Genomic DNA, 55,335 nt, shown 5'->3' on the forward strand with positions numbered 1-55,335 from the left:
CAGCGAGGAGAGCTCGAGCGGCGTGCGCTCGCCCGCGCGGCTGGTGTCGCGCACGAAGGTCAGGGCCGCGGAGATCATCTCCTCCATCTGGTCGATGTCGGCGGCCATCTTCACCCGGACGTCCTCGGGCACGTTCTCGATACGGAACCGCAGGCGGGTTAGCGGCGTGCGCAGGTCGTGGGCGATGGCGCCGACCATGGCGGTGCGGTCCTCGACGTACCGGCGCAGGCGGTCCTGCATGTCGTTGAAGGCCTTCACCGCGACGCTGATCTCGGCCGAGCCGTTGAGCGAGAGCGGCGGCGCGCGCGGATCGCGGCCGAGGCGCTCGGCCGCGTCGGTGAACAGCCGGATGGGCGCCGAAAGCCTGCGCGCGAACACGAAGGCCACTGGGGTCATCGCCAGGGACGACAGCACGAACAGCAGCACGATGCGCTGCTGCCACGGATCCAGGCCGATGCCGCGCTCGGGCGAGAGCACCATCCAGCGGCCGTCGGTCTGCTGCACCGCCACCTTGAATGGCGCGACGAGGAAGTGCTCCTCGACCTCGCCGCCCTCGCGCGCGATGCGGTCGCGGATGACGCGGAAAACACGGCGGTCCGAGAACGGGAAGCGCGACGTCGAGGCGACCAGGACCCGGCTGTCGGCCACGCCCAGGCCAGCGGCGATCTGGGCGCGAATCTTGGGCGTCATGCGCCCGTCCATGACCAGGGGCGGCGGCTCCTTGGCGATGGTGACTTCGAGGGGGTGGCGTTCGGTGAACGTCGGCGGTTGGCCGCGCAACGCCTGGACGATTTCGCTGATCCGGTAGAAGTCCGGGGCCGGCGGCGGCAGGTTGAACAGCAGGAACAGACTGATCGCCTGGGCGGCGACGAGGCTGAGACCGATCAGGGCGAGCAGTTGGCCGAACAGGGACGCCGTCGGCCGGCCCGCCCACTGCCTGGTCACGCGCGCTTCACCTTGGCGGTGAACATGTAGCCTTCGTTGCGGATGGTGCGGATCAGATCCTGACCGCCGCCGCCGTCGTCGAGCTTGCGGCGCAGGCGGCTGATCTGGACGTCGATGGCGCGGTCGAAGGCGTCAGAGTCCGGGCCGCGGGCGAATTCGAGCAGCTGGTCGCGGGTCAGAACCCGCTGCGGCCGCTCGACGAAGGTGCGTAGCAGCGAGAACTCGCCCGACGACAGGTTGACGACTACGCCCTGGGGCGAGCGCAGTTCGCGGCGCACGAGGTCGAAGCGCCAGCCGGCGAACTCGCAGCCGGCGGCGGCCGCCGCGGTCTGGCCGCGCTGCTCGGCGCGGCGGAGGACGGCGCGCACCCGGGCTAGCAGCTCACGCGGATTGCAGGGCTTGGAGAGGTAGTCGTCGGCGCCCAGCTCGAGCCCGACGATGCGATCGGTGTCCTCGCCCATGGCCGAGAGCATGATGATCGGCGGGCCTTCGCCGACCGCCAGGCGGCGGCAGATGGCCAGGCCGTCCTCGCCCGGAAGCATCACGTCCAGCACGATGAGGTCGATGGGGCCGCGTTCGAGCGCCTGCTCCATCTCGCGCGCGTCGCCGGCGGTCTCGACCTGATAGCCGTGCTTGCCCAGGAAGTCGGACACGACGTCGCGGATGCCCGGATCGTCATCGACCATCAGGATGCGGGCGCTGGCTGTCGCGCCGGAATGTTCCGTACGTGTGTCCATCCGGGCCATTTTTACGCGCCCGCGTAACGCGCAGATTTCATCGCTGAAAGCATTAGGCCCCGGCCAGGACCTCGTCGGCGACGAAGGGATTGGTTTTCCGCTCCTGGCCGAAGCTGGACATCGGGCCGTGGCCCGGCACGAACCGGACGTCGTCGCCGAGCGGCCAGAGCTTGCCGGTGATCGAGTCGATCAGCTGCTGGTGGTTGCCGCGCGGGAAGTCGGTGCGGCCGACCGAGCCCTGGAACAGCACGTCGCCGACCTGGGCGAAGCGCGCCTGGCGGTGGAAGAAGATCACGTGGCCGGGGGTGTGGCCGGGGCAGTGATAGACCTCGAACTGCGTCTCCCCCAGCGACACCGTGTCGCCGTCCGCGAGCCAGCGGTCGGGGGTGAACGAGCGGGCGTCGGGCATGCCCCACTTGGCGCCCGAGGCGGTGATCTCATCGATCCAGAAGGCGTCGTCGGGATGCGGGCCCTCGATCGTCGCGCCCGTGGCCTGCTGCAGAGCGGCCGTGCCGCCGGCATGGTCGAGGTGGCCGTGGGTGATCCAGATCTTTTCGAGGGTGAGTTTGTGCTCCTGCAAGGCCTGCAGCAGCATCGGGACTTCGCCGCCCGGATCGATGATGGCCGCCTTCAGCGTCTTGGCGCACCAGACGATGGTGCAGTTCTGCTGCAGCGGGGTGACCGGCGCGATCAGGGCGCGGATGGGAGGCTCGGCGTTCATGGCCCCTAACATCGGGCCTGTCGGGCAATAAGAAAAGGCCCGGGGCGAACCCGGGCCTTTCCAAAGTCAGTGCTGACGATCGCCAGGCGCCGGAGCGCCGGGCATCGGAGCGACGGGTCCGGGAGGCGCGTCGGGCGACAGCTCCGGAACATCGATTATGCCGCGGCCCACGTGGCTCTTGCGGTAGCCGTAGAGGAAGTAGACCACCAGGCCGATCGCGGCCCAGCCCAGGAACAGGAGCTTGGTCTCGGTCGACAGGCTGAAGAACAGGTAGACGCAGCCCACCGCCGCGAGCGGCGCGACGACCATGATCGCCGGCGTACGGAACGGACGCTTGCGGGTCGGATCGGTCCTGCGCAGCACCAAGACCGCGATCGCCACCATCGCGAACGCGAACAGCGTGCCCGAGTTGGAGATGTCGGCCAGGACGCCGACCGGGAAGAAGGCGGCGAACAGCGAGACAAACACGCCAGTGATGATGGTGATGATGTGCGGCGTGTGGAAGGTCGGATGGACCTTCGACAGCACCGCCGGCAGCAGGCCGTCGCGGCTCATCACGAAGAAGATGCGGGTCTGGCCGAACATCATCATCAGGATGACCGAGGGCAGGGCCAGACCGGCCGCGAGGCCGAGCAGGTTGCCGATCTGCGGCCAGCCGATGGAGCGCAGGGTCCAGGCCAGGGCTTCCTTCGAACAGACCACCTGCGAGTCCGCGAGGGTCTTGCAGGCGGCGGTCAGCTCGGGGCTGCCGGGGCGCAGGCCGACGCCGGCGGCGTCGGTGATCGGCTGGGCGCCGACGGTCCCGATGACGCCCGTGGCGACCAGGATGTAGAAGATGGTGCAGATGCCGAGCGAGCCGATCAGGCCGATGGGCATGTTGCGTTGCGGGTTCTTGGTCTCCTCGGCCGCGGTCGAGACCGCGTCGAAGCCGACATAGGCGAAGAAGATGGAGGCCGCCGCCGCCGAGACGCCGGCCATGCCGAGCGGAGCGAACGGGTGGAAGTTCTCCATGTTGATCACCGGCAGCGCCAGGACGATGAACAGCGACAGGGCCGCGACCTTCACGGCGACCAGGATGGCGTTCACGGTCGCCGATTCCTTGGTGCCGATGACCAGCAGGCCTGTCACCGCCAGGGCGATGAGGGCGGCAGGCAGGTTGATGATCCCACCGTCCATCGGGCCCAGGACAAGCGCGCTGGGTATGTCGATGCTGAAGGCGTGCTCGATCAGCCCGACCACGTAGCCGGACCAGCCGACCGACACGGCGCCGGCGGCGACCGCGTATTCCAGGATCAGCGCCCAGCCGACCATCCAGGCCAGCAGTTCGCCCATGACGGCGTAGCTATAGGTGTAGGCGGACCCCGAAACCGGGACCATCGAAGACATTTCGGCGTAGCAGAGCGCGGCGACCGCGCAGACGAAACCAGCGATGATGAAGCTGGCGATCATGCCGGGGCCGGCTTTCTGCGCCGCCTCGGCGGTCAGAACGAAGATGCCCGTGCCGATGATGGCCCCGATCCCGAGCATGGTAAGCTGAAACGCGCCCAGCGACCGGTGCAGAGACTTTTTCTCTGCGGTCGCGAGAATCGCGTCGAGCGATTTAACTCGCCACATATTTCCTCCAGGAGAATCCGTGCGGCCCCCGCCGCTCGGTCTTGCATTTGGCGCTACGTGGCCCCTTCGGAACCTTGCGGTCAAGCGCCAAGCCGTCGCCAGCCGATTGCGCGAAACCCGGCGCCTGCGCGATGAGCGGCCGCCTTGGCCTGAAGAGCAGGCGCGGCTAGACCACGGCATGCTTCCGGTTGAGGAAATTTTGCCCGCTCTGCAGGCCGCGCTCGCCGAGCGGACGTCGGCGGTGCTGGTGGCGCCGCCCGGCGCGGGGAAGACGACCCTGGTCCCCCTGCGGCTGCTGGATGCGCCCTGGCTGGCGGGCCGCAAGATCGTGATGCTGGAGCCGCGGCGGTTGGCGGCGCGCGCCGCGGCCGAGCGCATGGCCAAGACCCTGGGCGAAAAGGTCGGCGAAACAGTCGGTTATCGCGTCCGTATGCAGTCGAGGATCTCGGCCCGCACGCGCATCGAGGTGGTCACCGAAGGCGTGTTCAGCCGGATGATCCTGGCCGATCCGAGCCTGGAGGGGCTGGGCGCGGTCATCTTCGACGAGTTCCACGAGCGCAGCCTGGACGCCGATCTGGGCCTGGCCTTGGCTCGCGATGCGCAGGGCGTGCTGCGTGAGGACCTGCGCATCCTGGTGATGTCGGCGACCCTGGACGGGGCGGCGGTGGCGCGGTTGCTGGACGAAGCGCCGGTCATCGAGAGCCAGGGCCGCGCGTTTCCTGTGGATACTCGCTACCTCGGACGCGACGAGCGGCTGCGGCTGGAGGATCGGACTGTGCGCGCCGTGGAGCGGGCGCTGGCCGAGGAAACCGGAAGCATCCTGGTGTTCCTGCCGGGCCAGGGGGAGATCCGCCGCACCGCTGAACTGCTGGCCGAGCGGGTGCGCCGATCCGACGTGCGGATCGCCCCGCTCTATGGCGCACTGGACCCGGCCGAGCAGGACGCGGCGATATCTCCGGCCCCGCCAGGCGTGCGCAAGGTGGTGCTGGCCACATCCATCGCCGAGACCAGCCTGACGATCGAGGGCGTGCGGGTGGTGATCGACTGCGGCCTGGCCCGCGTGCCGCGCTTCGATCCAGCCAGCGGCCTGACGCGGCTGGCGACCGTGAGGGTGAGCCGCGCGGCGGCGGACCAGCGACGCGGCCGCGCGGGACGCACCGAGCCGGGCGTCGCCTATCGCCTGTGGGACGAAGCCGAGACGCGGGCGCTGCCGGCGTTCGCTGACCCGGAGATCCTGGACGCTGAGCTGTCGGGCTTGGCGCTGGACCTGGCGCGGTGGGGCGCGCGCGATCCGAAGGACCTGGCCTTCCTCGATCCCCCGCCGGCCGCGGCGTTCAACGAGGCGCGGGCGCTGCTGCGGCGGTTGGAGGCGCTGAGCGAGGACGGCGTGCTGACCGCGCACGGTGAGGCGCTGAGCGAGTTCCCGCTGGCGCCGCGGCTGGCGCACATGGTGCTGAAGGCGGGCGCCACTGGCCAGGCCGGGCGCGCGGCGCAGATCGCCGCTCTGGTGACCGAGCGCGGCCTGGGCGGGCGCGACGCCGATCTGCGCCACAGGCTCGAGGTGCTGGCGCGCGACCGCTCGCCGAGGGCCCGGGATGCGCGGACCTTGGCCGAGCGCTGGGCCTCGCTGGCCGGCAAGCCGGGAAGGGGCGAGGCGCTGGACGACGGGCTGCTGCTGGCCTTCGCCTATCCGGAACGGGTGGCCAAGGCGCGTGGCGGGACCGGCGAGTTCCAGTTGGTCAGCGGCCGGGGCGCGTTTGTCGAACCCACCGACGCCCTGGCTCGTGAGAAGTGGCTGGCGATCGCCGAGATGGGCGGCGGCGACCGGCGCGATCGCATCCTGCTGGCCGCGCCGGTCGACGAGGCCGAGCTGGTCCTGGCGTTCAAGGACCAGCTGGAGATCGAAGACCGGCTGGAGGAGAGCGGCGGCGGACGGCTGCGCGCCAAGCGGCTGACGCGGCTGGGTCGCATCGCCGTGCGCGAGGAGATCGACGAGAACCCCGACCCGGCGCTGGTCGGGCAGGCCCTGGCCAATCGCGCGCGCGCCGAGGGGCTGGCGAAGTTGCCGTGGGGCGAGGCGATCCGGTCGTTCCGCGAGCGCGGCGCCTTCCTGCGGGCCCAGGGTCAGGATTGGCCCGATCTCAGCGACGAGGCGCTGGTGGCGAAGATCGACGACTGGCTGACGCCGCTGTTGTCAGGGGTGCGGTCGCTGGCGGCGCTGAAGCCGGATGCGCTGGACGGGGCGGTGAGGGCGCTGGTGCCCTGGGAGCTGCAGCGCAAGCTGGAGGCCTCCGCGCCCGCGCGCTGGAGCGCGCCGACCGGCAACAGTTTCGCCATCGACTACGCGGCCGACGGCGGGCCGCGCGTGGATGTCCGGGTGCAGGAGGTGTTCGGCCTGAAGGAGCATCCGCGGGTGGCCGGCGTGCCGATCACCCTGTCGCTGCTGTCTCCGGGCCATCGTCCGATCCAGACGACCAAGGACCTGCCGGGCTTCTGGGGCGGCTCCTGGCGGGACGTGCGCTCCGACATGCGCGGGCGCTATCCCAAGCACGTTTGGCCCGAGGACCCGGCCAACACCGCGCCGACCGCGCGGGCCAAGCCGAGGGGAACCTAGGCTCGAAAGCGCATGGCGACGTCGCAACGCTCGTAGCGTGCGCCGAAGAGCTGCATCACCTCGGCGTCGTGCTCGAAGCCCAGCTTTTCATAGAGGTGGATGGCCGGGCCGCACTTGGTGTTGGTCAGCAGGTAGAGCTGGTCGGCGGCGCCCATGGCGCGGGCGCGCTCGATCGCCTTGGCGAGCAGGAACTCGCCCACCTTGCGTCCACGGGCGGACTTCGACACGCCCATCTTGGTCAGTTCGTACCAGCCGTCCTTGGCCTTCATGATCGCGCAGGTCCCGACGACGCCGAGGCCTGCAGCTTCGGCGAACAGGATCGCGCCGTCCTGGTCGACGATGCGCGCACGGGGGTTCGACATCAGGTCGATGTCGTTGGCCTCCAGCGAGAACATCTCTTCGATCCACTCGGCGTTGATCGCATAGAAGGCCTCGGCCAACTCGTCGGAGAAGTCGCGAACGGCCATGTCGGGGGCCAGGGTCCGTTCTGTGAGCGAGCGGCGGTCGAGCGCGGCTTCGATCTTGCCGATCACATCCATGAGTTCCTGATCGCGGCCGTCGCAGAGGGCGATGGCGGCGGCCTCGACCCGGGGCCAGAGGTCCTGTTCCAGGCGGTCCATCAGGGCTTCGCCGGCCGGGGTGAGCGACAACAGCTTCTGCCGCTGGTCGCGGACGTCCTTGCTGACCTCGACCAGGCCTTGCTCGATGAGCGCCTGCAGGGCGCGGGTGGCGGTCGGCTGGCTGATGCGCAGGTGCTGGGCGATGGCGCCGACGGTGCGGGGGCCTTCACGGCGGAGCACGGCGAGAAGCGGCTGCTGAGCGGGCTGAACCGGCAGGTCCATGGCCTGCAGGATCGCGCCGGCTTCGGTCTGCAGGCGGTCGCCCAGGCGCTTCAGGCGGCTGCCCAGGAACATGACGCCAAGATCGGAAAGGGTGTCGGAAGTCATCTCGCTCGTCCGCGATGAAGAATATAGCTAGATATATACATAGCTATGGAAATTGCCGTCAAGACGACCTTAGAGCGCGGATGGCCCGGAAAATGGGGTCAGGTGGCGGCGTAGATCATGATGCCGGTGGCGACCGACAGATTCAGGCTGTCGGCCCGGCCGCGCATGGGGATCTTGACGTTGACGTCGCAGAGCGCGGCCATTTCGGGCGTCAGGCCCTGCTGCTCGTTGCCCATCAGGATCATGGCCGGCTTGGCGTAGGTCGCCTGGCGATGGTCGACATCGGCGCTCAGCAGGGTGCCGACCACAGAGCCCGGCCACGACGAGCGCCAGCCGGCGAACTCGGCCTCGGTCGCCTTGACGATCGGGACCGCGAAGATCGAGCCCATGGTGGCGCGGACGGCCTCGACCGAGAAGGGATCGCAGCACTCGCCGACCAGGATCACCGCGCCGCAGCCGGCGGCGTCGGCGGTGCGTACGATCGTGCCGAGGTTGCCGGGGTCGCGCACTCTGTGCAGGGCCACGAAGCAGGGCGCGGCGCCCGGATCGAGGGCGGTCAGAGGGGCGTAGGTCTGGGCGAAGACGGCGACGACGGCCTGGGGGTTATCGCGGCGCGAGACCTTGGCCAGGATGTCCTGGGTGACCTCGATCACCTCACCGCGGGCGACCAGGGTCGCCTGGATGGCGCGCTTGAGCAGCGGATGGCCCTCGGCGTCCTTGCCGTACATCAGGGTGCGGGGCGCATGGCCGAGTTCGACCGCCTCGGTGACGATCTTGAGCCCCTCGGCGACGAACAGGCCCGACTGATCGCGCTCTTTGCGCAGATGCAGCCCGCGGACGGCCTTGACGGTCGGGTTGGTCAGCGAGGTGACGACGCGGCTCATGCCGACCACCGGCCATAGAAGGACATGCCGATCTGACGTTCGCCCGCGTCCTCGACCAAGGTCAGTTCGCCCCAGTCGATGGTCCCGCCGCGGCCAGCCAGCTTGGCGGAGCAAAGCGAGGACAGGGCCGCGCCGGAGATCCGCTCGGCGTAGGCGTTGAGCAGCAGGAAGGAGGCGTCTTCCCCGAGAAGCTCAGCGCACAGGGCCGAAAGCTCCGGCAGGTCCTCGAACAGCCGCCAGACCTCGCCGTCCGGCCCGCGTCCATATTTCGGCGGGTCGAGGATGATGCCGTCGTAGCGCGATCCGCGGCGCACCTCGCGCTGGACGTAGCGGCGGGCGTCTTCGCAGATCCAGCGGATGGGGCGGTCTTCCATGCCTGAAAGCGCCGCGTTCTCGCGCGCCCAGGCGATGGCCTTCTTGGAGGCGTCGACGTGGGTCACGTGAGCGCCGGCGGCGGCGCAGACTAGGCTGGCGACGCCGGTGTAGCCGAACAGGTTGAGGATGCGGGGCTGGCCGGGCAGGGCGCGCACGCGTTGGTCCAGCCAGGCCCAGTTGGCGGCCTGCTCCGGGAAGAACGCCAGGTGACGGAAGGCGGTGAAGCGCGCGTGGTAGCGGACGTCGCCCCAGGCCATCGGCCAGCTTTCCTTGGGCTTGCCGCGGAAGCGCCACTTGCCGGCGTCCTCCTCGTCCGAAGGATCGAAGACCGCGTCCGCCTTGTCCCAGACGTTCTGCGGCAGGCGCGGATCCCACATCGCCTGCGGCTCGGGGCGCACGACGGTGTAGGGGCCGTAGCGCTCAAGCTTGCGGCCGCCGCCGCTGTCCAGCAGGGCGTAGTCGGCCCAGCCGGTGGTGCGCATGGCGCCGGGCAGTTCGGCGACGACAGGGGCGGTCTTGGTCATGGCCGCCCACTAGCCGGTTCGCGGCCCGCAGGTCCAGTCCTGCGAGGTCTTAGCGCCCTTGCAGGGCGGCTTCCGTGCCCTCGATCTCTTCGCGGATCCAGTCGTGGCCATTGGCCGAGAGCACGCCGTCGAGGGCGGCCATGTGGACCGAAAGGCGTTCGCGAATTTCGGGATCGACATCGCTGCGGGTCGCCATCCACTTGGCGACGAGGTGAAGTCCGAAGGCGCTATGCAGCGCCAGGCGTTGCAGTTGGTCGTCGGGCAGTCTCATGTCCGCTCCCTCATCCATTCGGCGTTCCACCGGCGCGCGCATTCGAGCGCCACGGCGGAGTTTGCCCAGGGGAAACGCCCGAGCCGGCGAAACGCTGCGGCGCGCTTGCGTGGGCGGCGATCGGCGGGGTGAGCCCGTGATTTGAGAAAGCTTCCGCTAGGGCGCCCTTACGCCTTGGAATTGTCAGGCCTTTTCATTAGTCCAGGCTTGCAACCTCGGTAGTTTTGGTTTCCGTTTGTTACAGGACGGACTCGGAAGGAATGCTGTGAACATCGCAGTGACGACACGGCGCTCAGCCCGGAAGCCCAAGGGCGACGGCCACCTCCGCAGGGCGGAGATCCTGGAGGCCGCCGAGCGTATCTTCGTGGCCGAAGGCTATGAGGGCGCAACGATCCGTAAGATCGCGGATGAAGTCGGGGTGTCGTCGACGGCGCTCTACATGCACTTCCCCGACAAGAGCTGCATTCTGCTGGAGATCTGCCAGGGCACGATCCGCCAGCTTCTGGAGCGGAACGCCGAGATCGCCGCCAAGCCGATGGACGCGACCAATCGCGTCAAGCTGATGCTCGACGCCTACATGCGCTGGGGGTTGGCGCATCCGAACGCCTACGAACTGGTGTTCTGCAACGCCGCCCGGCTGATCGCGGTGATCGGCGAGGAGCCGACGACGGCCGACCTGGGCGACCAGTGCTATCAGGTCTTCTCCGGCGTGGTGCGCGAGATCGCCGCCGACGGCCGCCTGCGCACCGGCACCGCCGACAGCGCCGCCCAGGCGCTGTGGACGTCCTGCCACGGGCTGGTCAGCATGATGATCGCGCGTCCGAAGTTTGAGTGGGCGCCGACCGACGAGCTGATCCAGGTCACGCTCGAGGGCCTGATGCACGGGCTGGTGGCCGACTAGGCGATCCAGCGCTCTATGGCGCGTCCTCGGGGTTCGCCCTGATTACGTGGGCGCGGCAGGGCAGGCGAGTGTGGAGACCCGTTCGACGAGGTCTCCCTATGCCTGCTTCCCCCATCGCTTTTCCAATGCATACCCGTCGCTGGCTGTTGGGCTCTGCGGTCCTGGTCGGCGGCGTCTCGGTGCTTGGCGTTCTGGCTGCGTGTGACCGCAAGGCGGTTGAACCGGCCGGGAAGGCTGCGCCCGAGGATCTGAGGGCGATCGCCAAGGAGGCGTGGATCTACGCCTATCCGGGGCTGATGAACTACCAGACCCTGGTCACCCAGACGCAGGATCCGAACAACCCGGCCTATGCCGGCTTTGGCAAGTTCCGCCACTACAGCCAGTTCTTCACGCCCGCCAACAAGGACATCGTTACGCCCAACAACGACACGCCCTATTCATGGGCGTGGCTGGACCTGCGGGCCGAGCCGTGGGTGCTGAGCGTGCCGGCCGCCCCGCAAGGCCGCTACTACGTCCATCAGTTCATGGACCTCTTCACCCAGATCTTCGGCTATGTCGGCGTGCGGGCGACGGGGCGCGATGCGGGCAGCTACCTGATCGCCGGTCCCGCCTGGACCGGTCCGACGCCGCGCGGGATCAACGGCGTGCTGAGGTCCGAGAGCGACCTGGTCGTCAACCTGGCCCGCACGAGCATGTCAGGGCCGCAGGACGCCGCGGCGCTGCGGGCGTTCCAGGCGCAGTACAAGCTGGAGCCGCTCTCGACCTTCGCCAAGACTGCGCCGCCGCCGCCGGCCCCGCCGATCAACTTCCCGCCCTGGGACAAGGCCAAGGCGCTGGGGCCGGACTTCGTCGGCTACCTCAATTTCCTGCTGCAGTTCAGCCAGCCGACGCCGGCCGCGGAGATGGAGTTGATGGCGCGCTTCGCCAAGGTCGGCGTGGGCCCCGGCAAGCCGTTCGATCTCGCCGGCCAGACCCCCGATGTACGCGAGGCGATCGTGGGCGGGGCGAAGGACGGGGCCGCGGTCCTTGAGGCGGAGATCGCCAAGACCACCAGCTCGATCGGCCTGTTCGGTTCGCGAGACCAACTGGGGTCCGACTACATCATGAAGCGCGCGGTGGCCGCGGCCATGGGCATCTACGGCAATGCGGCCGAGGAGGCGGTCTATGTCGGCACGATGCGGGACGCCAGCGGCGCGCCGCTGGACGGCGCGAACCGCTACGAGGTCCACCTGACCAAGGCGCAGCTGCCGCCAGCGGCGTATTTCTGGTCGGTGACCATGTACAACCTGCCAGATCGGCTGCTGGTCGAGAACCCGATCCGTCGGTACTCGCTGGGCGACCGCAGCGACCTGAAGTTCGCGCCCGACGGGTCGCTGACCCTCTATGTGCAGGCGACGTCGCCCGGCCCGGACAAGGAATCCAACTGGTTGCCCAGCCCGGCCAAGGGCCCGTTCAACGTCGTCTTCCGGCTCTATGGCCCCTCATCGGAGGCGCAGCAGGGCAAGTGGCCGCCGCCGGCGCTGACCAAGGTCGGGTAGGGGACTAGTCCGGCCGGTAGGCGCGAAGGAAGGTGTCGACGGCGGTGTTCACCTGGCTCTCGATCTGGGCGTCGGTGAGGTCTTCGGTGATCACGCCCCAGGTTCGCGGCTGCAGGACCCCGGAGATCGCCAGGTCCTTGAACTGCTGGGCGGCGACGAACGGGTCGGCGCGGCGCAGGACGCCCTGGTCCATGAGATCAGACACATAGGCCGCCATCCGTGTGAGGATCACCTTGGGCCCCATTGCGTAGAAGGTGCGGCCAAGTTCGGGGAAGCGGCCGCTTTCGCCGACCACGACCCGGTGGATGCCGAGCGATTCCGGCGTCAGCAGCAGCTTCAGGAAGGCCGCGCCGAAGTGCTCGAGGCGCTCGCGCGCGTCGTCGCCCTCGTGTTCGACGTCGAACAGCGTCTCGGCCAGAGCGCCGCACTGGCGCTGCATCACGGCCTCGAACAATTCTTCCTTGGACTTGAAGTAGTTGTAGAGCGTGCCTTTGGAGCCGCCGAGGCGCGAGGCGATGGTCGACATCGAGGTCGCGGCGTATCCGTCGGCCAGGAAGCAGTCCCGCGCGACATCGAGAATGCCGTCGCGGCGTTCGTCCCGACGCTCCTCCCGTCTGCTCTGAGGCGTGGCTGTCACCATCTGACCATCCTGTACGGTTTGTGCTTGACGAGGTCCAGTGCGAGGAACATATGACCGTACCGTACGGTTTTCTAGACCGTGCGTCACTCCAGTCGATTTCTCGAGACGCGGCATGGCACGCCTGATCCTTCCCCCCGTGACGGCGGCCCTCCTATTGGCGGGCTGCGCGGCCGTTCCCGACCTTGGTCCAGCCCCCCAGGTCAGGCCGGCGCAGGCCTATGCCGCAACTTCGAGTTTCGAGGCTCCTCCCGTGGAGTGGCCAGCCGACCAGTGGTGGAAGAGCTATGGCGACGCCCAGCTCGACACCCTGGTCGACGAGGCGCTGGCCGGGGCTCCAAGCCTTGTCCAGGCGCAGGCCCGGGTGCGGGCGGCGCAGGCCAGGGCCCAGCAGAGCCGTGCGGCGCTGCTGCCCAGCGCGACGCTGAACGCCCAGGCCGCGCAGGCCAAGCAGAGCTACAACAACGGCATTCCCCCGGCCTTCGTGCCGGAGGGCTACAACGACACGGGCCGGGCGACGTTCGACCTGTCGTTCGACCTCGATCTCTGGGGCAAGAACCGCGCGGCTCTGGCGGCCGCCACCTCGGAGGCCACAGCGGCTGACATGGACGCCGCCCAGGCGCGGCTGGTGCTGACGACCTCGGTGGTCGGCGCCTATGCCGAGCTGTCGCGGGCGTTCGCCGCGCAAGAGGCGGCCGTGCAGGCCCAGACCAATCGCGAGGCGACGCGCAAGCTCGTCGCCCAGCGCGTCGAGAACGGCGCGGCCAATACGGGCGAGCTGCGGCAGGCTGAATCTGGTCTCGCCAGCGCCGACCAGGACCTGGCGGCGGCGCGTGAGCAAGTCGGCCTGGCGCGCGACCAGATCGCCGCGCTGCTGGGCGCCGGCCCCGATCGCGGCCTTTCGATCACCCGCCCCGAAGCGCCTGCAGTCCAGGACTTCGGTCTGCCGAGCAATCTGGCGGCTGACCTGCTGGGACGACGCCCGGATATCGCCGCGGCGCGCCTGCGGGCCGAAGCGGCCGGAAAGCGCATCGATGTGGCGCGGAAGTCCTTCTATCCCAACGTAAATCTGGCCGGCTTCATCGGCGCCCAATCGCTGGGCCTGGACCTGCTGACCGACAGCGGCTCGGACGTCGGCCAGGCTGGCCTGGCGCTCAGCCTGCCCATCTTCCAGGGCGGCCGGTTGTCGGGCGCCTATCGCGGCGCGCGGGCCGAATATGACGCCGCGGTCGCCGCCTATGACGCCACCCTGGTGCAGGCGTTGAAAGAGGTGGCCGACGCCGCCGTCAGCGAACGCGCCCTGGCCACCCGCCTGACCGCCGCCCGCGAGGCGCTGGCCAAGGGTGAGGAAGCCTATCGCATCGCCAAGATGCGCTACGAGGGCGGCCTCGACTCCTACACTGCGGTGCTGAGCGCCGAGAACGCCGTGATCCTCCAGCGGCGGGCCGCCGCCGACCTGGAATCTCGCGCACTCACCCTCGATGCGGCCCTGGTCCGCGCCCTGGGCGGCGGCTTCAGAGCCGCCTGACCCGCAATCCTTTCCGTCCTCCCCCGGATAAGTCTCCCATGCCCGACGATATCGGATCCCAGCCTCAAGCCGTGGCCGCAGCGGCCGCTCCCGCGCCGTCGCGCGCCGCCAACGGCGCGCGCCGCAAGCGCCTGTTCATGATCCTGGGCGGGGTGGTCCTCGCCGGCGCCGTGATCTGGGGGCTCTACTATTTCCTGGTCGGTTCGCGCCATGTGACCACCGACAACGCCTATGTGAACGCCGACACTGCGCAGGTGACGGCGCTGGTCGCCGGACCGATCCTGCAGGCGCCAGTCGGCGAGACCAGCGTGGTCAAGACCGGGCAGGTGATCGCGGTCATCGAGCCGGCCGACTACCAGTTGGCCGTCGATCGCGCCCGGGCCGAGCTTGGCCAGGCGCAGCGCCGAGTGGGCCAATACTTCGCCAACGACGAGGCGCTCGGCGCCCAGACCGCGGCGCGCACCGCCGACGTCGCGCGCGCCGAGGCGATGCTGGCGAGCGCCAGGTCCGACTATGCGCGGGCCGAGGTCGAGTACGGCCGCCGCCGCAACCTGTCGGCGTCCGGCGCGGTGTCGGGCGACGAGTTGACCCAGGCCGAGAACCGTTATCAGGCCGCCAAGGCCGCGCTGAGCGCCGCACAGGCCGGGCTCGCCCAGGCCAAGGCCACCGCGGCGCAGTCCGCCGGCCAGCAGAAGGCCGCCAACGCCCTGGTCGCCGGCGCCAGCGCCGAAGGCAACCCCGAGGTCGCCGCGGCCCGCGCCAAGCTGGCCCAGGCCGAGCTGGACCTGGCCCGCACCACCATCCGCTCGCCCGTCGACGGCGTCGTGGCCCGCAAGAGCGTGGTCGTCGGGCAGAAGGTCGCCAACGGCGCGCCGGTGATGAGCATCGTGCCGATCCAGACCGCCTATGTGGACGCCAACTTCAAGGAAGTGCAGCTGCGCAAGGTGCGGCCCGGCCAGCCGGTCGAGCTGACCAGCGACCTCTACGGCAAGGGCGTAAAGTTCCACGGCAAGGTCTCCGGCCTTGGCGGCGGCACAGGCTCGGCGTTCGCGCTGATCCCGGCCCAGAACGCCACCGGCAACTGGATCAAGGTGGTCCAGCGCGTGCCCGTCCGCATCACCCTGGATCCCAAGGAACTGGCCGAGCATCCGCTGCGCGTCGGCCTGTCCATGGAAGCCGTGATCGACATCTCCAAGTAAGGGGCCGGGCCTGTGAGCCAGAGCCAATCGACGCCGGCGCCCCTGACCGGGATGGCGCTGCTGGTGACCGGGCTGCTGCTCGGCCTGGCCAACTTCATGGTGGTGCTGGACATCACCATCGCCAATGTGGCGGTGCCGCACATCGCCGGCGGGCTGGCGGTTTCGCCGAGCCAGGGCACCTGGGTCATCACATCCTACGCGGTGGCCGAGGCCATCACCGTGCCGCTGTCGGGCTGGCTGGCCCAGCGTTTCGGGGCCGTGAAGGTGTTCGTCTTCGGCCTGGTCGGGTTCGGGGTCTGCTCGATCCTCTGCGGCCTGGCGCCGACCTTCGGCTTCCTGGTGTTCGCGCGCGTGCTGCAGGGCCTCTGCGGCGGCCCGATCATGCCGATGTCGCAGACCCTGTTGCTTCAGATCTTCCCCAAGGAGAAGGCGCCGCAGGCTCTGGGCCTGTGGAGCATGACCACGGTTGTCGGGCCGATCGCCGGGCCGATCCTGGGCGGCACGATCTCCGACACCATCGGCTGGCACTGGATCTTCTTCATCAACATCCCCGTCGCCTTCGGGGTGGCGTTCCTGGCCTACCGGGCGCTGCTGAAGCACCAGGGGCCGACCCGCCGGGTGCCGGTCGACTATGTCGGCCTGGGGCTGTTGATCCTCTGGGTCGGGTCGCTGCAGGTCATGCTCGACACCGGCAAGGAGCACGACTGGTTCTCCTCGCCGTTCATCATCGGCCTGGCGATCGTGGCGGCGGTGGGCTTCGCGGCCTTCCTGATCTGGGAGCTGACGGTCGAGAACCCGATCGTGAACCTGAAGGTGTTCCGCCACCGCGGCTATACGGTCGGAGTCACGACGCTAAGTCTGACGTTCGGGGCGTTCTTCGCCAGCGTGGTGATCCTGCCGCTCTGGCTGCAGACCAACATGGGTTACACAGCCACCTGGGCCGGCTACGCCGCCGCATTCCAGGGTGTGCTGGCGGTGGTGATGTCGCCGATCGTGGCGAGCCAGGTCGCCAAGCGCGACCCACGGGCGCTGGTTTCTTTCGGGGTGTTCTGGATGGCGGGCGTCGCCATCTGGCGCAGTCACTTCGCCACCAACGCCGACTTCATGGCCATCGCCTTGCCGCAACTGGCGCTGGGCTTCGCCATGCCGTTCTTCTTCATCCCGACCCAGAGCATCGCCCTGGGCGCCGTGGACCCCGAGGAGACCGCGGCCGCGGCCGGCATCGCCAACTTCCTGCGCGTGGTGGCGGGCGCCTTCGCGACCTCGCTGATGACCACGTCGTGGGAGAACGAGGCCAGCGCCATGCGCTCGGAACTGGTCGGAGCGTTGAACCAGCCGCAGGCGGCGCTGGAGGGCATGACGGCGCAGGGCTTCTCGCCCGAGCAGGCGCTAAGACAGCTGGAGGGGCTGGTGCAGAGCCAGGCCGTGATGCTGTCGACCAACCTGATGTTCCTGACCACGGCCGTGGTGTTCGTGGTCGCAGCGACGACGATCTGGCTGGCGCCGCGCCCGACACGCGCGGCCGCGCCGGGCGGCGGACACTAAGCCGAGCTCGCCGGCCGCTTCCTGAGTATGGCGCGGCCGGCGAGCAGCGCCTGGTCGACGATCTGCTCGACCTGGGCGAGCTTGAGCTTCTGGCTTTGCAGGCCGGCGCGGAACAGCACCGCGCCGACCATGTTGTCGACCAGGCCGGAAACCTCGTCGGCGGACAGGGCTCCGTTCAGCGCCGCATCCAGCGCGACCATGTAGGGGCGACGTTCGCGCTCGTAGAGGGCGTCGAGGGCGGCCGACAGCTCCGGATCGCGGCGACGGGCCTGGCTGAGTTCGGGCGTGGCGACGCCGGCGGGCCCGCCCAGGTGGCGCACGAAGCCCCACAGGTTCTCGATCAACACGGTCCGTGGCGGGACATGATCGGGCAGGGCCGGGTCCGTGTCGCGGGCGGCGTTGTCGAGCATCCAGATGATCAGCTCGCGCTTGTTGGCGAAGCGCCGGTAAAGGGCAGGGCGGCTGCACCCTGCGCGCTCGGCCAGCTCTTCGAAGGCCATGCCGGCATAGCCGCGCTCGGCCAGCAGCGCCCAGCCGGCCTGCATGATCGCCGGTTCCATGGACTCGTCACGCGGACGGCCGCGGCCGCGACGCGGCTGCATCGTCTGATCCTGGTGGCTGTCGTCGTCACGTAGCATCGGCGTCGCAAAACCATCATTCAATATCGTTACACGCCCGGAACGTAAATCGATACGGCAAGGGGCGTCAATCATGTCGAGTGAGTTCTCTGGATACGCGCAATCGGCGCGGCGCGGGGGCCGAGGCCGCCGCGCGGCTGGCCTGATGTCGCTGGCGTCGGTGCTGCTGATGGCTGCGCCGGCCCTGGCTGAAGAGGCCGACCTGCCAGGTACGCTGGAGGAGGTGATCGTCACCGCCCAGAAGCGCGCGGAGGCGCTGGAGGACGTTCCGATCGCCATTTCGGCCTTCGGCGGCCGGACGATCGAGCGGATGCGCCTGCGTTCGATCGAGGAGGTGGCGAGCCTGGCCCCGAGCACGAACTACAAGAACCAGAGCCCTGCGGCGCCCAGCATCAGCATTCGCGGCATCACCTCGGACGAGTCGGGGGCAGGGTCGGAATCGGCGGTCTCCACCTATCTCGACGGCGTGGACATCAGCCGCCGGGAAGGCGCGCAGATGGCCATCTACGACATGGACCGGATCGAGATCGTACGCGGTCCGCAGGGGACGCTGTTCGGCACGGCCTCGCAGATCGGCGGCCTCTCGCTGATCACCCGCAAGCCGCAGGACGAGTTCGGCGGCTATGTGAGCGGCGCCGTCGGAAACCTGGACTATCGACGTGCGGAGGGCGCGCTGAACCTGCCGGTGTCGGACGTGGCCGGGTTCCGGATCGCGGGGTTCCACGAGCAGCGCAAGGGGTACATCGAGAACAAGGCCGCCGCCGGCGGGGATGCGCGCGACTACATGGGGTTGGACACGACGGCGGCGCGGGCCTCGTTCAAGTTCGAACCGAACGACCGCTTCAGCGCCACCCTGATCGGCTATGTGCAGCACGACAATCCGACGGGCACGCAGTTCACGAGCTTTACGATACCCACCCCGAGCCTGGGCCTGGCCGATCCCTACAAGGAAACCTACCAGGCGCCGCGCCAGCCGTCGAAATTCGAGCGGAACGTCTATGGCGGCACGCTGCTGATCGAGGCCGAGCTGAACGACAGCCTCAGCTTCTCGTCTATCACCGGGTACCGAGAGTACGACTACCAGCAGTACTTCGACCTGGACGGCGGCTTCATTCCGTTCGTCGACAGCGACATCGCCAACGAGACCTCCAGCTTCTACCAGGAGGCGCGGTTCAACTTCTCGGCCGGCGAGCGCCTGAAGGGCTTTGCGGGCGTCAGCTACATCCGCGACGCGGTGGACGAGACCATCGGCCTGACGTTCAGCGAACCGATCTTCGGGATCCTTCAGTCCGGGGTGTGGGTGCTGCCCAACGGCCAGCCGAACCAGCTGGTGCTGCCGGCGTCGCTGGGGATCACCCTGGACCCGAACCGACGCGAGTATCGCGAACAGAAGGGCCGCAAGGCCGACACCTCGGCCTTCGTGGACCTGACCTATGACCTGACGGACCAACTGACGATCAATGGCGGCGCCCGCTATGTGCGCAACGAGCGGCGGTTCGTCTCCAACCAGCCGGCGGTGGGGCAGTCGGGCCTGATCAAGCTGGGCGTCTACAACTCGGTTTCGACCGCGGTGGCCGCCAGGTTCGTGGCCTTGGATCCGAGCTTCAGCGCCACGAACCAGCGCCATCCGCTGTTCGCGACCTACTATTCAGCGCTGCAGGCGGCGCTGCCCGGCGCGTATGCCGCCGCGCCGAAGAACCTGATGTTCGCAGCGACCAATGGAGCGCTGGACGGCGAGGCGGACTTCGACGCGGTGCTGCCGCGCCTGTCGGTCCAATACGACTTCGGCAACGGGCTCCACGCCTATGCGGGTGTGGCCAAGGGCCAGCGCTCGGGCTTCCTGCAAGCCGACAGCAACGGAGCGGTCTCGGCGGTCGATCCTGAGCAGCTCTGGAACTACGAGGTCGGGGTGAAGGGGGCGTTCGACCGGTTCCGGTTCGACACCGCCCTGTTCCACTACAGCTGGACCGACTTCCAGACGATGGAACTGATCGACCCCAGCAACCCGACCCTGGGTCAGCGAGCGGTGAACGCCGGATCGGCCAGCGCCACCGGGTTCGAGTTCGCCGGGACGTTCCTGGTCGCCAGCGGCGTCGACGCCTTCGCGAACTTCTCGTACCTCGACGCCAAGTTCGACGACTTCAAGTCGTCGGAAGGGGACTTCACCGGCCACCGCTTCCGCATCTCGCCCGAGTACCAGGCGGCGATCGGCCTGAACGCCGAACGGCCGCTGAACGGCGACCTGACCGGCTTCTTCTCAGGGCGGGTCCGCTACCAATCGAAGGTCTATTTCGACAACGAGAACGTCGCCCCGAAGATGGACAAGGGCCACGTCTTCGTCAGCGGCAACCTGGGCGTTCGCAACGAGGCTCAGGGGTGGAGCGTGCGCCTGTTCGCCGACAACTTGCTGGACGAGGAGTACCTGCTGGACGCGGGAAACTCGGGCGAGAATTTCGGCACACCGACCGCGATCGCCGGCGCGCCGCGCACCTTCGGCCTCGAGCTTGGCCTGCAGTTCTAAGCCCCTCAGCATTGCTTTCCGGAGACGTTCGATGATCGGCAAGACACGCCGCCTGGTGCTGGCCCTGATGGCCAGCGCCGCCCTGGCCGCGCCCGCGGCAGCCCTCGCCAAGGACGACAGCTTCACCTTGGCGGTGATCCCAGACACCCAGAATTACGTCGACTACACGCACCAGACGGCGGAGGGCTTTCCGTTCGATGCGCGTGAGCTGTTCTTCGAACAGATGCGCTACATCTCAGCCCGGCTGAAGGCGAATGGCGGCGACATCGCCTTTGTCACCTCGCTGGGCGACACCTGGCAGCACCAGACCAAGAAGTTCGACGAGGCCCACGCCAAGTTCGGGGTCAGCGCCGGCGTCAATCCGATCCTCGACACGCATTTCGCCCCGACCGACAAGACCCGGTCCGTCGAGATGCCTGCCGCCAAGCAGGGCTTCGAGATCATCGCCGGCCAGACGCCGTTCTCGGTCGTGCCGGGCAACCACGACTATGACGCGATGTGGACGGACTCCCGCCACCTGCCGATCAAGGACTTCATGAACCCGGGCGACCATCCGCGCGCGTATGGGATGCTGCACCCCGGCGGCCTGGACAACTGGCGCGAAGTGTTCGGCGCGCAGACGGCGTTCTTCAAGGACAAGCCGTGGTACGTGGCGTCGTACAACGGCGGGGCCGACAGCGCTCAGGTCTTCACCGCCGGCGGCTATCGGTTCCTGCACATCGGCCTGGAGATGGCGCCGGGCGACGACGTGCTGGCGTGGGCTTCGAAGGTGATCGCAGCCCATCCGGGCCTGCCGACCATCGTCAGCATCCATGACCATCTCAGCACCAATGGCGAACGGGCGCCGAATCCGATGGTCGACATGGCCATGGTGCATCCCGAGCACAACAATCCCGAGGATGTGTGGCGCAAGTTCCTGAGCCGCCACGAACAGATCTTCCTGGCGCTGAACGGGCACCAGCACGGCCAGGCCTATCGGGCCGATGCCGGCGCGGGCGGGTTCACGGTGCACCAGGTGCTGGCCGACTATCAGGACCGCGGCCAGACCGCGATCGCGGCGGGGGTGAAGGCCGCCTGGCCGGTCGGCATCGGCGACGGCTGGATGCGCTTCATGACCTTCGACCTGAGCGGAGAGACCCCGGCGATCCGGGTGCGGACCTATTCGACCCACTACAAGAAGTTCTCCGGCGAGGTTCCGGAGTACGCCGCCTGGTACCGCAAGGGCGAGCAGCCGAAGATGAGCGACCTGGAGTTCCTGGCCGCCGACGAGTTCACGATCCAGCTTGACGACTTCCGCAAGCGGTTCGCGAACGGCGCGAAGTAGAGCTCGCGCCGCGAGCGCCGGTCCCTACGGGTTGGGGATCGGCGCGTTCGATCCTCCGACCGGCAGCGGCGGCTGCGGTCCGATTGGCCCGGCGTAGCTGCCGTAGCCGCCGCGCTTGAGGTCGGCGCTCAGGGTGATCGGGGCTGAGCCGCCGGCGAGCCGGGCGCGGTAGACCTGCATCCCCTCCATCACGCGCATGACGTAGTTGCGGGTCTCCGAGAACGGGATGCACTCGACGAAGTCGATCGGGTCGGTGGCGGCGCCGCGCGGGTCACCGCAGAACACGATCCACTGCGGCGGGCGTCCGGGTCCTGCGTTGTAGGCGGCGATCGCCATCGGATACGAGCCGGAGAAGTTGTTGATCTGCCGGCCGAGAAAAGCCTGGCCCAGCTGCATGTTGTAGTCGGGCTGCCAGAGCATCGAGACGTCGTAGCTCATGCCCAGGCCGCGGGCGGTGCTGGCGGCGGTGGCCGGCAGCAGCTGCATCATCCCGCGCGCGTCGGCGCCGGAACGGGCCATCGGGTCGAAGCCGCTCTCCTGGCGGGTGATGCCGAGGGTCAGGGCCGGTTCAGGCGCGCCCGCGACCGGCGGCGGGGTGCGCAGCGGGTAGCCGCGTTCCGGCAGGATGAAGCCGCGCTGGGCGGCTGTCCGGACCACCTTCATCGAGGTGTCCTGGTCGCCATAGCCGCGCGCCAGATCGACGAGCAGGGCCTGCTCCTCGACGGTCGGCAGGATGTCGTCGAGCGCCAGCACGAAGGTCTTGAAGAGGTCGCGATTGCCGATCTCGTAGAGCAGGCGCGCGGCGCGGACCGTGTCGCGGGAATCGAAACGGGCGCGGTCGGCCTGGTTCAGTTGCGGGTCGGGGCCGAGAACCAGCGGCTGGCCGAGCTTCTCGGTGGCGAGCTGGCCATAGAAGGTCGTGTTGAACTTCGCGCCCGCGCCATAGAACGCCCTGGCCGCGGACTGATCGCCGCGCGCCTCGGCGGTGCGCCCCTGCCAATAGAAGGCTCGGCCGCGGGTGATGGGCGATTGGCCGATCTTCTCCAGATTGGCGAAATGGACGGCGGCCTGTTCGGGCTTCTTCAGCCGGGTCAGCGCGATCCAGCCGGCATAGAACTCGGCGTCGGCCGCCGGCGCGCCGGTGGTCAGGCCGCTATTGGCGGCGGCGGCGTAGGCGCCGGCCGAGTCGCCGTTGCGCAGAGCGTAGAGGATGAGGCGATAGCGCTCGGCCCAGATCCGCTCGGCCATGTCGCCGTGGGCGACGTCGGTCGGAAAATTGCGGACCGCGGCGATGGCGAGCGTCTCGAGGTTGCGCTGGCGGTAGTAGCTGGCGCGCTCGAAGGCGACGCCGGGGCTGTTGGCGAGGTTGGCGGGCAGGGCGGCGGCCATGTCGTTGGCCCCCGAGGAGCCGGAGCGATAGGCCATGCGGACCTGGGCCAGTTGCAGCTGGTCGGGCGGCAAAAGGGCGAGCATGTCGCGCGCGGCGGGCCCCTGTGCGCCGTAGAGCAGGATGTCGGTGCGGCGGACGTGGTCGTCCTGGGTCAGCATCGAGCCGAACCGCGTCAGCATGGTGCGTTGGGGTGTGACCTCGAACAGTTTGTCGCGCCAGAAGCGGCGGATCAGGTCCTGGGCGTCCTTCTGGCGGCCCGTGGCCTGGTAGGCGCTGGCCAGGGCCATGGCGCCCTCGGCGGTCTGCGGCTCGCCGCCACCGAACCAGGCGATGATCTGTTGCGGCGTCTGGCCCGAAGTCTCCAGCAGCTTCTCGGCGCCGAGCTGGCGACGGTTCGGGCGGGGCCAGCCGGCGAGGTCGCGGCGGGCCTGGTCGATCTCGAAGAATGACATCGATTCCGCGGCGGAGTCGGCGATGGCCCAGGTGGCGAGCTTCTTGGCGACAGGATCGTTCAGCGCCGCGATAGCCGAGCGCGCGGTGGTGACGTCGCCGCGCTTGGCGGCCGCCAGCGCCGAGGTAAGGGTCGCGGAATCGGTCATCGACAGGGACTGGCGGTAGGCCGTCGGCGGGGTCTGAGTCAGCTCGATCGGGCGCGGCCCCTCGGCGGGCGGGCGCTCGCTCCCCGAGAACGGCCGGTAGGGGCCCTGATCCGGCGCACCCTGAGTCGGGGCCTGCGCATTGGCCATCGTGGCCAGCAGGGCGATCGAGGCGGTGGTCAGAAACGCTTTACGGGCCTTGAACGGCAAGGTGACGAACTCCGGTCTCGGGGAAAAATGAAACTATGTTGCGGCGCGGGGGCGCCCCGCCATATTGTCCGGCCAAATCATGAGGCCGCAACAACTGGCCTCGCTTTCACGGCTTTTTGCAGACCATGTCAGATTCCTTGTTCAAGGGCGTGATGCCGGCCCTGGTGACTCCGTTCCGCGATGGCGCGGTGGACGAGAAGGCGTTTGTCGCCCTCGTCGAGCGTCAGATCGCGGGCGGCGTCCACGGCATCGTGCCCGTGGGCACGACCGGCGAGACCTCTACCCTTTCCCATGACGAGCACCGCCGGGTGGTTGAACTGGCTGTGAAGACCGCCGCCGGCCGGGTGCCTGTGGTCGCGGGCGCAGGCTCGAACTCCACCGACGAAGCGATCGAGCTGGTCCAGCACGCCAAGACCATCGGCGCGGACGCCGCCCTGGTGGTGACGCCGTACTACAATCGTCCGAACCAGGAGGGCCTCTACGCCCACTATGCGGCGATCAACGAGGCGGTTCAGCTGCCGGTGCTGGTCTACAACGTGCCGGGCCGCACCTCGGTGGACATCAGCAACGACACGCTGGCCCGGCTGTCCAAGCTGCCGAACATCGTCGGCATCAAGGACGCCACCGCCGACATGACCCGCGCCACCGTGCAGCGCCAGCTGTGCGGCGATGACTGGGTGCTGCTGTCGGGCGACGACCTGACGGCGCTGGGCTACATGGCCCACGGCGGTCACGGCTGCATCTCGGTGACGGCCAACATCGCCCCGGACCTGTGCGCCACCTTCTACAACGCCGCCTTGGGCGACGACTGGAAGACTGCGCTCTACTGGCAGGATCGCCTGTTCCGGCTGCATCGGTCGCTGTTCACCGACGCTTCGCCCGCGCCGACCAAGTTCGCCCTGTCGCATCTGGGCCTCTGCCAGGAAGACGCGCGCCTGCCCATCGTGCCGGCGTCGGAAGTCTCGCGTGCGGAGGTGCTGGCTGGGATGAGGGAAGCCGGCGTCATCTGATGTCGGGAAAGCTGATCGCAGAGAACCGCCGGGCGCGGTACGACTACTTCCTCGAAGAGACCTTCGAGGCGGGGCTGATGCTGACCGGGTCGGAGGTCAAGTCGCTGCGCAACGGCCGGGCCAACATCGCCGAGTCCTATGCCTCGGTCGAAGGCGACGAGGTCGTGCTGATCAACGCCGACATCCCGCCCTTCGCGCAGGCCAACCGCTTCAACCACGAGCCGAGACGGCACCGGAAGCTGCTGCTGCACCGCAAGCAGTTGGACAAGCTGATCGGGGCGGTGACGCGCGAGGGCCGCACGATCATCCCGACCAAGCTCTATTGGAACGAGAAGGGGCTGGCCAAGCTGGAGATCGCCTTGGCCAAGGGCAAGAAGACCCACGACAAGCGCGAAGCGACCGCCGAGCGCGACTGGCAGCGGGACAAGGCCCGCCTGCTGCGCGATCGTGGCTGACGTCGAGGCGATCGAGCGGGCGACCATCGCAGCGGTGGCGCCACGCGAGGTGCTGGAGATCGGCGGCTGGCTGCTGGCCCTGAACGAGGGCACGATCCGCCGTGCGGCGAGCGCCGTGCCGCTGAGCCATGCGCTGTCCGCCGACCCCGCCGTGTTCGACCAGATCGAGGCGGCCTACGCGGCGCACGGGTTGGCGCCGGCGTTCCGGATCGCCGACGAGCCCGGCCTGGAAGGCGTGCGGGCGGAACTGGCGCGACGCGGCTACCGCTTCGAACAGCCGACACTGGTGAAGATTGGTGCGACAGGGCCGATGATCGCGGCGTGCCGCGGCGAGGCGGCCGGCGTGGACAATGCACCCGACGCCGGCTGGGCATCTGTTTTCACGAGCGAGGGCTTCGATCCCGCCGACGGGGCGAACCGCGTCGCGGCGCTCACCCGCTCACCCGATGCTGTCTATGGCGGGGTCTCGGAAGACGGCCGGACCCTGGCGGTCGGCGTCGCCGCCTTCGGTCATGGCTGGGCCAGCGTGCATGGCATGCGCACTGACGCCTCTCGGCGGGGCGAGGGGCTGGCGGGCAGGGTGCTGGCCGGCCTGGCCGGCGCGGCGCAGGCGCGCGGCGTGGAGCGCGTGTTCCTGCAGGTCGAAGAAGGCAATACCGGCGCCCGCAGCCTCTATCGGCGGGCGGGGTTCGCGAAGGCCTGGCGCTATTTCTACTGGAGCCGTTAGGCGTCCAGCAGCTCGCGGGCGCGGCGGAAGATAGCCTCGAACATCTCGGCGGTGAGGCGGCCGGTGTTCGTGTTGAGGCGCGAGCAGTGATAGCTGTTCAGCACGATATAGGGACCGGCCTGGAACTCCGTGCCGTGGCCGGGGATGCCGGCCGAGGCCTTAAGGCCCAGGGCTTTCAGCACATTGCGGCGCGAGACGTCGCCCAGGGTGACGATGACCCTGAGGTTGGGCAGGTCCTTGAGCCGCTGGGTCAGGAACGGGCGGCAGGTGTTCTCTTCGCTGGTCTCGGGCTTGTTGCCGGGCGGGGCGCAGCGGACCGCGTTGGTGATCATGACGTCGGTGAGCACGAGGCCATCGTCGACGCGGGCGTCGAACTTGCCGTTGGCGAAGCCGGTCTTGGTCAGGGTGTCGTAGAGCATCCAGCCCGCATGGTCGCCGGTGAACGGCCGACCGGTCCGGTTGGCCCCGGTGCGGCCGGGCGCAAGGCCCGCCACCAGCAGGCGCGCGGCCGGATCGCCGAAGGACGGGGCAGGACCGTTCCACCAGTCAGGGTTCTGGGCGGCGTTCGACTGGCGATAGGCGACCAGGCGCGGGCATAGCGGGCAGTCGCGGGGCGGCTCGGAGCCCCAGAGCTCAACCGACATCAGAGCTCGGCGTCGACGTCGTGTTCGTCGCGGGCGGCGCGGCTTTCCTGGATGAAGCGGGGCAGGCGCGAGGGCCGACCGATGATGTCAGCCAGGTCCGCCAGATCCACGAAGTTGTCGGCCTGGCGGCGCAGGTCGTCGGACGCCATGGGCGGCTGCGACTTGACGGTGGAGACCACAGTAACGCGGGCGCCGCGGCGCTGAACCGCCTCGACCAGGACCCGGAAGTCCCCGTCGCCGGAGAACAGCACCAGGTGGTCGGCGTGGGCCGCCATCTCCATCATGTCGACGGCGATCTCGACGTCCATGTCGCCGCGCCAGCGCTTGCGGCCTTGGGCGTCGGTGTATTCGCGGGCCGGCTTGGTCACCAGGCGGAAGCCGTTGTAGTCGAGCCAGTCGACCAGCGGACGGATCGGCGAATACTCCTGATCCTCGACCAGGGCGGTGTAGTAGTAGGCGCGCACGAGCACGCCGCGCTTGCGGAACTCTTCCAGCAGCTTGCGATAGTCGATATCGAAGCCCAGCCCCTTGGCGGCGGAATACAGGTTCGCCCCGTCGATGAAGAGCGCCAGCCTGTCCGTGGGGTAGAAAGTCATGAGTGCGAATAATCCTGCGAAAATGTCTCTGGGCGTAAATCTGGACGATGCGGCGGTTGTCGCCTTGGGCGGTAATGTCGCCGGCGACTATGGTTCGTCCGAAGCCCTTCTCGAGGCGGCGCTCGCTCGTTTCGCGGAGGCGGGATTGCCCATCCTGCGTCGGTCGTCCTGGTGGCGCTCCGCCGCCTGGCCCGACCCGAATAATCATGAGTATCGCAACGGCGTTGTGCTTGTCGAGGCTCGGCTTTCGCCGCAGGCGCTAATCCAAACATTGTTCATGCTAGAGAGCGAATTCGGCCGCACGCGGAGTGTCCGCAACGCTCCGCGGACGCTGGATCTGGATCTCATCGCCCATGGCCGAATCATTTCCGAAGACCCGGCGCTGACCTTGCCCCACCCGCGGGCTCACGAGCGGCTGTTCGTCATGGGGCCGCTGGCCGAGATCGCGCCCGACTGGCGCCATCCAGTGCTGGGAAAGTCCGCGTCGGAACTGGCGCTGAGCGCCAGCGTCGGGCTCGATGCACGGCCGCTGTGACGCCGCAGGGGTAGCGAGCGAAGTTGACGCAACCGTCAGGGAGGTATACGGCGCGCAGCCCTTTGAAGCGGCGGGACCGGTCTGTGGGCTATCGCCTCATCATCTTCGATTTCGACGGAACGCTGGCCGACAGCGCGCCTTGGTTCATCACCGTGCTGAACAGCGTGGCGCAGCGCTTTGGGTTCCGCCAGGTCGATGAGGCGGAGATCGCGGACCTGCGCGGGCGGCCCAGCCGCGAGGTGATGCGCGCTCTGCAGTTGCCCGCCTGGAAGCTGCCGTTCATCGCCGCACACGTCCGCAAGCTTGCGGCCGCCGCGGCGCCGTCGATCGAACTTTTCCCGGGCGTCGCCGACATGCTGCGGCAGTTGGCCCAGCGAGGCGTGAAGGTGGCGATCGTCAGCTCGAACGCCGAGGCTACGGTCCGTAGGGTGCTTGGGCCGGAGCTGGCGGGGCTGGTGGCGCACTATGGCTGCGGAGCCTCCGTGTTCGGCAAGGCCGCGAAGTTCCGCGAAGTGATCCGCAAGTCCGGCGTCAGCGAGGCCGACGTGCTGAGCGTGGGCGACGAGGTTCGCGACATCGAGGCGGCCCGGAAGCTGCGTCTGGCCACCGGCGCAGTGACCTGGGGCTACGCGACGCCGGAAATTCTGCGGGCCCAACGGCCCAGCGCGATGTTCGAAACCACGGACGACGTGCTGCGCGAAGCCGGGCTCTGCGGCATCTAACCCTTCGTTCGGCGGTCTTGCGGCGTTGCACAATCGCCGCGAAGCCTCTATTTTGTTCGGTTCTACCGCACCTCTGAGGATTCCATGGCCCGCGTCACCGTCGAAGATTGCGTCGAGAAGGTCCCCAACCGCTTCAGCCTCGTGCTGCTGGCGGCGCATCGCGCCCGCGCCATTTCGGCCGGCTCCCCGCTCCTGGTCGACCGCGACAACGACAAGAACCCGGTCGTGTCGCTGCGTGAAATCGCCGACGACGTGGTGGACGCCGAAGAGCTGCGGGAAAACCTGATCGGCACGCTGCAGCGCGTCGACGAGCGTTCGGAAGCCGAGGAAGAGGCCGAAACCCTGGCCCTGCTGGCGGATCCGACCCACATGCAGATGAGCGAGCTGGAACTGGTTCGCGCGCTTCAAAGCGACCGTGACGGCGGCCAGGAGGAGCGGTACTGAGCCCGGAAGGCGCAGAACCCCTCACCGTTACGGCGGCGCCTCAACAACCGCCCGCCGATAAAATCGACGCGCCGGTCGCCAAGCAGCGGCCGAAGATGCTTCGCCAGTACGAGCTGATCGAAAAGGTCCGCTCGTACGACCCCACCGCCGACGAGGCGGTTCTGAACCGAGCCTATGTCTACGCCATGCGGATGCATGGGTCGCAGAAGCGGGCCTCGGGCGATCCCTACTTCGCACACCCGATCGAGGTGGCGGGAATCCTGACCGACTATCGGTTGGACACCGCCACCATCGTCACCGCCCTGCTGCACGACGTGATCGAGGACACCCCGGTCACGCCCGATGACATCCGGGGCCTGTTCGGCCCCGAGATCACCGAGTTGGTCGAGGGCGTCACCAAGCTCACCAAGCTGGAACTCAACAGCGAGCGGACCAAGCAGGCCGAGAACCTGCGCAAGTTCATCCTGGCGATCTCGAAGGACGTGCGCGTCCTGATGGTCAAGCTGGCCGACCGCCTGCACAACATGCGGACGCTGCAGTACATCTCCAGCCCCGCCAAGCGCGAGCGGATCGCGCGCGAGACCCTGGATATCTACGCGCCGCTGGCGCGCTCCATCGGCTGTCACCGGATCTGTTCGGAGCTGGAGGAGCTGTGCTTCGAGCACTTGAACCCGGTGGCGCGCGACGCGATCGGGCGGCGGCTGGAAGCGCTGCGGGCCGAGCAGGGCGCGGCGGTCTCGATCGTCTCGGGCGAGATCGCGGCCCGTCTTGAGGCCGCCGGCATCCCGGCGCGGGTCTTCGGGCGGGAAAAGAACCCCTATTCGATCTGGCGCAAGTTGCAGCGCAAATCGATTGGATTTTCTCAGCTTTCGGACATCTACGCCTTCCGGGTGATCGTCGATTCCGAGACTGATTGCTATGCCGCCCTGGGGGTCATCCACCGCGCCTGGCCGAGCGTGCCTGAGCGGTTCAAGGACTTCATCTCGACCCCCAAGCGCAACAACTACCGCTCGCTGCATACGACCGTGGTCGGGCCCAAGGGCATGCGGATCGAGATGCAGATCCGTACCGAGACCATGGACCGCATCGCCGAGGACGGCGTGGCGGCGCACTGGCGTTACAAGAACTCGTCCTACGGCTTCGATCCCGAGGATCAAGCGGCGGGCGGCGGGCGCGACCCGCTGGTCAACCTGCGCCACCTAGTCCAGGTGCTGGAGCATGGCGGCGACGTCGAGGAACTGGTCGAGCACGCCAAGCTCGAGATGTACCTCGACCAGGCGTTCGTGTTCACGCCGAAGGGAAAGCTGGTCAGCCTGCCGCGGGGCGCGATGCCGCTGGACTTCGCCTATGCGGTCCACACGGACGTCGGCGACACCTGCATCGGTGTGAAGATCAACGGCGAACTGAAGCCGCTGCGCACGACGCTGCAGAACGGCGACGTGGTCGAGGTGATCCGCGGGCCCAAGCCTGTGGTGCCGCCGGACTGGCGCTCGCTGACCGTGACGGGGCGCGCGCGTTCTGCGATCCGGCGGCACATCCGCCAGACCGAACGCGAGGAATTCGTTCGGCTGGGCCGCGCGACCGTGGACCAGACCTTCGAGCGGGCCGGCAAGTCGCGCAAGGACGTGCTGCTGAAGCCGTCGCTAGAGCGCTTCGCCGCGGCGACCGAGGACGACCTGTTCGAACTGGTCGGCCGCGGCCGCATTTCGCCGACCCAGGTGCTGGACGTGATCTTCCCAGGCCTCAAGGCGGCCGACCGCGAGGCCGCCGTGGCGACCCGGCGGATCGAGGGCGGCAAGGGCGCGCGGCTCTATGTGCGGGGCGGGGGGCTGACGCCCGGCGTGTCGCTGAACTTCGGCCAGTGCTGTACGCCGGTCCCGGGCGACCGCATCGTCGGAATCCTGGAGCCGGACGGCACAGGCCTGACGGTGCACACCATCGACTGCGCCCGTTTGGCTGAGTTCGAGGATCGCGAAGAGCTGTGGCGCGACCTGCAATGGACGCCGGAGGCCGAGCGCAACACCGTGACCCTGTCAAAGCTGACGGCCACGATCCGCAACGCGCCGGGGGTGTTGGGTCAGGCCTGCACGGCGATCGGCGAGGCCGGCGGCAACATCGTCAACCTGCGCATGCACAGGCGACAGTCGGACTTCTTCGATGTGGACTTCGACGTCGAGGTCAAGGATGCGCGGCACCTGACCAACATCGCGGCGGCGCTGCGGGCCTATCCCAGCATCGAGACCGTCGACCGCGCCAAGGGGTAGGCGATGCTCCCGGCCAGGGAGCATCGCCCAACATTTCAGTGGATGGACTGCGAGTGTTCGCCGCCGGGGCGCACGATGCCGCCGAGCGCCTCACCGGTGCGCGAGGTCTGGCCGATCGAGGCCAGGTCGGCCAGTGACACAATGCCGATCAGGCGCTTGTCTCGATTGAGAACAGGGAGGCGGCGGACCTGGATGTCGCCCATGTTGCGCAGCACTGCGTCGCTGTCGTCGTCCTCGTAGCAGTATTTGACTTCGCGGCTCATCACTTCGGCCACCCTGGCCTCGGGCCCCTTGCCCTGCGCCACGCCGCGCACGCAGATGTCGCGATCGGTGATCATGCCGACGAGCCGGTCGCCGTCCGCGACGGGCAGCACGCCGGCGTCTAGGTCGGCCATCATGCGGGCCGCGTCGCGAAGGGTCTCCTGGGGGCTGGCCATCTTGACGCTGCGGGTCATGCAATCGCTGACTTTCATAGCGGAACTCCGTGCCTGGGGGATGACCGGCTTGCGTCCCGGCCTCTGCGGCAAACGGCCCGCAGGGCGGGGTGTTCCTAGGGTGAAGTCGCAGCGCGCGCTGGGCGCCAGAAACAGCGAAGCCCGGGGGTCGAGGACCCGCCGGGCTTCAAGTCCGACTATCGTTTTCCATTGCTGGCTGATTTGTCGGGCTGGTTTTCGACATTCGTCTCCAACCGTCTAATCAACGGGCGACCCGCCGCCGTGGTTCCGCAAGGAAGAGAAAAAGTCCGGATCCGGCGGAAGCGAGAAAAGCCCAGAAGGCCGTGCGGCGCTTCTGGGCTTCGCGTCCGATCTGAATTTGCGTTTCGGGATCGGGCGATGTCCTGCGGACAGCTATCCAACCGATCAGTCGGCGCCTTGGTTCCCGGCTAGGTGGCGTTATGTATCGCGCGCCCGTTCTGCGGGCCTGACACGGCGCAGATTCTCCCATTTCATGGCGGCATGCAAAAGCCGCTCGTCCTCGCCGCCCTGTTGCTCGCCTCCACCGCCAGCCAGGCGAAGTCGCCGCCGGCCTACGACGTGCTGATCCGCAACGCCGAGATCTATGACGGATCGGGCCAGGCGCCTTTCAAGGGCGAGGTCGCGATCTTCGAGGATCGGATCGCCTATGTGGGGCCCAAGGCTCCCGAGAGCGCTCGGACCGAGATCGACGCGGGCGGCAAGGCGGTGTCGCCGGGCTTCATCAACATGCTGTCCTGGGCGACGGAGAGCCTGATCGCCGACCCGCGAGGGCTGTCGGACCTCAAGCAGGGCGTGACTCTGGAGGTTATGGGCGAGGGGACGTCGATGGGGCCGCTGAGCCCCGACATGAAGCGGCTGGAAACCCAGCGCATGGGCGACATCAAGTATGACATCGCCTGGACGAGCCTTGATGAATACCTCTCGTGGCTGACCAAGCGGGGCTCGGCGCTGAACGTTGCGTCCTTCGTCGGCGCGGCGACGGTGCGTGAGCACGTGCTGGGCGAGGGGGATGTCGATCCGACGCCCGAGCAGCTGGCCGCCATGCGCAAGCTGGTGGTCGAGGCGATGCAGGATGGGGCGCTGGGGGTCGGCTCGTCGCTCATCTATGCGCCTGCGAGCTATGCGGAGACGCCTGAGCTGGTCGCCCTGGCGAGGGAGGCTGGGCGTTGCGGCGGCATCTATATCAGCCACATGCGGTCCGAAGCCGACCGGCTGTTGGAGGCGATCGACGAACTGATCGCGATCTCCGAGCAATCAGGCGCGCCGGCTGAGATCTATCACCTGAAGCAGGCCGGCAAGGCGAACTGGGCCAAGCTGGAGCCGGCCATCGCCCGGATCGAGGCGGCGCGGGCGGCGGGTCACCGGATCACTGCCGATATGTATACCTACACCGCCGGCTCGACGGGTCTGGACGCGGCCATGCCGCCGTGGGTGCAGGCGGGCGGCGTTGAAACCTGGATCGGGCGGCTGAAGGACCCGGCGACACGGGCCAAGGTCATCGCCGAGATGCGGCAGGAGAAGCCGGACTTCGAGAACCTCTATCGCCACGCCGGGGCGGAGGGGACGCTGCTGGTCGGGTTCAAGAACCCGGCGATGAAGAGCCTGACGGGCAAGACGCTGGCGCAGGTGGCCAAGGCTCGCGGCGTGTCGCCCGAAGACGCGGCGATCGATCTGGTCATCGAGGACGGCAGCCGAGTCCAGGTGGTCTACTTCCTGATGTCCGAGGAGAACGTCGCCCGGCAGACGGCGCTGCCTTGGATGAGTTTCGGATCGGATGCGTCCGCTCAGGCGCCGGAGGGCGTGTTCCTGAAGTCCAGCACCCATCCGCGCGCCTATGGCAACTTCGCGCGGCTGCTGGGCAAGTACGTGCGCGAGGACAAGACCACGACGCTGGCCGACGCGGTTCGACGGCTGTCGGCGTTTCCAGCACAGAACCTGGGATTGAAGGACCGCGGGATGCTGAAGGCGGGCTACTACGCCGACTTGGTCGTGTTCGACCCGAAGACGGTCGGCGACGTCGGGACGTATGAACAGCCCAAGCAGTTCGCGGTGGGCGTGAGCGACGTCTTCGTCAACGGCAAGCAGGCGCTGAAGAACGGCGAGCCTACGGGGCAGTTGGCCGGGCAGGTGGTGCGCGGACGAGGCTGGAGCGGGTGGAGCGATGGCGGCTGCCGCGCCACCGCCAAGGATTGGAGCTGGGCATGGTGAGCGTTAGCGAGCGGCGCAGGCTGGGCGAACGGCTGCACGCCTTCACCCAGGTGTTCGATCCGCCGCTTGGCGGCGGGCAGGGACCTAGCTTTGCGATCAAGGACCTGATCGACGTGGCCGGGGCGCCGACGGGCGGCGGCGGCGTCGTTCCGCTGGACCCCGCTCCGGCGCAGCACGCGGCGGTGGTGCAGCAGTTGCTGGACGCCGGATATGTGGCTGTCGGCAAGACCCACACGGTGGAGCTGGCCTTCGGGGGATGGGGCACCAACCGCGCGGTCGGCGCGCCCTGGAATCCGTGGGATGCGGCGGTGCACCGGGCGCCTGGCGGCTCGTCGAGCGGTTCGGCGGTGGCGGTGGCGAGCGGGCTTTGCGACGTGGCCCTGGGGACCGACACCGGCGGGTCGATCCGCATACCTGCCGCAGCCTGTGGGGTGGTGGGCCTGAAGCCTGGGCGAGGGCTGGTTTCCACCCGCGGCGTGCATGACCTTGCGCCCAGCCTCGACACGGTCGGGCCGCTGGCGCGTTCGGTGGCGGACGCCGCGCGGGTGCTGCAGGTGATATCCGGTCCAGACGGAGCGGGCGCGATCCGGCCGCGATTCGACGCCGAGGCGGCGCTGACGGCCGAGGTCCGCGGCTGGAGGGTCGCCGTGCTGCCGATGGAGGCGATGCCGACGATCGATCCGGACATCGCGGCGCTCTATCGCTCAGCCATAGCCAAGCTGGCGGACCTCGGCGTGATCATCGAGACCGCGCGCACACCCCGCCCGTTCGCGGACTATTTCATCCCCAACGGCTGGCTGATGGCCGCGGAAGGCTGGCGGGTTCGCGGCGGGCACATCGCCGTCAACGGCGAAGTCATGGACAGATGGGTGGTGAAGCGCTTCGAGGGCGGTCGAGACGTCACTGACGCCCAGCTGGCGCAGGCGCTGGCGCGGCGCGCGGCCGACCAGCGCGAGTTCCAGGACTGGATGGCGCCTTACGCGGCGCTGCTGTCGCCCACCGCGCCGATCCCCGCGCCGCCCATCGACACCGTCGACGAGACCGCATCGCCGTTCTCGGCCATGACCCGCGCCGGCAACTATCTGGACCTGCCGGCGGCCAGCGTGCCGATGGGGCTGACAGGCGAGGGCCTGCCCGCTGGGCTGCAGATCATGGGGCGAATGGCGGACGAGACTTCTGTCGTCGCCCTGGCGGCGGCGTTCGAGGCGGTGTCGGGGTGGAATGGGCGAGGGCCGGACCTGGGCGGCCTCGGCGCCTAGGGAGCCGCCATCAGACCGCCTTGGCCGCCCGGTCGCGTGCGGTCTGCTGTTGGACCACGATGCCCTGACGGGTCTCGTCGAGAATGCGGGCGATGATCGGGTCGGTCTGGATCGCGCGCCAATAGGCGGCAAGACGGGGCAGGGCGAGCAGCGGGTCGGGCGTGCCGAACGCGCCAGGGATCCACTCGCAGGCCAAGATCAGTTGCGGAGCGATGGCGCCGTCAGCCTGGGTAAGGCCCTTGCCGACCGCATAGCCGTCCTCGCCGATGAAGTCTTCCAGATAGGCCAGGGCCTCGGCCAGCTTATCGACGGCCGCCTCGACTACCGCTGGGTCCCAGTGACGGCGCGAACGTCCCGCCAGGGTGAACAGCGGGACCATGGCCATGACCACGTAGAAGTCACAGATGCGCGAGAGCAGCCGCATCTGCGCTCGCTCCCAGGGATCGGACGGGCGAAGAGCCGGTTCGGGATAGGCGTCCTCAAGGTACTCGCAGATCACCTCGGACTCTGGCAGGGCCCGGCCGTCGTCGAGCACCAGGGTCGGCACCCGGCCGATCGGATTGACCTTGAGATACTCGGCCTTGGTTTCCTCCGACGCGCCGAAGCCGGGCGGGTGGATGATCTCGACCTCGATCCCCTTGGCGTAGAGCAGCAGCCGCACGCGGCTGGGGAACGGCGAGTCATAGGTCTGAAACAGCTTCACCGGTCCGTCCTCCCGACGCGAATTGGTCGATGACAGCATGGCGGGCGTTCGGTAATCCGCAAAGCGAGGAGAGCCCACATGAACACTGAAGACGTCCTGGAAGAGTTCCGCGCCTCGGGCGCGCTGCGCGAAGGCCATTTCGTGCTGTCGAGCGGCCTGCACTCAGGGACGTTCCTGCAGAAGAACCTAGTGTTCCAGTATCCCGAGCGTACGGCGCGCCTCTGCAAGGCGCTGGCCGAGAAGATCAAGGAAGCTGTGGGCGAGGTCGACCTCTGCATTTCGCCGGCCGTCGGCGGCATCATTCCCGGCTACGAGACCGCGCGGCAACTGGGCGTGCCCTCGATGTACGTCGAGCGCGAGGGCGGCGAGTTCAAGCTGCGCCGGGCGTTCGAGATCCCGCCGGGCGCGCGGATCGCGATGGTCGAGGATATCGTCTCGACCGGCCTGTCGTCGCGCGAGTGCGTGGAAGCCATCAAGAAGGCTGGTGGCAATGTGGTCGTCGCCGCCTGCATCGTCGACCGCTCCGGCGGCCGGGCCGATCCGGGCGCGCCGTTCGTGGCCTTGGCGCGTCTGGACGTGCCGGCCTATCCGGCCGACCAACTGCCGCCGGAACTGGCGGCGATCCCGGTCGAGGACCCCGGCAGCCGGAGACTGAGCAAGTGAGCAAGCTGCGGCTGGGCGTGAACATCGACCACGTGGCGACCATCCGGAACGCCCGTGGCGGCAGCTACCCAGATCCCGTGCGGGCGGCCGAACTGGCCATAGCCGCGGGCGCGGACGGCATCACCGCTCACCTGCGCGAGGACCGTCGGCACATCTCGGACGCCGACATCGAGGCGCTGGCGGCGATCACCCGCAAGCGCGGGCGGCCGCTCAATTTCGAGATGGCGGTGACGGACGAGATGGAAGCCATCGCCCTGGCTCACTTGCCGCATGCGGCGTGCCTGGTGCCCGAGCGGCGCGAAGAGCGCACGACGGAGGGCGGTCTCGACGTCATCGGAGGCCACAACCAAATCGCCCCGGTGGTGAATAGGCTGGTTGCAGCTGGGGTGAGGGTCTCGTGCTTCATTGACGCCGATCCGGCCCAGGCCGCTGCGGCCAAGAGCATGGGCGCGCAAGTGGTGGAGTTCCACACCGGCGCCTATTGCGACGCCGTGCGTGAGCGATCGCCTGACGCTCCCGGCCTGCTCGAAGGTTTGCGGGCAGCCGCGGCGGAAGCGGGCCGACTTGGCCTTGAAGTTCATGCCGGCCACGGCATCGACTACGAGACCGTCAAGCCGATCGCAGCGATCCCGGAAGTGATGGAGTTGAACATCGGCCATTTCCTGATCGGCGAGGCGATTTTCGTGGGGCTGTCGCCTGCGATCCAGCGCATGCGGGCCTTGATGGATGAAGCGCGCGCGGGGAAGGCGGCGTGATCATCGGCATCGGGTCCGACCTGTCCGACATCCGTCGGGTTTCCGACACGCTGACGCGGTTCGGCGAGCGGTTCACCAACCGGATCTTCACGGAAATCGAACGGACCCGGTCGGAGCGGAAGCCGGACAAGGCGTCGAGCTACGCCAAGCGGTTCGCGGCAAAGGAAGCCTGCGCCAAGGCGCTGGGCACAGGCATGAGGGCCGGCGTTTTCTGGCGCGACATGGGCGTGGTCAACATGCGCTCGGGCCAGCCGACCATGGCGCTGACAGGCGGCGCCGCCGAGCGGCTGGCGAAGATGACGCCGCCGGGCCACAAGGCGGTGATCCATCTGTCGCTGACCGACGACCACCCCTATGCGCAGGCCTTCGTGATCATTGAGGCTGTGCCGGAGTAGCCGGCTAAGCTCTGGCGAAACGCCGCTCCAGGCGCGGCCAGAATATGTTCAGCGCCAGGCCGCTCATGACCAGGGCGGCCGCCATCAGCTTCCAGGCAGGCAGGCTCTCGCCGAGAAACACCGCCGAGGCGCCCATTCCGAACACCGGGACCAGCATGGCCATGGGGGTGATGGTCGCGGCCGGATGGCGCGAGAGCAGCCAGCCCCAGGCCGCATAGCCGAACAGGGTGTTGCCCACCGACTGCCAGAGCACGGCGGCCCAGGTGGCGGCGTCGGCGGCGCGGACGCCCTCGATCATTGCGGTCGGCCCCTCAAAGGCGAGGGCGAGGATCAGCAGGGGCGGGACGGAGAACAGGCTGGCCCAGACCACGTAGGCGAGCATGTTCACCTGGCCGGCCGCCCGCGAGAAGGCGTTGCCGCCGGCCCAGCTGGCCGCGGCGGCCAGGACCAAGGCCAGGCCGATCCGCGTCACCGAGGCGTCGGTGTTGTGGCTGACGATGACCAGCAGCCCGATAGCCGCCAGCGCCAGGGCGACGATCTGGAAGCTCCGCAGGCGCTCCTTGGCCAGCCACATCGCCAGGCCGATGGTGAAGAACACCTGGGTCTGCACGACCAGGGAGGCCAGGCCCGGGGAGATGAAGCCGTTGATCGCGATGTAGAGCAGGCCGAACTGGCCAGCGCCGATCAGGACCCCGTAGGCGGCGAGGTTCTTCCAAGGCACGTCTGGCTTCTTGAGGAAGAACACAGCCGGCAGCAGGGCGAAGGTGAACCGCAGCACAGCGAAGGTCAGCGGCGGCAGGTGGTCGAGGCCGATGCGGATGACCACGAAATTGGTGCCCCACACCGCCACGACGGCGAGAGCGAGCAGCACGTGGCTCAGGGGCAGGCCGGGACGAGTCATGGGCCCCTGATACGCCTCCAGCGTGCGGCGACAATCCAGGAAAGTTGTCGCGGGCCGCAGAGCCGCTGGATATCTCGCCGCATGCGCCGGGCTCGAGGAAAGGTCTATGCTGGCCTTGAGTTTCCTTCTACAGCCGCAAAATGGCCGTATCGCGCCATGAGGAGAGTCCGCTGCGGCGCGCTTGCTCAAGGCCAGTGCAACGTCTAGCTAGGCGAACTGTCCGCTGCTTCGGGCCAAGGATGTAAGATGACCGACCGCGCAGAGACCACACATCCTGAAAAGGCCAGTGGGGTGAACGACTTCGTCGAGATCGTGAAGACCGTCGCCTATGCGCTGCTGATCGCGTTGTTCCTGCGCGTGCTGTTCTTCCAGCCCTTCACGATCCCGTCGGCCTCGATGGAGCCTACCCTGCTCGAAGGCGACTACATCATCGTCTCGAAGTACTCCTACGGCTACTCGCGCCACTCGATCCCGTTCAGCCCGCCGATCTTCAAGGGCCGGATCATGGAGCGCGCGCCCGAGCGTGGCGACGTCGTGGTCTTCAAGCTGCCGCGGGATGGTCGCACCGACTACATCAAGCGCCTGATCGGCGTGCCTGGCGACCGGGTGCAGATGCGCCAGGGCCGGCTCTGGATCAACGGCAAGGAAGTCGTCGACAAGGAGCTGCCGCCGGTCATGATCGACTCCGGCTACGGCTTCACGCGGAACGTCCAGCGGTTCAGGGAGACGCTGCCGGGCGGCAGGTCCTTCGTGACCTATGACTTCGGGCCGGACGGCGAGGTGGACAACACGCCCGTGTTCGTCGTGCCCGAGGGGCACTACTTCTTCATGGGCGACAACCGCGACAACTCGCTCGACAGCCGTGTGCCCGCCGAGATCGGCGTCGGCTTCGTTCCGGCCGAGAACCTGGTGGGCAAGGCGCAGATCATTCTGCTGTCCTGGAACCCGGGCGCATCGCTGTTCAAACCCTGGACCTGGGTGATGAACGCCCGGCCCAGCCGGTTCTTCAACATCCTCCAATGAACAAACGAGAAGTCGCGGTCGCCGAGCTTGAAGGCCGCATCGGCCACGTATTCCACGACCGCGAGCTTCTGGAACGCGCCCTGACTCACGCCAGCGTCGGCGACGGAGCGCTGAAGGTGCGCCACTACGAGCGGCTGGAGTTCCTGGGCGACCGGGTGCTGAACCTGTTGGCCGCCGAGCGCCTGATGGCGCTGAACTCGGAAGCCCGGGAAGGGGAGATGAGCCGGCTGATGGCGGGGCTCGTCAACTACCATGCCTGCGCCCGCGTCGCCCGGCGGATCGGGCTGCCCAATGCGTTGCGCATGGCGCCGAGCGCCAGCAAGATCGGCGCGCGCGACAAGGACACTGTGCTGGGCGACGCCTGCGAGGCGCTGATCGGCGCCATCTATATCGATGACGGCCTGGAGGCCTCCCGGGCGTTCTTCCTGGAGTTCTGGGCCGAGGAATTCGATCGGCTGGACTCGCCGCAGGTCAAGGATCCCAAGACCCAGCTGCAGGAGTGGGCCCAGGGCCGCGGCCTGCCGTTGCCGCTCTATCAGGTGGTCGGCCGCGAAGGCCCGGCCCACGCGCCTTCGTTCACGGTTTCGGTGACCGTGGGCGACTATGAACCCGAACTTGCCGAAGGCCGTTCCCGTCAGGAGGCCGAAAAGGCCGCGGCCACGGTGATGCTGCTCAAACGCGAAGGACCTCAATGACCACCCGCGCCGGCTTCGCCGCGATTATTGGTGCCCCGAATGCGGGCAAATCGACCCTGACCAATCGACTGGTGGGGGCGAAGGTCACGATCGTGACCCAGAAGGTCCAGACCACCCGCTTCCCGGTGCGCGGCGTCGCCATGGAAGGCGAGTCGCAGATCGTGCTGGTCGATACTCCCGGCATCTTCTCGCCGCGTCGCCGACTGGACCGGGCAATGGTCCGTTCGGCCTGGGGCGGAGCCGACGAGGCTGACGTCACGGTGCATCTGGTGGACGTGCAGGCCGAACTGGCCGCCGCCGAACCCGGCGCCAAATCCGCTGACAAGCGATCGGCCGCCGATGTTCAGACGATCGTCGAAGGCCTGAAGACCTCCGGCAAGAAAGTCATCCTGGCGCTCAACAAGATCGACGGCGTCAAGCGCGAGCGTATGCTGGCGTTGGTTCAGGGCCTCTACGACGCCGGCGTCTACTCCGAGGTCTTCATGATCTCGGCCGCTGACGGCCAGGGTGTCGATGACCTGAAGACGCGGTTGGCGGAGCTGATGCCAGAAGGGCCGTGGCTCTATCCGGAAGACCAGACCGCCGACCTGCCGGCGCGCCTGCTGGCCGCGGAGATCACTCGCGAGAAGCTGTTCCTGCGCGTGCACGAGGAGCTGCCGTACGCCGCGGCCGTCGAGACCACCGCCTTCCAGGAGCGCAAGGACGGTTCTGTCCGCATCGAGCAGTCGATCTATGTGGAGCGCGAGAGCCAGCGGCCCATCGTGCTGGGCAAGAACGGCCAGACGCTGAAGTGGATCGGCCAGAAGTCGCGCGAAGAGCTGATCGAACTGTTCGACCGCCCGGTGCACCTGTTCCTGCATGTGAAGGTGGACGAGCGCTGGGCCGACAAGCGCGAGTTCTATGGCGACGTGGGCCTGGATTTCGACGTCTAGAGCCCTAGGTTGGCGTCATGATCCCGACCGCGTTCGGCTGATGGAATTCGAGGACGACGCCTATGTGCTCTCGGCGCGCGCCCACGGGGAAACCGGGGCGATCGTCGAGCTGCTGACCGCGAACCACGGCAAGTACGCGGCGCATATCGCCGGCGGCGCATCGCGACGGATGAAGCCGTTCCTCCAGGCCGGCGCGCGGACCATCGTCCACTACCGAGCGCGGGTGTCCGACCAGCTTGGCTCGGCTCAGTTGGAGCCGGTGGGAGAGGGGCCCTCCGCCCTGTTCGACGACCGCATGGCGCTGGCCGGACTGTCCGCCGCCGCAGCTGTCGCGGCCGCGGCGTTACCGGAACGCGAGCCGCATCCTGGCGTCTTCTTCGCCTTCGAGGCGCTGACGGCGGCCCTGGCGATGCCGGAGATCTGGCCGGCGGTGTTCGTTCGGTTCGAGGCGGGCCTGCTGCAGGAGCTGGGCTTTGGCCTGGACCTGTCGAAGTGCGCGGCGACGGGGTCGGTCGATGATCTGATCTATGTCAGTCCGCGCACCGGACGAGCGGTCAGCCGGGGGGCGGGGGAGCCGTACAAGGACCGCCTGCTGCCGTTGCCGCCGTTCATGCTGTCGGCGCAGACCGGGCTGGCGGCCGGCGACGTAAAGGCCGGCCTGGACCTGACGGCGCACTTCCTGGAGCTCTTCGTCTTCGGGCCGATCAACAGGCCGCTGCCGCCGGCCAGGGTCTGGCTGATCGATCGCCTGGCCGAAGGCGAGCGGCTCTAGCCGTATCCGCCGCGGGGACTTCCGCCGCGGCGCCCGTTAGAACGGAAGTGAACTGCGAGTTTGATTCGACCATGACCAAGCACATCCCACCGCCCGGCGACGGGGACGGCGACCGCATCATCGACGAGCCGCTGACCGAAGCGCTGTCGCGGCGCTATCTGGCCTATGCGCTCTCGACCATCACCGGCCGGGCGCTGCCCGACGTGCGCGATGGGATGAAGCCGGTCCACCGGCGGCTGATGTACGCGATGCGCCAGCTGCGGCTGGACCCGAACACCACGGCCAAGAAGTGCGCCCGCGTGGTCGGCGACGTGATCGGTAAGTATCACCCGCACGGCGATACGGCGGTCTATGACGCCCTGGTGCGCCTGGCCCAGGACTTTGCCCAGCGCTATCCGCTGGTCGACGGCCAAGGCAACTTCGGCAACATCGACGGCGATAACGCCGCGGCCATGCGATACACCGAGTGCAAGCTCACCGTGGCCGCCCAGCTGCTGCTGGACGGCATCGATGAGGACGCCGTCGACTTCCGCCCGACCTATGACGGCGAGGACGAAGAGCCGGTGGTGCTGCCGGCCGGGTTCCCGAACCTGCTGGCCAACGGTTCCAGCGGCATCGCCGTGGGCATGGCGACCTCCATCCCGCCGCACAACGCGGCCGAGCTGATCGACGCCTGCCTGGTGCTGCTGGAAGACCCGAACGTCGAGACGTCGCGGCTGATGGATCACGTCCAGGGCCCGGATTTCCCGACCGGCGGGATCATCGTCGAGCCGCGCGAGAGCATGCTCGAAACCTACGCCACCGGCCGCGGCGGGGTGCGGGTGCGGGCGCGCTGGGAAAAGGAAGACACCGGGCGCGGGACCTACCAGATCATCGTCACCGAGATCCCGTATCAGGTGAAGAAGGCCGATCTGGTCGAGCAACTCGCCGACCTGATCGAGACGAAGAAGGCGCCGCTGCTGGGTGACGTCCGCGACGAGAGCGCCGAGGACGTGCGCCTCGTGCTGGAGCCCAAGAACCGCAACGTCGAGCCAGAAGTGTTGATGGAGAGCCTGTTCAAGCTCTCGGCGCTGGAGAGCCGGTTCCCCGTCAACATGAACGTGCTGGACGCCAAGGGCGCGCCGGGCGTCATGGGCCTGCGCCAGCTGCTGCAGGCGTTCCTCGATCACCGCCGCGAGGTGGTGGTGCGCCGGGCGCGCTTCCGCCTGGATAAGATCGAAGCCCGTCTGCACATCCTGGACGGCTTGGTCATCGCGTTCCTGAACCTGGACGAGGTGATCCGCATCGTCCGCTATGAGGAAGAACCCAAGGCCAGGCTGATCGAGGCCTTCACGCTGTCGGACATCCAGGCCGACGCCATCCTCAACACCCGGCTGCGCCAGCTGGCCAAGCTGGAAGAGATGGAGCTGCGGCGCGAGCACGCCGAGCTGGCCGAAGAGCGCGACGGGCTGCTGAAGATGCTGGCCTCGGACCGCGCGCAGTGGCGCCTGGTCGGCGTGGGCCTGAAGGACGTCCGCGCGATCCTGGGTCCCGACACCAAGCTGGGCAAGCGCCGCTCGACCTTCGACACTGCCCCGGTCGTGGATGCTGAGGCGGCGATCGAGGCCATGATCGTGCGCGAGCCGATCACGGTGATCCTGTCCGAGCGCGGCTGGATCCGCGCGGCCAAGGGCAAGGTCGAGGATCCGTCGGAGCTGAAGTTCAAGGAAGGCGACAAGCTCGGCTTCATCGTGGCGGCCGAGACGACCGACAAGCTGCTGATCTTCGCCTCGGACGGCAGGTTCTTCACGCTGGGTTGCGACAAGCTGCCGGGTGCGCGCGGGCACGGCGAGCCGCTGCGCCTGATGCTGGATCTCGACGACAAGACCGACATCATCGACATCTTCCCCCACAAGCCAGGGACCAAGCGTGTCATCGCTTCCAAGGAGGGTTACGGCTTCATCCTGCCCGAGGAGGAGGCGGTCAGCTTCCGCCGGGCCGGCAAGCAGGTGCTGAACGCCGGCGCCAAGGGCGCGGCCTTCGCGATGCCGATGAGCGGCGACCACTTCGGCGTCGTCGGCGACAACGGCAAGATCCTGATCTTCCCGCTGTCGGAGCTGCCGGAAATGCCGCGCGGCAAGGGCGTGAAGCTGCAGACCTACCGCGAGGGCGGCTTGCGCGACGCCGTGGTGTTCAACGCCGAGGACGGCGCGACCTGGATCGACACCGCCGGCCGCACCCGTGTCTGGGGCGAGTGGCGCGAGTGGCTGGGGCGGCGCGCCGCGGCCGGCAAGCTGGCGCCGAAGGGCTTCCCGACCAGCAAGCGGTTCAAGCCGAAATAAGCCCGCCGACACCTTGTAGGTGTCGGGTGCAACGCTAAGCTTCGCCCACCGATGTTCGGGAGGGGAAGTTCATGAAGCGCCATTTGCTGGCGACGGCTCTGGCCGCGGTTTCGCTGACTTGGACCGCGTCGCCGCTCGCCTGGGCCAAAGAGCCGGCGGCGGCGCTGGCGCCCGCCGCGAGCCCGGAAGCCGTCGGCTTCGACAGCGCTCGGCTAAAGCGGCTGGACGCGGCGATGGCCAAGGCGGTGGCGGACGGCCGCGTGGCGGGCGTGCAGACCCTTCTGGCGCGGCACGGCCAGGTCGTGGCGTTCAATTCTCATGGCAATGCGAACCTTGAGACGGGGGCGGCGCTGGAGAAGGACGCCATCTTCCGCATCTATTCCATGAGCAAGCCGGTCACCGGCGTCGCCATGATGATCCTGTTCGAGGAAGGCCGCTGGCGGCTGGACGACCCGATCACGACCTATCTGCCCGAGATGAAGGACCTGAAGGTCTGGAAGGGCGTGGACGCCAAGGGGCAGCCGATCCTGGAGCCGGTGAAGCGTCCGCCGACCATGCGCGAGTTGATGAGCCACACGGCCGGCTTCGGCTATGGCCTCAGCGACAAGCATCCGGTCGACCGGATGTTCCGCGACCAGCGCGTGCTGGGCGCGGCGGATCTCAACGATCTGACGGCCAAGACCGCGGCGATCCCGCTGATGTACCAACCCGGCGAGCAATGGAGCTATTCGGTCGCCGTCGACCTGCAGGGCGCGGTGGTCGAGCGGCTTTCGGGACAGAGCCTGGGCGACTTCATGGAGAGCCGGATCTTCAAGCCGCTGAAGATGGACGACACCGGATTCCACACCGGCGCGGCCAAGGCCTCGCGGCTGGCGACGCCCTATATCGGCAATCCGGACACCGGCAAGATCGAGGAAGCCAAGACGCTGTTCAATCAGCCGATCCAGAACTTCGTCGACAAGCCGAAGTTGGAATCGGGCGGCGGCGGGCTGGTCTCGACCACGCGCGACTACGCCCGCTTCGCGCAGATGATCGCCAACGGCGGCGAACTGGACGGGGTGCGGATCCTGTCGCCGGCGTCGGTCGACCTGATGGGGACCAATGTCATCCCGCAGGCGGCCCTGGTGTCGTCGAACGGCTCGACGGCCTCGTCGTTCAACGAGGCGGTCGGGTTCGGCCTGGACTTCATGGTGGTCAACGATCCGCGCAAGGCCGGCAGCCTGGAAGGCAAGGGGACCATGAGCTGGGGCGGCGCGGCCGGCACCTGGTTCTGGGTCGATCCGACCAACGACGTCGTCTTCGTCGGCATGATCCAGCGCTACGGCGGGACCGGCGGGCCGGACCTGGGCGGGCTGACGCGGACCCTGGTCTACCAGGCCCTGGTTGATCCGGCGAAGTAGGCCGAGCCGGGGGCGGAATAGGCCGCGCGCCTTGACTTTCGAGGCCCTACATGCGCCCTTCCGCCCTCGATTTTCAGAGCCTTAGCGACTCCCCATGCACGCCTACCGCACCCACACCGCAGGCGCACTTCGCGCCGCCGACACGGGCAAGACTGTCCGCCTTTCGGGCTGGATCCACCGCAAGCGAGACCACGGCGGTCTCGTGTTCATCGACCTGCGCGACCACTATGGCCTGACGCAGCTGGTGATCAGTCCCGAGACCCCCGGCTTTGACGTCATCGAGCGCCTGCGCGCCGAGAGCGTCATCCGGATCGACGGCGAGGTCGTGGCCCGCAGCCCCGAAACCGTGAACGCCAACCTTCCGACCGGTGAGGTCGAGGTGCGCGTGCGCACCGTCGAAGTGCTGTCGGAAGCGGCCGAGCTGCCGCTGCCCGTCTTTGGCGAGCCCGACTATCCGGAAGAGATCCGGCTGAAGCACCGCTATCTGGATCTGCGTCGCGAGACGCTGCACCGGAACATCGTGCTGCGCTCGAAGGTCATCCATTCGATCCGCAACCGCATGATCGAGCAGGGCTTCCTGGAGTACCAGACGCCGATCCTGACGGCCTCGTCGCCTGAAGGCGCCCGCGACTTCCTGGTGCCCTCGCGGATGCACCCGACGAAGTTCTATGCGCTGCCGCAGGCGCCCCAGCAGTTCAAGCAGCTGCTGATGGTCTCGGGCTTCGACCGCTATTTCCAGATCGCGCCCTGCTTCCGCGACGAGGACCTGCGCGCCGACCGGTCGCTGGAATTCTACCAGCTCGACGTCGAGATGAGCTTCGTCACCCAAGAGGACGTGTTCGCCGCGATCGAGCCGGTGATGCATGGGGTGTTCGTGGAGTTCGGCGGCGGCAAGCGCGTCTCGCCGATCGACCAGTCGATGTCCTACGAGGACGACTTCGGCAAGACGATCGAGCACAAGGGCTTCGAGCGCCTGACCTACGTGCAGTCGATGGCCCGCTACGGCACCGACAAGCCCGACCTGCGCAACCCGATTATCATGCAGGACGTCTCCGAGCGCTTCCGCGGCGGCGGCTTTGGCCTGTTCGCCCGCATCCTGGAAGACGCCAAGAACGCAGTCTGGGCGATCCCGGCCCCGAAGGGCGGCAGCCGCGCGTTCTGTGACCGCATGAACAGCTGGGCGCAGGGCGAAGGCCAGCCCGGCCTGGGCTACATCTTCTGGTCCGAGGACCAGGGCGGTTGGGGCGGCCCGATCGCCAAGAACCTGGGGCCCGACGCGACCACCGCGCTGATGGCCGGCATCGGCATGGGGCAGGGCGACGCCGCCTTCTTCGTGGCCGGCGATCCCAAGGTGTTCGTGAAGTTCGCGGGCAACGCCCGCACCAAGGTCGGCACGGACCTGAACCTGGTCGACGAGGACCAGTTCAAGTTCTGCTGGATCGTCGACTTCCCGATGTTCGAGTGGAGCGAGGAAGAGCAGAAGGTCGACTTCTCGCACAACCCGTTCTCGATGCCGCAGGGCGGTCTTGATGCGCTGTTGAATCAGGACCCGCTGACCATCCGCGCGTTCCAGTACGACATCGTCTGCAACGGCTACGAGCTGTGCTCGGGCGCGATCCGGAATCACCTCCCTGAGGTGATGGTGAAGGCGTTCGAACTGGCCGGTTACGGCTCCAACGTGGTCGAGGAAGAGTTCGGCGGCATGCTGAACGCTTTCCGTCATGGCGCGCCGCCGCACGGCGGCCTGGCGCCCGGCATCGACCGGATCGTGATGCTGCTGGCCGGCGAGACCGCCATCCGCGAGGTCATCGCCTTCCCGCTGAACCAGCAGGGCCAGGATCTGCTGATGAACGCGCCTTCGGAGGTGCTGGAAAAGCAGCTCAAGGAACTGCACATCCGGCTCGCGCCGCCGATCAAGGTCTGAGGGCCGATCGAGAGAAAAGGAAAAGGGGGCGAAAGCCCCCTTTTTCATGTCCGCTTCAGTCGATCGCCGCGAAGTGGCGCGGGCCGGCCGGGGGCGCGGGCGGCGCCGGCGGTGAGGGAGGGGCGCTGCGGCTCACGACCTTGACGCGCGCGCCGCGATGGCAGGCCTTGGGCGTCAGGCCGGCAGGCGTGCGGGTCGAGGCGTCGGCGCAGGCGTCGTCCAGTTGATCCTGCTCCAGCCCCTTGGCGCGTGAGAGGTCGACGCCGGCGATGTTGGCGCCTGTCAGGTTGGCGCCGCGGAAGTCGGTGTTCACGAAGGTGGAGCCGCCGAGGTTCGCGGCGGTGAGATCGGCGTCGCGGAACGAGGCGTGGTCGAACGCGGCCGAGCCGAGGTTAGCTCCGGCAAGCTCGGCGTCGCGGAAGTCGGTCGCCCGTGCATTGACCTTGGAGAAGTTGGCGGCGCGCAGTTCGGCTCCGCGCAGCGAGGCGTTCGAGAGATTGGCCTTGCTGAAGTTCGAGCCCGCGGCCGTCGCGTCGCGCATGTCGGCGCGGGCCATGTTGGCGCCGCCAAAGTTCACGCCACGCGCTTCGACGTCGCGCAGGCGGGCGTCGGCCAGCACCGCGCCGTTGAAGTTCGCGCCGACCATCTGGGCGTCGGTCAGGTCGGCCCGCGAGAGGTCCGCGCTGTTGAAGTTGGCGCCCAGGAAGCGGGCGTCCCGCAGGTCGGATCCGACCAGGGCGGCCTGCGCGAAATTGGCGCCGACGAACTGAGCGCCCGCCAGTTTGCGGCCCGACAGCTCGCACTTGGCGCAGGCCCCACCGAAGGAGACCATCCGCGCCACGTCCTTGTCGCCCATGTTCGCGCTGGCCGCTCCGGGCGCCGCGACGAGGGCGGCGGCGAGGACGGCGAGGGTGGTCAGGGAACGCGTCAGACGGAACATCGAGGCTTGGCGTTGTTGGTCCATGATCTGAGCATGTGCGCTCGACACCCTGTGGACGCTACTTAATTCGCGGTAATTGTCAGCGGCTTAGCTAACAACTGGGGATGCGCAGGCCGCCCGGAAGACGTGTGTCGCCGTCGCCGCACGCCTGGTTCAGTTGCGCCTGCGACAAGCCGCGTGCGCCATCCAACTCGGCGCCGGAAAAATTGGTCCCGCTGAGCTTGGCGCCCGCGAAATTCGCCCCGCTGAGGTGCGTGCCGACAAAGCTGGAATTGGTGAGGTCGGCGCCGGCGAAGTTCGAGCTGGAGAATACGCCGCCATAGGCTTCGACGTCGCGCAGGTCCGCGCCGGAGAAGTTCACGCGGTTCATCACGGCCAGGGAGAGGTCGGCCTGGCGCAGGCGCGCACCCGCGAAATTCTGGCCGCGCATTTCCAGCCCGGCCATGTCGGCCTGAAAGAGGTTGCACTTGGGGCAGCTGGCGCCGCGGCGGGCCTGGCCGATCTGGCCGGCGTTCTGGGCGCTGGCGGGCACGGCCGCGGCCAGGGCGGCGAGCACGCCGATCAGGGCGAGCGGTTTCATGGGGAACCCTCCGACAAGGGCTCCTTGCTTAGCGGTGAAGCTTTAAGGCGAGGTGACTGGGGCGAACGCCGTCATCCGGTCATGTCGTCGCCGTGCGGCGCGGCGCGGGTACCGCAGGTCTCGCAGATCAGGCTGGCGCCCTTGCGGACCACGGCAATGTCGCCGCAGGCGGCGCAGACGTCGGCCTCGGCGGCCGGCGGGCGGGCCGCGGCGCTGGGCAGGAAGACAAGGTTGTCAGGCGCCGCGCCGCGGGCGAAGCCGCGCGAGATGAAGTGGCTGGCGGGCTGCGGGCCGTCCTCGTCGTCCTGCTTGCCCTCGCCCAGGCCGTCGGCGTTCAGCTCGTCCGGGTCGGCGTTGGCGAGGTCGTTGCGGGCCAGATAGGAGACGCCCAACTCGCGGAACAGATAGTCGAGGATCGAGGTCGCCGAGCGGACGGAGTCGTTGCCGGTGACCGGGCCGGCCGGCTCGAAGCGGGTGAAGACGAAGGCGTCGACGAACTCGTCCAGCGGCACGCCGTACTGCAGGCCGATCGAGATCGCGATGGCGAAGTTGTTCATCAGCGAGCGGAAGGCGGCGCCTTCCTTGTGCATGTCGATGAAGATCTCGCCGAGCTCGCCGTCCTCGTACTCGCCGGTATGCAGGTAGACCTTGTGGCCGCCGACGCTGGCCTTCTGGATGTAGCCTTTGCGGCGGTCGGGCAGTTTGCGGCGGGTGCGTTCGCGCTCGACGATGCGTTCGATGATCCGTTCCTGCTGCGGCGTGCGGGCTTCGGCCTCGGGTTCGCGGACGGTGCGAGGGGGCGGCTCGGTCGCCTTGGGCAGGTCCAGCACCAGGCTGGCCGGCGCGAGCGCGCGACGGACGCGCAGGGCCGGCGTCTTGGCGCGGGCGGCCAGGGCGATGAGGCCCGCGGCGTCAGCGGGCGTGGTGTCCCACTCAAGCTCCAGGTCGGCCATGGCCGGAACGGCGAGGGCGTGAGCGATCATCGCCAGCACGGCGAAATAGGGTTCGGGGCCGAGGTCGTCGGCAGTCTCGAACACCGCCTGTTGCGCGGCGGTGAGGAAGGCGGCCTCCGACAGCGCGCCGGCGCCGATAGCGTATGCCTGCGCCTGGGCGATCTGCTCGTCGTTGAAACCGGCGAGCTTCAGCACGTTGAGGGCTGGGTCGGCCAGGTCGGCCTCGGTGGCGCCCAGGACGTCGCACAGGAAGCCGGCGTCGATGGCGGCGAACGCCTCAGGCAGCGTGGCGGCGAACGGTAGCGCCGCCTCGGCCTGGGCGATCTCGTGCTCGGTGAAGCCGCGTGCGCCGAGCGCAGCGTGATCGATGCCGGGCGCCTCGGAGAGGTCCGGGCCGCCGAGCAGCCAGGCGCGGGACTCGGCGAGGTCGGCGCCCACGGCGGTGAGGCCACGCAGAGCGGCTTCCGACATCACGCGGGTCAGCACGCCGTCCTCGGTCTGGGCGACCGTGATGGGACCGAGCCAGGGCGCGGCGGACGCGGTGGGGCCGCCCAGGCGCAGGGCGATTTCCGGATCGTCGAACACCCCCAGGCCGCCGCTCAGCTTGGCGCCGGAAGCGACGCAGGCCGAAGCGGCGTGGCGGTAGAGGTCGCGGATCGCCGTGCGACCGGCCTCGGAATCGTAGGCCAGGCCCTGGGCCACCAGCCAGTCGGCGACGCCGGAAAGGCCGAGCGAGGCGCTGCGCTCGCCGCTGATCGCGGCCAGAGCGTTACTGAGCAGCGCGACGGCGGAGGCGAAGCCGGCGGCGTCGAAATCCTGTCCTGAGCCGAAGCTCATCAGGTTCACGGCGCCGCGTGCGCCGCCCCATGAACGGGCGACGCCTTGGGCGATCTCGGGCGTCAGGGCGACGGCGATTGCGCCGGTCTCCCAGGCGGCGGAGGCGAGGGCCTGTTCCGTCGAACCGGCCCCGACGCACACGAGCTCCAGGCCTTCGATGTCGCCGAAATCTGGATCGGCTGCGGCCCATTCCAGCTCGCCGGCCTTGGCCAGGCTGATCGCGTCCAGGATCATCGCGTCGGTGGCGCCGGCCGTGCGGGCGGCATCGGCGCTGCGGGCGAGGTTGGCGTTGGCGCGAAGGTCGGCGCAGGCGGCGGGGTCGCCCTCGCAGCGGAGGATGGAATCCATCACCGCCTGGAGGCGCGCGCCCATTTCCCGCGCGGCGGCTCTGGCCATCGCTCGGCCGCGATGCTGGGCCCGCAAGGCGGCGAGCGCGCCGGCGCAATCGGCCTCGCCAGCCTGGACGACCGGAACGGCGGAGTCGGGACGTGGGCCGGACATGGCGATCTGGCCAGCCAGCATCGCCGCGCCCAGGTCGCGGCGGAACGCGGCGCGCGCGCGGGCCGACTCGAACAGGCCGAGCGAATCACCGCGCTGGACGAGATCCTCGGCGAACCGGAAGACGGCGGCGGGCAGGTCGGCGTCCTCGCCGAGCCAGTCGAGCCAGGCTTCGACCCGCGCGTCGGTCCATGACGCAGGGGCCAGAACCTCGGTCACGCTGGAAGCGCGCTCGAGCGTCCGCCGTTCGATCCTTGCCGCTTCCACGCCCATATCCGGTTCTCCCGAGGGGCGAGTCTAGCAGCGTCGTTAACGCGAGCAATAGATGTTGCGGTTCAGGGGGCAACCATCCCCAACATATTGCGGCTCTCGCGCCGCTGGACGGTGGCCAGCCGGGCGCCTATAGTCCGCGCGCTTCCTGTCTGTCTGGAATTCCCAAACGTGCTCAAGAATATCTTCACCTGGTGGAACGGCGCGACCATCGGCATCCGTAACACCGTGGGTCGCCGTGGCGTGTTCATCGGCAAGGACGAGCTGGGCAACAGCTATTACGAAGCCAAGGACGACAAGGACTCCTACGACAAGGGCCGCAAGCGCCGCTGGGTGATCTACAACGGCTACGCCGAGGCCTCGAAGGTCCCGGCCGAGTGGCACGGCTGGTTGCACTACACGTTCGACGAGCCGCCGACCAAGGAGCCGCTGAAGCGGCAAGCCTGGGAACTCGATCACGTGCCGAACCTGACCGGCACCGTGCACGCCTGGAAACCGCAGGGCTCGATCGCCCGGGGCGGCGAGCGTCAGAAGGCGTCCGGCGACTACGAGGCCTGGCGGCCCGAATAGGCATGTCGCGGGGCCGCATCCTTGCCGCACTAGCCGTGTCGGTCGCCCTGGCGGGCGCCGGAATGGTGAGCGCGCAACCCGCTCCCCAACCAACGCCTCCCACGCTGCCCGTGCCGCCGCCGGCTACACCGACGCCGAACGGCGCGGCGCCGACGCCCGTTCCGCAGCTGCCGCCGCCCGACGAAGAGGCTCCGCCCGCTCAGGTCGCGCCGCCGCCGCCCGTGGTCGCGCCACCTATCGCCGCCGAAGAGGTCGAGGCCGCGCCGCCGCCCAAGGCGCAGGTGGCCGCCAAGCCGACTGAGGCCGCCAAGCGGGCGCGCTATGACGTGGCGGTGATCCAGGCTTTGGACAAGGTCTCGGCCGAATCCATGCGTTTCGAGGCCGCGGTCGGCCGTCCGGTCCGCTACAAGAACCTCGTTTTCACGGTGAAGGCCTGCGAACGGTCCGCGCCGGACGAAGCCGTCGAGGACTCCATCGCCCACGTCACGGTGGAGTCGCAGCCGCGCGCTGCGCCCGGCAAGCCGACGCCGCCGCCGCGCCAGACGTTCCGCGGCTGGATGTATGCGTCATCGCCGGGCCTGAACCCGCTCGAGCATCCGATCTATGACGCCTGGCTGATCACCTGCAGGGCGGCCGCGCCAGTCCCGACCGCCGTGCGCTGAAACAGAGCCTGCGCCTCGAGCGCGCGGGCCAGGCGACGGTGATATTCCGCACGAGGCACTTCCACCGCACCGAAGGTCGAGAGGTGGTCGGTGATGAACTGGGCGTCCAGCAGCCGGAAGCCATCGGCGTGCAGCCGGGCGACAAGGTGGACCAGGGCGACCTTCGAAGCGTCGGTGCGGCGGCTGAACATGCTTTCGCCGAAGAAGGCGCCGCCCAAAGTGACCCCGTAGAGGCCGCCGACCAGTTCGTCGCCGGTCCAGCACTCGACGCTATGAGCATGGCCCATCTCGAAGAGCTGGGCGTAGAGATCCTCGATAACCCCGTTGATCCAGGTGTCGGTCCGGCCGGGCTTGGGCGCGGCGCACTCGTAGACCACCTGGCGAAAGGCGGTGTCGATCCGGATTTCGAAGGGATCGCCACGGACGGTGCGGGCGAGGCGTCGAGAGATGTGGAATCCGTCCAACGGGATCACACCGCGCTTTTCAGGATCGATCAGGAAGACCCGGTCGTCTTCGCGGGCGTCGGCCATAGGGAAGACGCCGCGGGCGTAGCACTCAAGGAGCTCGCGGGGGCCAAAGCGCTTCATCTGGGTAGTCTAGGCGTTTCCTCCCCCGCCGGGCAGGGGAGGAAATCTCGGCCTAGGCTTCTTCCTGCTGCGACTTCATCCAGCGTTCGAGCCAGTGGATGTTGTAGTCGCCGGCCAGGATGTCGGGCTGCTGCAGCAGTTCCTGGAACAGCGGGATCGAGGTCTCGATGCCGCCGACCACCATCTCGTTCAGGCAGCGATTGAGGCGCGCGATGCACTCCTCGCGGTCGCGGCCGTGGACGATCAACTTGCCGACGAGGCTGTCGTAATAGGGCGGGATCGAATAGCCGGCGTAGAGCGCGCTATCGAGGCGCACGCCCAGGCCGCCGGGGGCGTGGAAGTCGGTGACCATGCCGGGCGAAGGCGTGAAGGTCTTCGGGTTCTCGGCATTGATCCGGCATTCGATGGCGTGGCCCTCGAACACGACGTCTTCCTGCTTGAACGACAGCGGCAGGCCGGCGGCGATGCGGATCTGTTCGCGAACCAGGTCGATGCCGGTGATGGCCTCGGTGACCGGGTGCTCGACCTGCAGGCGGGTGTTCATCTCGATGAAGAAGAACTCGCCGTTCTCGTACAGGAACTCGATGGTGCCGACGCCCAGGTAGCCGATGGCCTTGACCGCATCGACCACGACCTTGCCGATCTTGGCGCGGGCCGCGGCGTCGATCACCGGGGAGGGGGCTTCTTCCAGCACCTTCTGGTGACGGCGCTGCAGCGAGCAGTCGCGTTCGCCCAGATGGCAGACATTGCCGAACTTGTCGGCGATGACCTGGATCTCGATGTGGCGCGGGGTCTGGAGGTAGCGCTCCATGTAGACCGCGTCGTCGCCGAAGGCCGCGCGGGCCTCGGCGCGGGCGGTGGAGACCGCCTCGTAGAGGTCTTCCTGCGTCTGGGCGACCTTCATGCCGCGCCCGCCGCCGCCGGCGGCGGCCTTGATGAGCACGGGGAAGCCGATCTTCGCGGCCGCCTCGAAGGCCTCTTCCTCGGTGGTCACGGCGCCGTCGGAGCCGGGGACCACGGGGATGCCCGCTTCCTTCACCGCCTGCTTGGCCGTGATCTTGTCGCCCATCATCTTGATGTGGTCGGCGGTCGGGCCAATGAAGGTGAACCCGTGCGCCGTCACGATCTCGGCGAAGCGCGCATTCTCGGACAGGAAGCCGTAGCCCGGGTGAATGGCCTGAGCGCCGGTGATCTCCGCAGCAGCGATGATCGACGGGATGTTCAGATAGCTCTTGGCGGCGGGCGCCGGGCCGATGCAGACGCTTTCGTCGGCCAGCCGCACCCACATGGCGCCGGCGTCGGCTTCCGAATGGACCGCCACGGTGGAAATGCCCATTTCCTTGCAGGCCCGATGGACCCGCAGGGCGATTTCGCCTCGGTTGGCGATGAGGATTTTGTCGAACATCGACTTACTCGATGACGATCAGCGGCTCGCCGAACTCGACCGGCTGAGCGTCCTGCACGATGATCTCGACGATCTTGCCGCCGCGCGGGGCGGGGATCGGGTTCATCGTCTTCATGGCCTCGACGATCAACAGGGTCTGACCGGCCGTGACCGTGTCGCCGACCTTCACGAAGGACGGGGCGTCGGGCTGCGGCTGCAGGTAGACGGTGCCGACCATCGGGGATTTCACGACGTCGCCCTTGCGCTCGATCGCGGCGGGGGCGGCATCACTCGCCGAAACCGCCGGGGCGGCGGCCACGGCCGCGGGGGCGGCGGCGTACTGCACAGGCGCCTGGGCGACGGTCAGGGTCTTGGCGACGCGGATCTTCAGGTCGTTGTGCTCGACTTCGATCTCGGAGAGGCCGGTCTCGGTGAGAATGTCGGCCAGTTTGCGCACCAGACGCGCGTCGATCGGGTCGGCGGGAGCCTTGGGACTGCTAGCCATTTGATAATCCTTAGTTTTGGCTTTGGCGGGCAAGGCCCGCGGCGGCCTCGACGGCCAGTTCGTAGC

General features: G+C 68.3%; 52 protein-coding genes (2 of these 52 only partly in view). 29 read left to right on the top strand and 23 right to left on the bottom strand.

All coding sequences use genetic code 11. The annotated features are described in order from the left end of the window. From ASC79_RS00830 to ASC79_RS00845, 4 genes are all read right to left on the bottom strand, one after another. Nucleotides 1-945: the 5' portion of a cell wall metabolism sensor histidine kinase WalK gene (locus tag ASC79_RS00830; RefSeq protein WP_056018307.1), read on the bottom strand. Its footprint begins 405 nt before the window's first position; the window shows 945 of its 1,350 coding nt (coding positions 1-945); the start codon lies at nucleotides 943-945; its stop codon lies beyond the left edge, outside the window. Further along, on the bottom strand, nucleotides 942-1,682 hold the full coding sequence (locus ASC79_RS00835; protein WP_235528699.1) for a response regulator: 741 nt from the start codon (nucleotides 1,680-1,682) through the stop codon (nucleotides 942-944). Before ASC79_RS00835 ends, ASC79_RS00830 begins: the two co-directional genes overlap by 4 nt. A gap of 52 nt (nucleotides 1,683-1,734) precedes the next feature. Beyond that, complete coding sequence (locus ASC79_RS00840; protein WP_056018311.1) at nucleotides 1,735-2,403, bottom strand: MBL fold metallo-hydrolase; 669 nt, start codon at nucleotides 2,401-2,403, stop codon at nucleotides 1,735-1,737. 66 nt (nucleotides 2,404-2,469) lie between these two features. Then, complete coding sequence (locus ASC79_RS00845) at nucleotides 2,470-4,017, bottom strand: amino acid permease (protein WP_056018313.1); 1,548 nt, start codon at nucleotides 4,015-4,017, stop codon at nucleotides 2,470-2,472. A 178-nt stretch (nucleotides 4,018-4,195) separates the two neighbouring features. Here ASC79_RS00845 and hrpB point away from each other — a divergent pair, with 178 nt between their 5' ends. Further along, nucleotides 4,196-6,631, top strand: a complete 2,436-nt coding sequence (gene hrpB, locus ASC79_RS00850; RefSeq protein WP_056018315.1) for an ATP-dependent helicase HrpB — start codon at nucleotides 4,196-4,198, stop codon at nucleotides 6,629-6,631. Here hrpB and ASC79_RS00855 read toward each other — a convergent pair. From ASC79_RS00855 to ASC79_RS00870, 4 genes are all read right to left on the bottom strand, one after another. After that, a complete protein-coding gene (locus ASC79_RS00855) occupies nucleotides 6,628-7,578 on the bottom strand; it encodes a bifunctional helix-turn-helix transcriptional regulator/GNAT family N-acetyltransferase (protein ID WP_056018317.1) in 951 nt (316 codons plus the stop codon). The genes hrpB and ASC79_RS00855 overlap by 4 nt on opposite strands. A 98-nt stretch (nucleotides 7,579-7,676) precedes the next feature. Next, the gene (locus ASC79_RS00860) at nucleotides 7,677-8,462 is read right to left on the bottom strand and encodes an RNA methyltransferase (RefSeq protein ID WP_056020852.1); all 786 of its coding nucleotides are present in this window, start codon (nucleotides 8,460-8,462) and stop codon (nucleotides 7,677-7,679) included. Then, nucleotides 8,459-9,361: a class I SAM-dependent methyltransferase gene (locus ASC79_RS00865; protein WP_056018319.1), complete on the bottom strand. Its 903-nt coding sequence runs from the start codon at nucleotides 9,359-9,361 to the stop codon at nucleotides 8,459-8,461. The genes ASC79_RS00860 and ASC79_RS00865 overlap by 4 nt, the downstream gene beginning before the upstream one ends. Before the next feature lie 49 nt (nucleotides 9,362-9,410). Then, nucleotides 9,411-9,632: a hypothetical protein gene (locus ASC79_RS00870; protein ID WP_156378297.1), complete on the bottom strand. Its 222-nt coding sequence runs from the start codon at nucleotides 9,630-9,632 to the stop codon at nucleotides 9,411-9,413. Nucleotides 9,633-9,897: 265 nt separating this feature from the next. On the opposite strand from ASC79_RS00870, the gene ASC79_RS00875 reads away from it, so the two are divergent. Both ASC79_RS00875 and ASC79_RS00880 read left to right on the top strand, forming a co-directional pair. After that, nucleotides 9,898-10,533: a TetR/AcrR family transcriptional regulator gene (locus ASC79_RS00875; RefSeq protein WP_056018323.1), complete on the top strand. Its 636-nt coding sequence runs from the start codon at nucleotides 9,898-9,900 to the stop codon at nucleotides 10,531-10,533. A 125-nt stretch (nucleotides 10,534-10,658) separates the two neighbouring features. Continuing rightward, entirely contained in the window at nucleotides 10,659-12,071 is a 1,413-nt protein-coding gene (locus tag ASC79_RS00880; protein WP_056018325.1) for a DUF1254 domain-containing protein, read from the top strand. Nucleotides 12,072-12,075: 4 nt separating this feature from the next. Here the strand turns inward: ASC79_RS00880 and ASC79_RS00885 are convergent, their stop codons facing one another. Beyond that, nucleotides 12,076-12,711 (bottom strand): TetR/AcrR family transcriptional regulator, encoded by a 636-nt coding sequence (locus ASC79_RS00885; RefSeq protein ID WP_056018327.1) that lies wholly within the window; start codon nucleotides 12,709-12,711, stop codon nucleotides 12,076-12,078. A gap of 112 nt (nucleotides 12,712-12,823) precedes the next feature. Here ASC79_RS00885 and ASC79_RS00890 point away from each other — a divergent pair, with 112 nt between their 5' ends. Genes ASC79_RS00890 through ASC79_RS00900 form a run of 3 tightly spaced genes read left to right on the top strand, consistent with a single transcriptional unit; the run spans nucleotide 12,824 to nucleotide 16,980 of the window. After that, nucleotides 12,824-14,236: an efflux transporter outer membrane subunit gene (locus ASC79_RS00890; RefSeq protein WP_056018329.1), complete on the top strand. Its 1,413-nt coding sequence runs from the start codon at nucleotides 12,824-12,826 to the stop codon at nucleotides 14,234-14,236. 38 nt (nucleotides 14,237-14,274) lie between these two features. Then, nucleotides 14,275-15,435, top strand: a complete 1,161-nt coding sequence (locus tag ASC79_RS00895; RefSeq protein ID WP_056018331.1) for an HlyD family efflux transporter periplasmic adaptor subunit — start codon at nucleotides 14,275-14,277, stop codon at nucleotides 15,433-15,435. A gap of 12 nt (nucleotides 15,436-15,447) precedes the next feature. Further along, nucleotides 15,448-16,980 carry a DHA2 family efflux MFS transporter permease subunit gene (locus ASC79_RS00900; protein WP_304437876.1) on the top strand — a complete coding sequence of 511 codons (1,533 nt, stop codon included), beginning with the start codon at nucleotides 15,448-15,450 and terminating at the stop codon, nucleotides 16,978-16,980. Here ASC79_RS00900 and ASC79_RS00905 read toward each other — a convergent pair. After that, nucleotides 16,977-17,618 (bottom strand): TetR/AcrR family transcriptional regulator, encoded by a 642-nt coding sequence (locus tag ASC79_RS00905; protein ID WP_056018335.1) that lies wholly within the window; start codon nucleotides 17,616-17,618, stop codon nucleotides 16,977-16,979. The two genes, ASC79_RS00900 and ASC79_RS00905, sit on opposite strands and share 4 nt — an antisense overlap. 145 nt (nucleotides 17,619-17,763) lie before the next feature. Between ASC79_RS00905 and ASC79_RS00910 the strand changes: the two genes are divergently transcribed. Both ASC79_RS00910 and ASC79_RS00915 read left to right on the top strand, forming a co-directional pair. Next, nucleotides 17,764-20,139 carry a TonB-dependent receptor gene (locus tag ASC79_RS00910; RefSeq protein ID WP_056018337.1) on the top strand — a complete coding sequence of 792 codons (2,376 nt, stop codon included), beginning with the start codon at nucleotides 17,764-17,766 and terminating at the stop codon, nucleotides 20,137-20,139. Between the two features lie 31 nt (nucleotides 20,140-20,170). After that, a complete protein-coding gene (locus tag ASC79_RS00915; RefSeq protein ID WP_056018339.1) occupies nucleotides 20,171-21,463 on the top strand; it encodes a hypothetical protein in 1,293 nt (430 codons plus the stop codon). A 24-nt stretch (nucleotides 21,464-21,487) separates the two neighbouring features. Here ASC79_RS00915 and ASC79_RS00920 read toward each other — a convergent pair whose 3' ends face one another. After that, entirely contained in the window at nucleotides 21,488-23,659 is a 2,172-nt protein-coding gene (locus tag ASC79_RS00920) for a lytic transglycosylase domain-containing protein (protein WP_235528700.1), read from the bottom strand. Between the two features lie 125 nt (nucleotides 23,660-23,784). On the opposite strand from ASC79_RS00920, the gene dapA reads away from it, so the two are divergent. Genes dapA through ASC79_RS00935 form a run of 3 tightly spaced genes read left to right on the top strand, consistent with a single transcriptional unit; the run spans nucleotide 23,785 to nucleotide 25,851 of the window. Next, nucleotides 23,785-24,669, top strand: coding sequence for a 4-hydroxy-tetrahydrodipicolinate synthase (gene dapA, locus ASC79_RS00925; protein ID WP_056020857.1), 885 nt, complete (start codon nucleotides 23,785-23,787; stop codon nucleotides 24,667-24,669). Then, nucleotides 24,669-25,124: an SsrA-binding protein SmpB gene (smpB, locus tag ASC79_RS00930; RefSeq protein WP_056018342.1), complete on the top strand. Its 456-nt coding sequence runs from the start codon at nucleotides 24,669-24,671 to the stop codon at nucleotides 25,122-25,124. The genes dapA and smpB overlap by 1 nt, the downstream gene beginning before the upstream one ends. Further along, a complete protein-coding gene (locus ASC79_RS00935; RefSeq protein ID WP_056018345.1) occupies nucleotides 25,117-25,851 on the top strand; it encodes a GNAT family N-acetyltransferase in 735 nt (244 codons plus the stop codon). The genes smpB and ASC79_RS00935 overlap by 8 nt, the downstream gene beginning before the upstream one ends. On the opposite strand, the gene ASC79_RS00940 is transcribed toward ASC79_RS00935, so the two are convergent. Next, nucleotides 25,848-26,495 carry a uracil-DNA glycosylase gene (locus ASC79_RS00940; protein WP_056018348.1) on the bottom strand — a complete coding sequence of 216 codons (648 nt, stop codon included), beginning with the start codon at nucleotides 26,493-26,495 and terminating at the stop codon, nucleotides 25,848-25,850. The two genes, ASC79_RS00935 and ASC79_RS00940, sit on opposite strands and share 4 nt — an antisense overlap. Continuing rightward, nucleotides 26,495-27,091, bottom strand: a complete 597-nt coding sequence (locus ASC79_RS00945) for an NYN domain-containing protein (RefSeq protein ID WP_056018351.1) — start codon at nucleotides 27,089-27,091, stop codon at nucleotides 26,495-26,497. Before ASC79_RS00945 ends, ASC79_RS00940 begins: the two co-directional genes overlap by 1 nt. A 22-nt stretch (nucleotides 27,092-27,113) precedes the next feature. On the opposite strand from ASC79_RS00945, the gene folK reads away from it, so the two are divergent. The 4 genes from folK (at nucleotide 27,114) to ASC79_RS00965 (ending at nucleotide 31,056) form a co-directional block, all read left to right on the top strand. After that, a complete protein-coding gene (gene folK, locus ASC79_RS00950) occupies nucleotides 27,114-27,626 on the top strand; it encodes a 2-amino-4-hydroxy-6-hydroxymethyldihydropteridine diphosphokinase (protein WP_056018354.1) in 513 nt (170 codons plus the stop codon). An 83-nt stretch (nucleotides 27,627-27,709) separates the two neighbouring features. Then, on the top strand, nucleotides 27,710-28,348 hold the full coding sequence (locus tag ASC79_RS00955; protein ID WP_056018359.1) for an HAD hydrolase-like protein: 639 nt from the start codon (nucleotides 27,710-27,712) through the stop codon (nucleotides 28,346-28,348). An 84-nt stretch (nucleotides 28,349-28,432) separates the two neighbouring features. Beyond that, complete coding sequence (rpoZ, locus tag ASC79_RS00960) at nucleotides 28,433-28,792, top strand: DNA-directed RNA polymerase subunit omega (RefSeq protein ID WP_056018362.1); 360 nt, start codon at nucleotides 28,433-28,435, stop codon at nucleotides 28,790-28,792. 95 nt (nucleotides 28,793-28,887) lie between these two features. Next, entirely contained in the window at nucleotides 28,888-31,056 is a 2,169-nt protein-coding gene (locus ASC79_RS00965) for a bifunctional (p)ppGpp synthetase/guanosine-3',5'-bis(diphosphate) 3'-pyrophosphohydrolase (RefSeq protein WP_056018365.1), read from the top strand. 35 nt (nucleotides 31,057-31,091) lie between these two features. On the opposite strand, the gene ASC79_RS00970 is transcribed toward ASC79_RS00965, so the two are convergent. Continuing rightward, the gene (locus ASC79_RS00970; protein WP_056018368.1) at nucleotides 31,092-31,529 is read right to left on the bottom strand and encodes a CBS domain-containing protein; all 438 of its coding nucleotides are present in this window, start codon (nucleotides 31,527-31,529) and stop codon (nucleotides 31,092-31,094) included. 483 nt (nucleotides 31,530-32,012) lie between these two features. Between ASC79_RS00970 and ASC79_RS00975 the strand changes: the two genes are divergently transcribed. Together ASC79_RS00975 and ASC79_RS00980 are read left to right on the top strand one after the other, a co-directional pair. Then, on the top strand, nucleotides 32,013-33,740 hold the full coding sequence (locus tag ASC79_RS00975) for an amidohydrolase family protein (RefSeq protein ID WP_056018371.1): 1,728 nt from the start codon (nucleotides 32,013-32,015) through the stop codon (nucleotides 33,738-33,740). Next, nucleotides 33,734-34,999, top strand: coding sequence for an amidase (locus ASC79_RS00980; RefSeq protein WP_056826567.1), 1,266 nt, complete (start codon nucleotides 33,734-33,736; stop codon nucleotides 34,997-34,999). The genes ASC79_RS00975 and ASC79_RS00980 overlap by 7 nt, the downstream gene beginning before the upstream one ends. Nucleotides 35,000-35,009: 10 nt before the next feature. Here the strand turns inward: ASC79_RS00980 and ASC79_RS00985 are convergent, their stop codons facing one another. Beyond that, nucleotides 35,010-35,702 carry a glutathione S-transferase family protein gene (locus ASC79_RS00985; protein WP_162244242.1) on the bottom strand — a complete coding sequence of 231 codons (693 nt, stop codon included), beginning with the start codon at nucleotides 35,700-35,702 and terminating at the stop codon, nucleotides 35,010-35,012. A gap of 78 nt (nucleotides 35,703-35,780) precedes the next feature. Here ASC79_RS00985 and pyrE point away from each other — a divergent pair, with 78 nt between their 5' ends. The 3 genes from pyrE to acpS are packed head-to-tail and all read left to right on the top strand — an operon-like array spanning nucleotide 35,781 to nucleotide 37,515. Beyond that, nucleotides 35,781-36,365, top strand: coding sequence for an orotate phosphoribosyltransferase (pyrE, locus tag ASC79_RS00990; protein ID WP_056018380.1), 585 nt, complete (start codon nucleotides 35,781-35,783; stop codon nucleotides 36,363-36,365). Then, complete coding sequence (locus ASC79_RS00995) at nucleotides 36,362-37,120, top strand: pyridoxine 5'-phosphate synthase (RefSeq protein WP_056018382.1); 759 nt, start codon at nucleotides 36,362-36,364, stop codon at nucleotides 37,118-37,120. Before pyrE ends, ASC79_RS00995 begins: the two co-directional genes overlap by 4 nt. Continuing rightward, nucleotides 37,117-37,515 (top strand): holo-ACP synthase, encoded by a 399-nt coding sequence (acpS, locus tag ASC79_RS01000; protein WP_056018384.1) that lies wholly within the window; start codon nucleotides 37,117-37,119, stop codon nucleotides 37,513-37,515. Before ASC79_RS00995 ends, acpS begins: the two co-directional genes overlap by 4 nt. Nucleotides 37,516-37,519: 4 nt before the next feature. Here acpS and ASC79_RS01005 read toward each other — a convergent pair whose 3' ends face one another. Then, a complete protein-coding gene (locus tag ASC79_RS01005) occupies nucleotides 37,520-38,416 on the bottom strand; it encodes an EamA family transporter (RefSeq protein ID WP_056018386.1) in 897 nt (298 codons plus the stop codon). Between the two features lie 246 nt (nucleotides 38,417-38,662). On the opposite strand from ASC79_RS01005, the gene lepB reads away from it, so the two are divergent. The 7 genes from lepB to aspS all read left to right on the top strand — a co-directional run bounded on the left by lepB (nucleotide 38,663) and on the right by aspS (nucleotide 47,483). After that, on the top strand, nucleotides 38,663-39,439 hold the full coding sequence (lepB, locus tag ASC79_RS01010; protein ID WP_056018388.1) for a signal peptidase I: 777 nt from the start codon (nucleotides 38,663-38,665) through the stop codon (nucleotides 39,437-39,439). After that, nucleotides 39,436-40,134 carry a ribonuclease III gene (rnc, locus tag ASC79_RS01015; RefSeq protein WP_056018391.1) on the top strand — a complete coding sequence of 233 codons (699 nt, stop codon included), beginning with the start codon at nucleotides 39,436-39,438 and terminating at the stop codon, nucleotides 40,132-40,134. The genes lepB and rnc overlap by 4 nt, the downstream gene beginning before the upstream one ends. Then, nucleotides 40,131-41,066, top strand: coding sequence for a GTPase Era (era, locus tag ASC79_RS01020; protein WP_056018393.1), 936 nt, complete (start codon nucleotides 40,131-40,133; stop codon nucleotides 41,064-41,066). The genes rnc and era overlap by 4 nt, the downstream gene beginning before the upstream one ends. A gap of 40 nt (nucleotides 41,067-41,106) precedes the next feature. Beyond that, nucleotides 41,107-41,838, top strand: coding sequence for a DNA repair protein RecO (recO, locus tag ASC79_RS01025; RefSeq protein ID WP_056018396.1), 732 nt, complete (start codon nucleotides 41,107-41,109; stop codon nucleotides 41,836-41,838). A 71-nt stretch (nucleotides 41,839-41,909) separates the two neighbouring features. Continuing rightward, entirely contained in the window at nucleotides 41,910-44,159 is a 2,250-nt protein-coding gene (gene parC, locus ASC79_RS01030) for a DNA topoisomerase IV subunit A (protein WP_056020860.1), read from the top strand. Between the two features lie 71 nt (nucleotides 44,160-44,230). Then, nucleotides 44,231-45,559 carry a serine hydrolase gene (locus ASC79_RS01035; RefSeq protein WP_056018398.1) on the top strand — a complete coding sequence of 443 codons (1,329 nt, stop codon included), beginning with the start codon at nucleotides 44,231-44,233 and terminating at the stop codon, nucleotides 45,557-45,559. A gap of 94 nt (nucleotides 45,560-45,653) precedes the next feature. Continuing rightward, complete coding sequence (gene aspS / locus ASC79_RS01040) at nucleotides 45,654-47,483, top strand: aspartate--tRNA ligase (RefSeq protein WP_056018401.1); 1,830 nt, start codon at nucleotides 45,654-45,656, stop codon at nucleotides 47,481-47,483. Between the two features lie 55 nt (nucleotides 47,484-47,538). Here aspS and ASC79_RS01045 read toward each other — a convergent pair whose 3' ends face one another. The 3 genes from ASC79_RS01045 to ASC79_RS01055 form a co-directional block, all read right to left on the bottom strand. After that, complete coding sequence (locus ASC79_RS01045; RefSeq protein WP_235528702.1) at nucleotides 47,539-48,447, bottom strand: pentapeptide repeat-containing protein; 909 nt, start codon at nucleotides 48,445-48,447, stop codon at nucleotides 47,539-47,541. A gap of 67 nt (nucleotides 48,448-48,514) precedes the next feature. Further along, nucleotides 48,515-49,003 carry a pentapeptide repeat-containing protein gene (locus ASC79_RS01050; RefSeq protein WP_056018404.1) on the bottom strand — a complete coding sequence of 163 codons (489 nt, stop codon included), beginning with the start codon at nucleotides 49,001-49,003 and terminating at the stop codon, nucleotides 48,515-48,517. Between the two features lie 71 nt (nucleotides 49,004-49,074). Continuing rightward, nucleotides 49,075-51,564, bottom strand: coding sequence for a hypothetical protein (locus ASC79_RS01055; protein ID WP_056018406.1), 2,490 nt, complete (start codon nucleotides 51,562-51,564; stop codon nucleotides 49,075-49,077). A 168-nt stretch (nucleotides 51,565-51,732) separates the two neighbouring features. Here ASC79_RS01055 and ASC79_RS01060 point away from each other — a divergent pair, with 168 nt between their 5' ends. Together ASC79_RS01060 and ASC79_RS01065 are read left to right on the top strand one after the other, a co-directional pair. Then, nucleotides 51,733-52,131: an NADH:ubiquinone oxidoreductase subunit NDUFA12 gene (locus tag ASC79_RS01060; protein ID WP_056018409.1), complete on the top strand. Its 399-nt coding sequence runs from the start codon at nucleotides 51,733-51,735 to the stop codon at nucleotides 52,129-52,131. A 62-nt stretch (nucleotides 52,132-52,193) separates the two neighbouring features. After that, complete coding sequence (locus ASC79_RS01065) at nucleotides 52,194-52,793, top strand: DUF2155 domain-containing protein (RefSeq protein ID WP_235528703.1); 600 nt, start codon at nucleotides 52,194-52,196, stop codon at nucleotides 52,791-52,793. On the opposite strand, the gene aat is transcribed toward ASC79_RS01065, so the two are convergent. The 4 genes in view from aat to ASC79_RS01085 are tightly spaced (at most 52 nt apart) and all read right to left on the bottom strand, a layout consistent with a single transcriptional unit that may run on beyond the window. Further along, nucleotides 52,733-53,380, bottom strand: a complete 648-nt coding sequence (aat, locus tag ASC79_RS01070; protein WP_056018414.1) for a leucyl/phenylalanyl-tRNA--protein transferase — start codon at nucleotides 53,378-53,380, stop codon at nucleotides 52,733-52,735. The genes ASC79_RS01065 and aat overlap by 61 nt on opposite strands. Before the next feature lie 52 nt (nucleotides 53,381-53,432). Next, nucleotides 53,433-54,785 (bottom strand): acetyl-CoA carboxylase biotin carboxylase subunit, encoded by a 1,353-nt coding sequence (gene accC, locus ASC79_RS01075; RefSeq protein WP_056018417.1) that lies wholly within the window; start codon nucleotides 54,783-54,785, stop codon nucleotides 53,433-53,435. Nucleotides 54,786-54,789: 4 nt separating this feature from the next. After that, the gene (accB, locus tag ASC79_RS01080) at nucleotides 54,790-55,269 is read right to left on the bottom strand and encodes an acetyl-CoA carboxylase biotin carboxyl carrier protein (RefSeq protein ID WP_056018420.1); all 480 of its coding nucleotides are present in this window, start codon (nucleotides 55,267-55,269) and stop codon (nucleotides 54,790-54,792) included. 10 nt (nucleotides 55,270-55,279) lie between these two features. Then, a protein-coding gene (locus ASC79_RS01085) for a type II 3-dehydroquinate dehydratase (RefSeq protein ID WP_056018423.1) crosses the window boundary here: on the bottom strand, nucleotides 55,280-55,335 show its end. Its footprint extends 394 nt past the window's final position; the window shows 56 of its 450 coding nt (coding positions 395-450); its start codon lies beyond the right edge, outside the window; the stop codon is at nucleotides 55,280-55,282.

Source organism: Phenylobacterium sp. Root1290 (genome assembly GCF_001425305.1).
Lineage (GTDB): Bacteria > Pseudomonadota > Alphaproteobacteria > Caulobacterales > Caulobacteraceae > Phenylobacterium.

Coding starts and splice junctions, on each gene's coding strand:
- aspS (WP_056018401.1), top strand. CDS start 45,654: ATGCACGCCTACCGCACCCACACCGCAGGCGCACTTCGCGCCGCCGAC.
- smpB (WP_056018342.1), top strand. CDS start 24,669: ATGTCGGGAAAGCTGATCGCAGAGAACCGCCGGGCGCGGTACGACTAC.
- accB (WP_056018420.1), bottom strand. CDS start 55,269: ATGGCTAGCAGTCCCAAGGCTCCCGCCGACCCGATCGACGCGCGTCTG.
- lepB (WP_056018388.1), top strand. CDS start 38,663: ATGACCGACCGCGCAGAGACCACACATCCTGAAAAGGCCAGTGGGGTG.
- hrpB (WP_056018315.1), top strand. CDS start 4,196: ATGCTTCCGGTTGAGGAAATTTTGCCCGCTCTGCAGGCCGCGCTCGCC.
- ASC79_RS01050 (WP_056018404.1), bottom strand. CDS start 49,003: ATGAAACCGCTCGCCCTGATCGGCGTGCTCGCCGCCCTGGCCGCGGCC.
- ASC79_RS00870 (WP_156378297.1), bottom strand. CDS start 9,632: ATGAGACTGCCCGACGACCAACTGCAACGCCTGGCGCTGCATAGCGCC.
- ASC79_RS01065 (WP_235528703.1), top strand. CDS start 52,194: ATGGTGAGCGCGCAACCCGCTCCCCAACCAACGCCTCCCACGCTGCCC.
- recO (WP_056018396.1), top strand. CDS start 41,107: ATGGAATTCGAGGACGACGCCTATGTGCTCTCGGCGCGCGCCCACGGG.
- pyrE (WP_056018380.1), top strand. CDS start 35,781: ATGAACACTGAAGACGTCCTGGAAGAGTTCCGCGCCTCGGGCGCGCTG.
- ASC79_RS00970 (WP_056018368.1), bottom strand. CDS start 31,529: ATGAAAGTCAGCGATTGCATGACCCGCAGCGTCAAGATGGCCAGCCCC.
- era (WP_056018393.1), top strand. CDS start 40,131: ATGACCACCCGCGCCGGCTTCGCCGCGATTATTGGTGCCCCGAATGCG.
- ASC79_RS00915 (WP_056018339.1), top strand. CDS start 20,171: ATGATCGGCAAGACACGCCGCCTGGTGCTGGCCCTGATGGCCAGCGCC.
- ASC79_RS00945 (WP_056018351.1), bottom strand. CDS start 27,091: ATGACTTTCTACCCCACGGACAGGCTGGCGCTCTTCATCGACGGGGCG.
- ASC79_RS01005 (WP_056018386.1), bottom strand. CDS start 38,416: ATGACTCGTCCCGGCCTGCCCCTGAGCCACGTGCTGCTCGCTCTCGCC.
- parC (WP_056020860.1), top strand. CDS start 41,910: ATGACCAAGCACATCCCACCGCCCGGCGACGGGGACGGCGACCGCATC.
- ASC79_RS00860 (WP_056020852.1), bottom strand. CDS start 8,462: ATGAGCCGCGTCGTCACCTCGCTGACCAACCCGACCGTCAAGGCCGTC.
- ASC79_RS00840 (WP_056018311.1), bottom strand. CDS start 2,403: ATGAACGCCGAGCCTCCCATCCGCGCCCTGATCGCGCCGGTCACCCCG.
- ASC79_RS01045 (WP_235528702.1), bottom strand. CDS start 48,447: ATGGACCAACAACGCCAAGCCTCGATGTTCCGTCTGACGCGTTCCCTG.
- dapA (WP_056020857.1), top strand. CDS start 23,785: ATGTCAGATTCCTTGTTCAAGGGCGTGATGCCGGCCCTGGTGACTCCG.
- ASC79_RS00940 (WP_056018348.1), bottom strand. CDS start 26,495: ATGTCGGTTGAGCTCTGGGGCTCCGAGCCGCCCCGCGACTGCCCGCTA.
- ASC79_RS01055 (WP_056018406.1), bottom strand. CDS start 51,564: ATGGGCGTGGAAGCGGCAAGGATCGAACGGCGGACGCTCGAGCGCGCT.
- ASC79_RS00910 (WP_056018337.1), top strand. CDS start 17,764: ATGTCGCTGGCGTCGGTGCTGCTGATGGCTGCGCCGGCCCTGGCTGAA.
- ASC79_RS00885 (WP_056018327.1), bottom strand. CDS start 12,711: ATGGTGACAGCCACGCCTCAGAGCAGACGGGAGGAGCGTCGGGACGAA.
- ASC79_RS00880 (WP_056018325.1), top strand. CDS start 10,659: ATGCATACCCGTCGCTGGCTGTTGGGCTCTGCGGTCCTGGTCGGCGGC.
- aat (WP_056018414.1), bottom strand. CDS start 53,380: ATGAAGCGCTTTGGCCCCCGCGAGCTCCTTGAGTGCTACGCCCGCGGC.
- ASC79_RS00905 (WP_056018335.1), bottom strand. CDS start 17,618: ATGCTACGTGACGACGACAGCCACCAGGATCAGACGATGCAGCCGCGT.
- ASC79_RS00890 (WP_056018329.1), top strand. CDS start 12,824: ATGGCACGCCTGATCCTTCCCCCCGTGACGGCGGCCCTCCTATTGGCG.
- ASC79_RS00865 (WP_056018319.1), bottom strand. CDS start 9,361: ATGACCAAGACCGCCCCTGTCGTCGCCGAACTGCCCGGCGCCATGCGC.
- ASC79_RS00835 (WP_235528699.1), bottom strand. CDS start 1,682: ATGGACACACGTACGGAACATTCCGGCGCGACAGCCAGCGCCCGCATC.
- ASC79_RS00965 (WP_056018365.1), top strand. CDS start 28,888: ATGCTTCGCCAGTACGAGCTGATCGAAAAGGTCCGCTCGTACGACCCC.
- accC (WP_056018417.1), bottom strand. CDS start 54,785: ATGTTCGACAAAATCCTCATCGCCAACCGAGGCGAAATCGCCCTGCGG.
- folK (WP_056018354.1), top strand. CDS start 27,114: ATGTCTCTGGGCGTAAATCTGGACGATGCGGCGGTTGTCGCCTTGGGC.
- ASC79_RS01035 (WP_056018398.1), top strand. CDS start 44,231: ATGAAGCGCCATTTGCTGGCGACGGCTCTGGCCGCGGTTTCGCTGACT.
- ASC79_RS00975 (WP_056018371.1), top strand. CDS start 32,013: ATGCAAAAGCCGCTCGTCCTCGCCGCCCTGTTGCTCGCCTCCACCGCC.
- rnc (WP_056018391.1), top strand. CDS start 39,436: ATGAACAAACGAGAAGTCGCGGTCGCCGAGCTTGAAGGCCGCATCGGC.
- ASC79_RS00845 (WP_056018313.1), bottom strand. CDS start 4,017: ATGTGGCGAGTTAAATCGCTCGACGCGATTCTCGCGACCGCAGAGAAA.
- ASC79_RS00855 (WP_056018317.1), bottom strand. CDS start 7,578: ATGACTTCCGACACCCTTTCCGATCTTGGCGTCATGTTCCTGGGCAGC.
- ASC79_RS00980 (WP_056826567.1), top strand. CDS start 33,734: ATGGTGAGCGTTAGCGAGCGGCGCAGGCTGGGCGAACGGCTGCACGCC.
- rpoZ (WP_056018362.1), top strand. CDS start 28,433: ATGGCCCGCGTCACCGTCGAAGATTGCGTCGAGAAGGTCCCCAACCGC.
- ASC79_RS00895 (WP_056018331.1), top strand. CDS start 14,275: ATGCCCGACGATATCGGATCCCAGCCTCAAGCCGTGGCCGCAGCGGCC.